Genomic DNA, 57,671 nt, shown 5'->3' with positions numbered 1-57,671 from the left:
TTATCCGCCTGACTATTTAAAGCAAACCAATCTAAGTCAATCATTAAAACAAAGACCGTTAATCGAGCAACACTGACGTTTTTGAACAATTGCATTGCTAGAATATATGACATCAACAGAATCAAAACTTGATACAAGACGTTTAACAATTGAATGGCAATGATCTTGTGACCAAAGACTTTGACCACCGTCATAACGTAGACTAGATAACCTGTTTGATAGGCCCACTTGGCGAAATAATCATTGTCATACTTATAAATTGCTTTACCCTCAAGCGCCTTAGGAGCTGTTCTCCAGAAAGCTTTAAAGTCACTGAACTGTGTCTGTGGAACTAATTTCAGCCAAATGATTGCCGCAATGGCGAAAACCATTAGCATACTGATTAGAATTAGTCGGTTTAAATTAGGGTCATCATCACGAATTCGATATAAGACGAATCCACCCCCACCGACAAAAACAATTGCACAAAGAAAAACCAGTACTGTTAATACTGGTTCAACTTTTAAATAATTGATTGTTAGAAAGTGTCCCATTTGAATCAATACGACTGTCGTAAAGATTGCTAGGCACACAATAATAATTTTACTAATAATGCCTTGGAATTTACTTAGCATTCTATCCCTCTATATTTGCTAATTTTTTATGGTGTACCAGGAAACTTTGAAGCTTCGAAATACACTGTTTAATACTTTCCATGCTTGCAGCATAACTGAAACGCAAGTGACCTTCACCACCGATACCAAAGAAACTTCCTGGTAGAATTGCCAAATGCTCTTCTTCCAATAAATCGTTAGCAAATTTAACGTCGTCTTGTTCGTAATCTTCAGGAATTTTTGCAAATAAGTAAAAGGCTCCATCTGGCGTTGGGCATTCAAAGCCCATGTCGTGTAAGCCAGCATACAAGGCGTCACGTCTTTCTTGATATTGTACCTGCATTGCTTTTGGATCATCGTAGCCATTTGTATACGCTTCTAAGGCTGCGTATTGAGTAATTGATGTGATTGATGTAGTTGCCAATTCATGGATCTTATTAATCTGTGAAATGACCTCTGCAGGCCCACAAACAACCCCAAAGCGCCAACCTGTCATAGCATGTGACTTTGATAGTCCGTTCAGTAGAATCGTCTGTTCCGGCAAAATATTGCCAAATGAGACGTGTTTAAAGTTATATGTTAATTCACTATATATTTCGTCACTGATAACGAAAATATCGTGGTCTTTCAAAACATCTGCTAAAGCTCGTAATTCATCCTCAGTGTAACTAACCCCCGTTGGATTACTTGGGAAGTTGAGTAAAAAGATTTTGATACGTGGATTCGTTCTCAAAACCTCTGCTAATACATCAGGAGTGACTTTGAAGTCAGTCTTTGAAGTATCCAAGTAAACCGGTGAAGCTCCATTGAAATCAGCATCTGGACCATAAATGGTAAATGCTGGTGATGGAATTAAAACCTCGTCACCATCTTGCAAAATCGCATTGAAGGCTGAGAAAACACCTTCGGTAACACCAGTCGTAGCAACAATCTGTGTCTCTGGATCATAATTCAAATCGTACTTATCGTGCAGATAGTTAGCTACAGCAACCAATAGATCGTGGTTACCTTCTGGCACTGTGTAGTGCGTGTGGTCATCTTCAATGGCTCTAATTGCAGCCTGTTTGATGTGTTCAGGAGTATGAAAGTTGGGTTCGCCAACGGTCATATTAACAGCTCCTGGTATTTTCTTGGCCCGCGCATTGAACTTAAAAATATCCTGTTGTTTAATTGCGACAACGGATGGTTTCATTAGGGAGATTAAATCACTTTTCACTGTTATACACCTCTTTTAGAAGATTACACTCTCATTCTAACATACGTCATTTCTTAAAAAAAAAGACATTCAAAAAATCTGAATGTCCAAATATGATACAAAACTATACTAATTGTCAAATACGGTATATGGAGAGCGGCGCTTGTGAGCAGTCTTCTTATACCAGTTTTCAATGATTTCAGCACTAGCATCTGAAATGTCTTTACCTTCAAGATAATCGTCAATATCTTTATAAGATACACCTAAAGCTTTTTCATCAGGCAAACTAGGACGGTCTTCCTCCAAGTCAGCTGTTGGTGTTTTCTCATAAAGATTCTTAGGGGCATCAAGTTTGGCTAACATTGCCTTGCCTTGGCGCTTATCCAAACGGAATAACGGCGTTACATCAGCAGCGCCATCACCAAATTTTGTATAAAAACCAGTAATATTTTCAGCAGCGTGATCGGTTCCAACAACAACACCTTGGTTATCGCCAGCAATCGCATATTGTGCAATCATTCTAGTTCTAGCTTTGATATTACCTTTGTTAAAATCAGAAATAGTTAAACCATTGTTCTCAACGGCTTTTACCATTGCATCGACACTATCTTTAATGTTAACTCGAACGACTTTATCAGCTTTCATCCATTCGATAGCTTGCATACAATCAGACTCGTCAGCTTGCTCACCGTAAGGCAAACGAACCGCGATAAATTGATAACTGTCATCGCCAGTTTCTTCACGTAATTCAGTCATAGCAATTTCTGATAATCTACCTGCTAATGTCGAATCCTGTCCACCAGAAATGCCTAGGACAAGTGTTTTTAAAAAGCTGTGTGCCGTTAAGTAGTTCTTGAGAAAGTCCACTGAGCGTCTAATTTCAGCTTCTGGGTCAATCTCTGGCTTAGTATGTTCAAATTCAATAATTTCTTTTTGCAATGGTCTCATTTTTAGTCACCTAACCTAATGTTGTTTACGTCATTTCTAATCTTCTCAATATACTTCATCTTGTGACTGTACAGTTTTGAAGATAAATCAACAGGATAGACTTGAGGGTTTAAAATACGTTTGTATTCGTCCCAGAGTGAATCGAGGTTGTCAGCACAATACTTGCGGATTTCTTTAACATTTGGCAAGTCATAAACTAACTTACCGTTGATAAAGATATCATGCAACATTGGCTTAGCTTGGAAATCTTCCACAGTCTTATTGATATAAGTATATTGTGGATGGAACATATAAAGTGAACTGTGTTCTCTAGGATCTTCATTCCAGAAAGTTACGTAGTCCCCTTCGGATTTATCATTCTTTTCGTTATTAGTGATTCTCCAAACTTGTTTCTTACCAGGTGTGGAAATCTTAGCTGCATTACTTGAAAGTTTCAAAGTATCCATCATATTGCCTTTAGAATCTTCGATACTTACCAATTTGTAAACAGCACCTAGAGCTGGTTGATCAAAAGCTGTAATAACCTTTGTACCAATTCCCCAGACATCGATTTTAGCATCCTGCATCTTCAAGTTTAAAACGGTCTTTTCATCCAAATCATTGGAAGCGTAAATCTTAGCATTTGGGAAACCAGCTTCATCAAGTTGCTTTCTGACACGCTTAGAAATATAGGCCATATCACCGGAGTCAATTCTGACACCTTCAAAATTAATTTTGTCGCCCATTTCACGAGCAACCTTGATGGCACTAGGCACACCACTCTTCAAAGTATCATATGTATCAACTAAGAAGACACAATTCTTATGTGTTGTAGCGTAGGCTTTGAAAGCTTCATATTCGTTACGGTATGTTTGCACCAAAGCATGGGCATGTGTACCAGAAATTGGAATACCAAACAACTTACCTGCTAAAACATTACTTGTAGCATCAAATCCTGCAATATATGCGGCTCTAGTACCCCAGATAGCAGCATCGACTTCTTGTGCACGACGTGAACCAAATTCCATAACGGGATCATCGCCACAGACAGTCTTAATACGAGCAGCCTTTGTCGCAATCAAAGTTTGGAAGTTCACCATATTCAAAATGGCAGTTTCAATCAGTTGGCATTGTGCCAATGGTCCTTCAACTTGAAGGATTGGTTCTTCATTGAAAACCAAATCTCCTTCAAAAGCTGAACGAACTGTACAGCTGAATTGCATATCTTTTAACCAGCGTAAAAATTCCTCATCAAATTCCCCGTATTCACGCAAGTAATCGATATCTGAATCTGAAAAACTTAAATTCTTAAGATAATTAACGACATGTTCCAGTCCTGCAAAAACGGCAAAACCATTGTCGAAAGGCAAACTTCTGAAGTAAACTTCAAAAACAGCCCGACGGTTGTGCAAACCCTTCTTCCAGTATGTATACATCATATTTAATTCATAATAATCCGTATGCAAAGTTAAATCTTCATTTTGAAATTGAGTCATCATAACTCCCTTATAAATTTATATTAAAAAGTAGTCTGGTTTTTTCTGAAATATGCAGCTTTAACAATCATTCAAAACCTTACAAGGCAAAAACCAAATCAACTTCTAGTTAACAATCTATATTTTACATTAATCTGCATTTAAAGTCGCTTCGTATCCATCGTTTACTTTATGAGCTAATTCTTCGATAGAATAGTTGTCTCGAACTTCTTGATAAAGTGCCAATCCTTTTTGATCAAGGTTGCCATCACGCCACATTGAGTGGGCATCGTTCAAGGCTGCAATTAGTCCTTGTTCATCGCCAGAATCGACTAACCAACCAGTATCGTCATTGATAACTTTATCGGTAGCACCAACGTTTGTAGCAATAACTGGTTTTCCATAAGCGGCAGATTCAAGGTAAACTGTTGGCAAACTTTCTGACTTCGATGTTAGAACAGAAACGTCACATTCTTGGTAATAGTCACCGGTATTTTCACGGAAACCAACAAAATCGACTTTTTCTTTGATGCCTAGTTCTGAAACTAATTTACGTAAATCGTCCATCAATGGACCGTCACCGACTAGTGTCAAGCGATAATTGAACTTCACTTTGCTCAAAGCTTCAAGCAATAAACGATGATTCTTGACCTCAACCAAACGTGCTACTTCCAACAAACTGAATGTTGGTTGGCGATTGAATCGCGGATTGATTCCAGAAAAATCGATGGCATTGAAAACTTCAAATGTTTTGCTTGATCTGATTTTCAATGATTCAAAATATTCTTCCAAATCAGGGTTCATGTAGAAAAGTGAATCTGCGCTTTTTAGAGCGTGTAGATTTAACTTGAGCATAACTTTACCTTTGATCCCTGAAAAGTCGATACGGGGGTCAGAATGGACTGTTATGACCCATTTAGCATTGATTTTCTTTCTAATCAAAGACACGATATAGTTAGCACGTGGACCATGTGTATGTACAATATCGAAGTGATTATTGTTAATATAGTTTGTTAATGGTTTTAGAATCGATAAATCAAAACGTTGTTTTTGTTTCATCACCGACACGCTCAAGCCATTTTCACGCGCCATCTTTGAAACTGGACCTTCTTGAAAAGTTAATAACGTACTCTTCTCACCAGTTAACTTTTGACCTTTCATCAGGTTAACAATATATGTACGAGCTCCACCGTCTTCATTGCCGGCATTAATATGTAAAACCCTCATTAAGACACCTCTCAAATTAATCTTTCTCGTGTATAATAATACATTAAAGGAGAACGCCATGCACAAAAATAGAGTAAATATTTTAGGTACAGAGTTTGATAATTTCACGACTAAACAATTTCATAAATACTTGGATGATGATTTGGATATTAAAGCAAACAAGTTTATCGTAACACCTAATCCTGAAATTGTTCTTTCTGCTAGAAAAGATACCAATTTTTCAGAAATTGTCAATAATGCTGATTACGTCATTCCCGATGGAATTGGAGTTATCAAAGGAGCTAAGAGTCTTGGAACTCCACTCCACGAACGAATCACCGGATTCGATACTTTACAATATTTAGTTGAAGCGGCTAACCGCAAGTTTTCGAAAGTTTATTTACTTGGTGCTAAACCCGAAGTTATTGAAGCTAGTGCTGAGAAAATCAAAAAGGATTACCCTCAAGTTGATCTTGTTGGTTATCACGATGGCTATTTCAAGGATGAAGCAGATATCGTAGCTGAAATTGCTGAAAAGCAACCTAACATCGTTTTCGTTGCTCTAGGTTCCCCTAAGCAAGAGATTTTCATCAACAAATACCGTAAGACAGCTGATGCTATTTGGATTGGTGTTGGTGGTAGTTTTGATGTCTTCTCCGGTACTAAAAAGCGAGCTCCAAAGTTTTTCCAAGCACTCAATTTGGAATGGTTCTACCGTTTGATTAAGGAACCTACTCGTTTTGGCCGGATGTTGGCAATTCCTCGTTATATGAATTTGATTAACAAAGAAAAGAAGAGCCGTAAATAAGCTTCCGTTTCCAGAGCTGAGAGTATTCATCTGCTGTGCGGCACGGCTCAAGCCTTTCTACAGACCGGAAAGTCTCCAACACGTCCGGTGGTGTAATGGCTAAAGCCATAACGCCACTTTCGCTGCTGATGAATACTCTCAGCTCTTCCAACTAATTTGTCTTTTATATTAAATGAATATCACTTTCAATCTCCAATATGTCGGTGATTATGAAAAGCGCATTTAATTTAGAATTATCAAACTTACTTAAAAAATTAAAATAAAAAAGATTGTCATCCAACTTTTTCATTTCGTTGGATGACAATCTTTTTTTGTTTCAAGCATTATTTTTAGTTTATATAGGCAGTGGCTCTAAAACGAGTTCCGAAGGCCAATTTCTTCCGCTTTGCCTACCTACCCAAATCATCCGCAAGGTACGCGGATAATTCGTGAAGCTACGCAAATGCTCGGAAATTCCCGGGCCTGCTCCACTCTCTCACCAAAACGAGTTCCGACAGGGCAACTCCTTCCGCTTTTCATATTTAAGCAAATCACACGCAAAACCGGCGTGCAATTCACTTATTCACGAAAATGCTCGGGAGCTGACCGCCCTGTCTCCACTCTCTAATCTTCGACATCAATGGTTTCAGGATTCTGTCCACTTCTTACAAAGATTCTAGCATTTAACATTGCGTAACTAAGAATCGAAACGAAGTAAATACTTACTGAAGGTGCCTCGATAACGTGTCCCGTCATCAATGCCATTCCGAATCCTAACGCTACACTGGCTACTAACATTGCCCACTTAAAGGACCACATGTACTTGAATTTTCTCAAGAATGTGCCGACTAGATATAGCAAGCAATAGAGCAATGGCGCTAAGTAGATGATTGTTCCGAGGATACCAAATTGGAAGAAGATATCGATGTAGTCCATTTCAACTAGCTTGGCTTTCTTCTCACTCTTAAAGCTTGTTGCATAACCCATACCAAATGTCTTTTGAGCTATGGTTGCTTTCTTATAATTGTGAGCGGCATTTTCAAAGTAAACTGTCCGACCACTTAGTAAGTAAGAAACTGTCTTGTTAGTTTCAACATACTTCTTTTGATCTTTAGTAATACCTTTTTTAGTCTTAGCTTGTTTCTTCTTATACTTGATCATATCGTTGTGCAATTCAGCGGTTCTGGAAACGGCCATGGCTGGATAAGCAGCGAATACTCCACCAAGTGTGATGACTAATAAAGCCACGATTCCGGCGTTGAACTTGCGATTGCCGCCATCTTGGAAGAAGTGAATGACTGCTGCCAAAATTCCCATACAAATACCGAAGAGAATTGCTAACAATGAGCCCTTTGTACCAATCAACAATGCTGAATAGATTGCCAAAATAATTGTTAACCAGTAGTAAACTCTCGACCACTTGTTAATTTTATTCAAGGCATACCAAATCATAATTGGAAAGGCGATTGAAACGATAGCACTCAACTCATTAGCAGCGTAGAACCAGCCACTTTCACCTAATTTGTAATAAGCATATGAGCTGAAACTTGTGTTTGTAAAGTGCGCCACAATCATGATAATACTGATGATATTAACAGCGTAGAAAATCACTTTAGGGAAATAACGGTTGATAACTCGATCTTCCGCCAATTCTTCAAACGCATAAAAGTATCCCAGCAACATGACTGGATAATACAAACTTTTTGCTAAGGTTGTTATTTCTAGTGATGGTATAAATAAAACTTTTTGTTTGTAATTAATGATTAAACTGATTATCGAAACTATTCCTAAAATCACGAAATACCCGATGACTCGAAACCCTTGTTTGTTATCCCGATTCAGTATCAGGAATATCAGGATATAAAACGCCGTAACGGCCATAACAGCCATTCGAATCAATACCCCAAAGGTTATATTAATATGTGCCTGAGCCATCAGTCCGGTAACAGCATCTAATACAGGTTGAAAAACAATATATAGCATCAAGAAGATACTGTACTTTTTTATAAAGCTTTGCATAAGTGACTCCCAGTTAAAAATTTAAAAAACATATCAAGTTACATCTTACCCTAAATCGAATTTTAAAGAAATTAATTATTCCAATTAAAATTCAAAACCTGTTTTATTGTGTACTTTGTGTACTTCCGCTTCCGATTGCCAGAGAATTTTGCCTGCTGTGAGGACCGGTTCGAGCCATAGTGCGGTCTCGAACCTCGCTTTTGAACCGAAAAACACGTTTCAAAAGTCGTCCTGTGGAGTAAGTTAAAGTACTAACTCCACCTTCACTGCTGGTGAATTCTCTGGCAACCTCCAGCTATATCATTCTTTGGCTCATAACCAATCAAATTTCTTAAATAACTATATCTATCCATCTAATTCATTATTAACCAAAGTAAAACCCGGTCTAACTATATAAGTCAGACCAAAAATCTTAGTAAATAATACCAAAATCATTCTGAAATTTCATTTAACTCAACTAGTAAAACATACACTAGCCGGAGGCGGAACTATCTCTCTAAGTAAAATTCAAAACGATCGCCGGCATATTGTGAACGAACATATTCAAAAGGACGCTCATCATCCAAAGTTGTAACTTGGCGAACTCGTAAAACGGCAGATCCACGTTTAACGTTCAAAAAGTTGGCAATTTTTTCTGAAGCAAGGATGGCTGAAACTGTTTGTGTAGCGTTACCTAATTTTAACCCAGCCTTGTCTTCAAGTGCTTTATATAGTGAAGACGTAATGTCTTTTTTATTCAAGCTATCAACGATACCGATTGGAATAGTTGCAACTTCAAAACAGATTGGTTGCTTATCGGCGTAACGAATTCTTTCCATTCGTAATACTTGGTCGCCATTTTTAAGTTTTAATTTTTCAATTTCGCTAATCGATGGATCGGCTACGTGGTAGGACACAGTTTTACTTGAAGGCTTCTTACCTTGACTCTCAGTAATCTCAGTAAAACTAGTTGTTCCTGACATCTTTTCTTGCACCTTGCTGCTGGCAACATATGTACCGGAACCTACTTGGCGTTGCAAGATTCCCTCATCAACAAGTGTTTGAATCGCTTGGCGTAACGTCATTCGACTAACATCGAAATCTTGAGAAAGCTGTCTCTCTGATGGAATACGTTCCCCCACAGCCCACTTGCCAGATTCAATTTCTTTTCTAATTTCGTTATGAATTTGTATATATACTGGTACCTTCATCATATGGACTCCTTTACGAGCATTACTCCTGTTAATTATACCGTATTTCTATAAAAAATTAAGAATTGGTATAAAAACTTAGAAAAAATAAAAAGGCAAAATTCAAATTATGAATTTTGCCTTTTTAAGTTATTGGGTTAGCTGGATTCGAACCAGCGCATGATGGGATCAAAACCCATTGCCTTACCACTTGGCTATAACCCAATTAATGGAGGGGAGTGGATTCGAACCACCGAACCCGAAGGAGCGGATTTACAGTCCGCCGCGTTTAGCCAGACTTCGCTACCCCTCCATGTGTTTAACACATGTCTCATTCGACTTAATAATATTACCGAAAATTAAGATTCATTTCAAGTGATTTTATAAACTTTTTTTATTTGTTCACTTCCGCCAGAGGATGCCGGTAATTTTTCGCCCGATGTGAGGACCGGTTCGAGCCAAAATGCGGTCTCGAACCTCGCTTTTGAACTTCGCAAAGACCGCGAATTTCAAAAGTCGTCCTGTAATATAAGGACTAACGTCCTAATATTACCTTCACTACTGGTGAAAATTACCGGCATCCTCCGGCTAGGTTTATTAAAAATGAGATTTAATCAATTTAATACTCATATTCGTTTGAATTGATCCAATTTATTCGTCACCAAATAACAAAATATTTAATCCCCATCAGATTTAAAAATTAACCGAATCATTTCGTAAAAATATTTTTAAAATATCAAAAGCAAACAAATTTTTAATTCCAATTTTCTATGCATTAAATCGATGCATCGTTAAATAATAATTCCCTTAAACATTCAGAATCATTAAACATACAATATTTATCCAAAATACCAGAGTCTCCGGTTGCAAGGGATGGAGTACGCTGTGGAGGTGGCGTTATGGCTTTAGCCATTACACCACAGGGCGACTTTGGAGACTTGCCGAACTATGGCAAGGCTTCAAAGCGAGAGACGAGACCTTGGCTCGGCTCGGTCCTCATAGCGTAACTCCATCCCTCGCAACCGGAGGCGGCATCCTTAACAAACAAAAAAAGACTGCAAACTTTTAACAAAGTCTGCAATCTTTAAATAAAATTTTTAATTAACACCTTGCATCATCTTTTTAATCCAAGGAACACAAAGGATTAACAATACGGCTGCAACTAATGTAACGATACCTGTAATTCCAAAGAACATCATTTCGTTATGCGGATCTCCAGGTACGAATAACTTAACAATTTGAGCATTAGCAGCTTGTCCAGCTGAATCAGCTAGGAACCACATACTCATCATTTGACCAGAGAAAGCCTTTGGAGCAAGTTTTGTTGTGGCTGACAATCCAACTGGTGAGATTAACATTTCACCAATTTCGATAATACCCCAACTTAGAACTAGCCAAAGTGGACTAATCTTGCCACCAACATTTAGACCTGCTAAAGGAATCAACAATACAAAGTATGAAATCGCTGTAGCAATTAGTCCCATCCAGAATTTAGATGGTGATGAAGGTTGGCGCTTGCCCAATTTGATCCATAACCATGCAAAGAATGGTGTATAGATGATGATAAAGAATGGATTAAGCATTTGGAATTGTGGTGCTGATAAATGCAATCCAGCAAAGTTCAATTGAGTTTGTTCTGCGGCAAATAATGCCAAAACAACTGAACCTTGCTCTTCAATTGCCCAGAAAATCATAGCGGCAATGAACAATGGAATATATGCAAAAACACGTGATCTTTCAACTTTAGTAACCTTTTTACTTGTTAGCATCATGATGAAGTAACCAACAGGCAAACCGATACCCAAGATACTGATGATCGTTATAACGTTGTCAATTGTAAAGGCACGTGCAAAAATCAATGCCACAACAATGATAACAATTGCTACAACTACGATTGAAACTCGTTTGATAAATCTACCACGTTCAGCATCCGTAATTGGATCTGGAGCGTGCAAACTTGATTCTGGCAAGTACTTACGTCCGTCCCACCAGTAAACAATCAAACCAATGAACATACCGATAGCAGCTAATGAGAAACCAGCGTGGAAATTAAACGCGTTACTCATACTGTTAACAGCTTGTGGAGCAAATAGTGAACCCAAGTTGATACCCATGACATAAATACTGAAGCCGGAGTCACGTCTTGGATCTCCCTCAGAATACAATCCACCAACCATTTCGGATACGTTTGGTTTCAAAAGTCCAGTACCAATAACAATTAGTCCAATAGATAGGAACAATCCAGTTTCACCAATTGGAAGCGATAAGACGATGTGACCAAACATGATCAACACACCACCCCAGAAGACTGTTCTTCTGGCTCCCAAAAGTCTATCACTGATAAATCCACCTAGGACACTTGACATATAAACAAGTGAACCATAGATAGACATAACAGAAGCAGCAGTGGTACGGTCCATCCCTAGACCACCCTTAGTTACTGCATAGTACATGTAGAAAAGTAAAATGGCACGCATACCGTAGTAACTGAATCTTTCCCAAAATTCAGTTAGGAATAATGTACGCAAGCCTGTCGGTTGTCCGAAGAAACCTCGATCTTTTTTCTCGTCCATTAAAAAATTCTCCTCACATTACACAATGATGTATTAATATTAAACTTTCAAATTCTTTGTGTCAAAGCATTTTTAATAAATACATCATAAATCCTTATATATCAACAAAAAAAAATAAGAGCCCTTTAATATAGGCTCTTATTTTTATACCCGGTGTTTGAACGCCATAGTTGCCTTCACAGCGTCTTTCCAGCCAGCATAGAGATCTTGACGAACTGAATCGTCCATCTTTGATTGATAATTTTTTCCAGTTTCATAATTCTTTTTAATATCATCCAAATCTTTCCAAAAACCGACACCTAAGCCAGCCATAAAAGCTACACCTAAGGAAGTCGTTTCTAGTTCAGAGGATCTTTGCAATTGAATGCCTAAGATATCAGCTTGGAACTGCATCAAATAATCGTTAGCAGATGCTGCCCCATCAACCTTTAGGACTTCAATTGGAATCTTGGAATCAGAACTCATCGTTTCAATAATATCTTTGGTTTGATAAGCAATCGCCTGTAACGTTGCTTTAATTAAGTCATTATTTGTTGTCCCACGAGTGATACCAAAAATCGTTCCGTGAGCTTCATTATCCCAATACGGTGCGCCCAAACCGGCAAAAGCTGGAACAACATAGACTTCATCTTTACTTGTAGAAGCTTTGGCAGCATCCGAAGTTTCCGGTGTACTGTTAATCATACGCATGTCATCACGCAACCACTGTAACGCCGCTCCGGCCACAAAAACACTGCCCTCTAAGGCATATTTGACCTGACCGTTAACGTCATAAGCAATTGTCGTCAATAAATTATTGTCGGACAAAGCTGGTTTATCACCAGTATTCATGACCGCAAAGGCACCAGTTCCATAGGTATTTTTGACCATCCCTTTTTCAAAAGCCATTTGACCAAAGAGTGAGGCTTGTTGTGAACCAGTCATACCAGAAATAGGAATCTCAGAACCATAGAATTGGTAGTTTTTCGTTACACCAAAGATTTCTGAGTTCGATTTAACTTCTGGCAACATTGACTTGGGAATATTAAAGAATTTTAATAATTCGTCATCCCATTCCAAAGTGTTGATGTTGTACAACATTGTTCGACTGGCATTAGCGGAATCGGTCGCAAAACTTTCGCCATCGGTTAATTTCCACAACAACCACGTATTGACAGTTCCAAAGAGTAATTCACCTTTTTCAGCACGTTCTTGGGCACCGTCAACGTGATCCAAAATCCAGCGTATTTTAGTGGCAGAGAAATATGGACTGATTATCAAGCCAGTTTTTTGATGAATTTCATCCTTATAACCAGCTTTAATCAAGTCATTGGCTAAACCGGCAGTTTGACGACTTTGCCAGACAATAGCGTTATAAATTGGCAAACCAGTCTCCTTGTCCCAAACAATCGTTGTTTCACGTTGACTTGCGATACCAATTGCTTTAATTTGAGCAGGCTTAATTCCCGAATCAATCAACGCAGTGGCAATTGTTGTTTGGACAGCATTCCACAACGCACTAGGATCATGTTCGACCCAACCCGGGTTAGGCAAAATTTGTTGAATTGGATGTCTGGCAACTGCAACTTTTTTTCCACTGTGATCAAAGATGATAGCTCGAGCCGTCGTTGTCCCCTCATCAATTGCTAAAATATATTCTTTTTCCATAATTTACTCCCACACACCAAAAAAGGCGAAGTCCGCCTTTTAATTTCTTGCTTTATGCTTGAATGTTCTCGTAGCACTGACTGCATCTTTCCAACCTTCATAAAGATAATCAGCACGTTTGACATCCATATCTGGTTCAAATGTCGCACCAGTCGCATATTGTTTCTTAATATCATCTAGGTTATCCCAATACCCCACTGCTAGTCCAGCTAAAAATGCGGCGCCAAGTGCAGTAGTTTCCAAATCATTGGCACGTTGGACTGGAGTTTGTAAAATATCAGCTTGGAATTGCATCAAATATCTATTATTAGCTGCCCCACCATCGACTTTCAACGTTGGAATATCGATACCAGTATCACGTTTCATTGTTTCCAAAACATCACGTGATTGGTAAGCCAATGATTGTAAAGTAGCTTTGATAAAGTCATCTTTAGTTGTCCCACGAGTCAATCCGAAGACTGCCCCACGAGCATCAGCATCCCAGTATGGTGCACCCAAACCAGTAAAGGCAGGTACAACATAAACTTCGTCATCATCACTTGAAGCTAAAGCAGCCTCTTCTGATTCTGGAGCTGAATCAACTAAATGCATGGCATCACGTAGCCACTGAATAGCTGAACCGGCAACGAAAATACTACCTTCCAAAGCATAGTAAACTTTGCCATTAATACCATAACCGATTGTTGTCAAAAGATTATTGTCTGACAATTGAGGCTTTTCACCAGTATTCATAACGATGAAAGCACCAGTTCCATAAGTATTCTTAACCATTCCGGGTTCAAAAGCCATCTGACCAAATAATGCGGCCTGTTGGTCACCAATCATACCAGCGATTGGAACTTCGGAACCATAGAAATGATAACCCTTAGTTGTAGCGTAAACTTCTGAATTAGGACGAACTTCGGGCAACATTTCCTTAGGAATATTCAAAGCCTTTAAAATATCGTCATCCCACTTTAAATCGTGGATATTAAATAACATTGTTCGACTGGCATTTGAGTAGTCTGTCACATGGGCAGCACCGCCAGAAAGTTTCCAAAGTAGCCATGTATCAATAGTACCAAAGAGTAACTCACCTTTTTCAGCACGTTCTTGAGCACCGTCGACGTGATCCAAAATCCAACGGATCTTCGTAGCTGAGAAGTAAGGGTCAATCAAGAGACCAGTCTTCTCGTGCACCATCTGACCATAGCCTTCTGTTTCTAACTTGGCAGCAATGTCAGATGTTTGACGACTTTGCCAAACAATCGCGTTGTAAATTGGTAAGCCAGTCTTCTTATCCCAGATAATCGTTGTTTCACGTTGGTTCGTGATTCCGATACCTTTAATTTGTTTCGGTTTAATGCCAGATTCAATAAAGACACTGGCGATAGTTGATTGCACGGCATTCCAAATTTCGTTAGCGTCGTGTTCAACCCAACCAGGTTGTGGAAAATGTTGCGTAAATTCACGTTGGGCATCAGCAATCTTTGTGCCTTTTTGGTCAAAAATTATTGCTCGGGTACTAGTAGTACCTTCATCAATTGCCATAATATATTCACTAGACATCATTTCACCTCATTATGTAAACGTTTCATACCAAAATATTATAACATTTGCCAAATATTGCAAACAATTAATAGTTTTCTTTCAATATGTTGTCGTTTAGATTATTTTTTAGTCTTTATTTCTTTTCTTTATTAAATAATTGAATCCAATAAATAGAATAATCGAAATAGTTGAAACAATCCAGCCTAACTTCAAACCAGGAACTTGATAATTCATCACAACCTTATGATGACCACTTTTCAGATTGATTGCCATCAGATTATCGACAACTTTATGAATTTTAACTTTTTTGCCGTCAACATATGCGTTCCAACCATTATCGTACGGAATACTGAATAGCATAGGTGAATCTTCTGGGACATCAATTGTCCCCCGCACTGTATCATGATTCAAATCAGACGTAATCTTCAATGAATTGTTGCGGAACTTGTGCAACGACTGTAAGAAAGCTTTCTGATCCAAAGATTGGAAATATTCCGGATTTAAATCAAGCGACTTATCAGTCACAATTTTTACTTGCACCTTTTTGTTCCGCTTGAAATGACCTAATCGTAAAGTGGCAGCCTTATAAACATTGATTGGCTCTGTATCGACCCGCTTACCATTGACGTAAATTTTAGCTTTATCGTAATTCATCGGCGAAACGTAAAAATACATCGGACCACTGGCACGAGTTACCAATTGATACGTATACATTGTTTTATTTTTAACATTCGTCTGTTGCATGCTGGTCATCAAAGCATTCTTCAAATACTCATAACTATTGCCATTCAGAGATTGCCAAAGTCGATCCTGATTTGCTAAAGCTCGCTTAGAATACATCTGAAATCCATAAACATCCGAGTTAACTAGGAATCCCAACGTTGGCGCATTGTAATTTTCCTCGACCTGATAGTGATTGTCCCATTGGCGAACTCGATAATAAACACCCAGCAAGGCATTGGTCAAATTCGTCCCACCAAAATAACTGATTCGACGGACATTAACACTGTAATAACCTAAATTATGCATCATTTCTAACGTATTCTGATTCAACGTTGAGCTGTAAAGACTGACACCATTGATATTGAACAAAATTGGATCATTGTAATTGTTGTATTTTTCCGGAAAAGCTTTATTCAATCCCGACTTGGAAACGATAATTCGATGTCCCAGATGACTTTTATCTTTGACATTCTTCAAAATTGCATCTTCTTTGGCAAACTCTTCCCGATAAACCAACTGATTACCAAAGCCAGCAGTACTCATGACCGAAGTGAAATTAGCAATAACTTCAAACGACATCATCAGAATAACTACAACTAGGAACTTTCGATTCATATGGAAAGCCAACAATATTGCACCCGAAATAATGATACAGACGATACTCAACCAAAAATATCGACCGTCATATTCACGGTTCGGCATACCAAAGCCGAGTTTCTCAATGATTCGTGGCAACGACCATTCCGTCGAATAACCGATACAGACTAGAATTCCCGCCAAACATGTGCTCTTAATGATGGTGCTCATATTTTCAAAGACACCAGCATCAAAAGCTTTGTAAGCAATAAAGATACAGACGAACGTGAAAATGAAACTATTTCTGAATGGAAAGCCCGCTGGATTTTGAAACATATGCCACACGGTGTTGAAAGTCGTGACAAACATGCTAATAAGTAACGTTCCCAACAATAATGTTGAATACCACTTATCTTTATTTGAAATCCGGTCACTGAGGAAAAATGCCAGCAACAAAATCAAAATTGTCGAAGTCATGAAAACTGATGGACCATGCTCAAGTCGTTGGTTGAAAGTATTGCCACCGATTCCTAATTCAGTCAGTGCTTCCAAACCAAAACGAGCTGATGGCAAATAATTTAAAACACTAAACGAAGTTTTCGCAGTCTTTAACATACCAGCTAACGTTGGCACTAGTACAACCGCAGAACTCATTCCGGCCAAAAATGAGGTAATCAAATAATTTCTAATCACTCGCCATTTGTTGTGCGCCTGAAAGAGATTATTTTCCAAACCAATATATATGAAGAAACAGACTGAAAAAATACACAGCATGTACCCTAAATAGTAATTAAAAATGATTGCTAGAAGAATTGAAAAGAAGTAAAGCACATACTGTTGCTTCTTGATAACTTCCATTACACCGACAGCCACCAACGGTAACATTATCAACGCATCGAGCCACATCAGATCATAAAAATATGATGCCACAAATCCACAGAAACTATAGGCAATTGTGAACATATAATTTGCGACCGATATTTTCTGAAAGTAAGATTTCAAAAAGTACGCCATCGTAACGCCCATGCTAGAAATTTTCAGCATGATTATAATATTTGCGGCTGCTGGAATACCCTTGGGACTGAATAAAACTAATAACAAATTAAATGGCGATAATAAATAGTAACTAATAACTGGAAAGAAATTGTCCCCCAGTGATTGGCTGAATAAGTAAAGATGAACGTTACCTGTCACCAATTGACGTCTCAGTTCGGTAAGAAATGCTAGATATTGGGTTCCTAGATCACTACTAAGAAAATTATTGTTGCCAAAAGGAACCAAGCCAACATAGGCAAAGGTAATTGAAATAATAACAAAATTAATAAAAAACGCTCCAAGATAATACAGGACACGACGTTTCGACATAATAATAGAATCTCCTTAACTAAAGGATGGTTTTAAGTTTCCATCTCCAGGAATGAGAATATTCACCTGCTATGCGGACCGGCCCGAGCCACAGTGCGGTCTCGAACCTCGGTTTGAAGCTTTGCAAAAACCGCAAATCTCCAAACACGCCCGGTGGTGTAACGGCTAAAGCCGTAACGCCACTACCACAGCTGGTAAATATTCTCACCCCTTCCGACTAATTTATTTTTATTAACATAAATGAATTAAGCAAATATACTAAATAAAAATTAAATAGGACTATCAAATAACTAACATCAAGAAGTTAAAAACAGTACCCTATTCCTAACAATGAATTCGCCTCAAAAATTCCAACCTTCAGTCTTTTACTAACTACTCAAATCATATGGGATAATGCGGATAAATGCAAAAATGAGGTCGCAAAAAAGGCTTGCTTGCGCAAGCCTGTCATATCTTTTTTCATATGTTTACCTCTGATTATTTTTTAATTGATTTTGTTTTGAATGTGAGTGGTTTTGATTCTTGTATTTTTAATAGTAAACTAGTTCAAAAATTTCTTATCATTGTGATCTTTAATCATTTTAGTGCATGCAGCTGCTAAAACAGATACACCCGTTAGAACGAGAATTGGATGTTTTTTCATATATTTCACCTCGTTTTTTAATAGCCATATTTGACTATGTATACATAATAACCAGAGATTATGAAATTGCGAGGAGGAAAGTTTGAATTAAGTATGACCTTTCCGTCTCCAGGGATAAGAATATATACCTGCTATGCGGACCGGCCCGAGCCACAGTGCGGTATATATTCTCATCCCTTCCGACTCTTTTTTTACTAACTATTTTACTGACTATATCGGTATCTCTTATTTAATCAGGTAAAATCTGAACACTTTGTAATTTATCATCCACTACTATCATTTTGAACGGACTCGTTCCATTGAACCCATTTCCGCTCACTTCTAAGTTAACTGTCCAACTATCATCAGAATTTTGTTTTGCATCGACAAGTTCGAAGTGAGATTTCTTACCGATATTATCAGTCTGATTCCATTTTGAAATTTCAGCGGGACCGTGATACTCAGTGCCCCAATCATTCAGTACAGCATCGTTAGTAAAAAGCTTAACGAATCCCGTCGAATCAGCGTTATTAGTAGTGTTAATAAAGTTTGTGATTGCTACTGGTAAATTAGTGTCCATAATAACCTCCGGAAAATATAATTTAATATTGTCTTTAGTTAAACACTTGCTAAAAATGGATTCAACAAAAAACATTAGAATCAAATTTGTGACTCCAATGTTTTTTCGAAACTATTTATACTTATTCATATTAGTAATAAAATCACTCAACAAAGCTGGATCAATATCTTTATCAGCCTGCAGTCTCTTAACTAGCCACTTTCCAAGTTGATAATAACTGCCCCGTTCCAACTCAAACTTTTGATCATAAACATAGCGAACCGCATTCTCATACTTATGATGTTGCAACAAATTATCCAAATCCTGATAAACTTTTCCCTCAGAATCGTCTTGTTGATAAATGACTTCAGTTTTCTGAGAACCGTGATCATCAATCACAACATCAAAATCCTCAGACGTTTTATTCTGATGCATAATAAGATTACTATCGTTATCCATAAATCTATCCTCATTTTTCAAAATTTTAGAAAAATAGCTATTACAAATAATTTGGTCAATCAAATACATTAGTCTCCGGTTGCGAGGGATGGAGTACGCTGTGGAGGTGGCGTTATGGCTTTAGCCATTACACCACAGGGCGACTTTTGAGATTCGCGTACTTTGCGAAGCTCAAAATCGAGGTTCGAGACCGCCCTCCGGCTCGGACCGGTCCTCATAGCGTAACTCCATCCCTCGCAACCAGAGACGGCCTATTTAATTACTCAAACTATAGGACCAATACACAAAAAAAGCAGTCAAAAATGGCTGCTTTTTCATTTTATTTTATTTTATTCAGTGAGTAATTCTATTCTGCCACTTTAGAATCAGCTTTCTTTACAGCAGCACCGGCTAGAGCACTAACGTAGTTAACTGGTTTATCAAAGTTTGGTTGGAATAAGAAGTCAACCATTGATAATTCATCTATCGTAACTTTCTTTTGGATAGCTAATGACAATAAGTTAGCTGATTGTGATACATCATACATACTCGTCAAAGCTCCACCTAGAACAACTCTTGTTTCTGGGTCCCAAACGAGGTTCATCAAAACGGGTGTTGTTGATAGCATAAATTCAGGACGGTAGTTATCTTCAAGTGAAACAGTTTCAACATTCTTGCCCAACACTTCAGCGTGTTCTTTCGTCAAACCACTAGCAGCATATGTTCTACCAAATAATTCAACGGCCGAACTTGCTTGTGTACCCATATATGCGGCAGTATCTTTTTCAATATTCTTACCTACTAAGATACCTTGGCGAACTGAGTTTGTTGCCAATGGAATATATTGGTTATCATTAGTTGGATTGTAGTGAACTGATGCGGCATCACCGGCTGAGAATACATCTTCTTTACTTGTGTGCATATATTTATCCACAAGCAATGCACCGTTTGGCAAAGTATCAAATTCATCGGCAAACATCTTTGTGTTAGGACGGAATCCAACGCACATTACGGCAATATCAGCTTCGTAACTGTTCTTGTCAGTTTTAACGATTACACCATTGCCAGTATCTTCAAATGATTCAACTTTCTCACCCATACCAAGTGTTACACCATTGTCGATGTAATCTTTTTCAGCAACAGCTGACATGTTAGGATCGAAGTTCTTTGCTAAAACATGTGGTAAAGCATCAATCAAAGTTGTTTCTTTACCCAAAGTAGCATAACCTTCAGCCAATTCAGCACCAATATAACCAGCACCAATAACGATGGCACTCTTAATATCAGCAGCCTTTTCTTTCAATTCATTAGCGTTTGTCCAGTTCTTGCAAAGCATTACGTGATTTGAATCAATACCTGGAATTGGAGGAACTACTGGAGCTGAACCAGTTGTAATTACTAATTTGTCGTATGGTTGTTCGAAAGTTTCGCCATTAACTAGATTTTTAACGGCTAACTTCTTATTATCGAAATCAATATTTGTAACATCGTGTTGCATGTGCATGTGAGCACCCAATTCTGTCAAAGCTTCAGGGCTTGCGTAAAACATCTTGTTAGGATCTGAAACACGGTCACTAACCCATAAAGCAATCCCACATGATAGGAATGAAAGGTTATCATTGCGTTCAAATACAGAAACTTCCCAATCGGGATGTTCCTTGAGAATGTTCATAGCTGAGAATGTTCCGGCGTGTGTACAACCTACAATACTTACTTTCATAATAAAAACCACCCTTTTTTAGTAATCTTATAGTTAATATTCTACCATAATTAAAGCGCTTACATGATATTTAAAAAAATATATCAGTAATATAAATGTTGCGAATATTACCTACAATTTTGCTTATTTAATCCTCATTTTACCCCAAAGTGTGTATTATCTCGCATAATGAAGAAAAATATAGGATAACATTATAATAAAACAAATTACTAAATTAGTTCTATTAATTATAAATAAATATTTTTTCCAAAAATGAATTTAATTGTTTAAACACATGTGGTATATTGTAAACGTGAAAGAGGTACAGATATGATCAAAATGCATTCCTTCCTTTTTAACTCTTAATAAGGTTGCGATACACATCCTCATATCGTTAACCTAAAGCTTACTCGCCATTTAGGTGAGAATTGCCCCCCTCAATCAATTCCCACTTAGATACGTTATCCCATTACAAAAAATTTACTTTGAATGCTTTCGTTAATTTAATTAACAAATCCCTCTCTATTTGACAAATATGGAAACCTCACAAGCATTCATATCTTTACCCCTGACACTACTGGTAATGTCGCTACACATTCTTGTAGCAAAGACAAGTTCATCCCCCCAAGATGAGCTTGTTTTTTTTTGCTTTTTTTCCGTGCCGCCGGAGGATGACAGTAATATTAGTCCGCTATGGGGACCGGTCCGAGCCAAAGTACGGTCTCGGACCTCGATTTTGAACTTCGCACAGTTCGCGAATTTCAAAACTCGCCCCGTGGTGTAAAGGCTAAAGCCTTAACGCCACCTCCACAGCGGACTATATTACTGTCATCCTCCGGCTAGTTTATTTTTGAACTCGGGGATATTCTGGAAGCTTTTGATCTCTTAATATTCGAGAATCCCAGATCGGTTCCAAAATCATTTTTTCTAAAATTCCAATTATATATATTTGTTCGACTCAATTTTGGTTTATGTTCGACAAATTTGCAGACATTTAATATCCTTAATAAGGTTGAAGTCGCTTAATTTGATTTTCCAAATCAAAGAATTACTTTTCATTCAAGATGAATCAAATATAGATACATTTAATTAATAACGATTAATTAGTCGGAAGAGCTGGGAAATATTTGTGTGCCGTGGTAGTGGTATAAGGACGGGAGTGTTTGGAGACTTACCGGTCTTTGGTAAGGCTTCAAACCGAGGTTCGAGACCGCACTCCGGCTCGAGCCGGTCCGCACAGCTCGTGAATATTTCCCAGCTCTGGAGACGGCCCCCTTCAAAACGCCCGTCCAAAAATAATACGTCAGATTTATAAAAAATAATTTTTCTATTATGAAATTACATGTTTAAACATATATGCTATATTAGTAACTGTGAAAGGGGTAAAGATATGATCAAACAAACATTCCTTCTTTTTATTCTTAATGAAGGTTGCGATACATCCTCATATCGTTACCAATAAAGCTTACTCGCATTCTGAAGTAGAATTGCCCCCTCAATCAATCCTACTTCCCACCCTCAAATGCGTATCCCTTAAATAATAATTTACTTTGAATGCTTTCATTAATTAGCGAATCCCTCTCTCTATTTGATAAATATGGAAACCTCACAAGCGTTCATATCTTACCCCTGACACTACTGGTAATGCCGTTACATATATGGTATAAAACAAGCCTGCCCTCCTCAGACAGACTTGTTTTTTTGTTCGCATAAATATAACCTTCTCCAGTTGTCAGCAATATATTTCAAAATATTTAATCCACTGCAACAACTCCAACCAACTAGTCAAAAGAGCTGAGAGTATTCACCCGCTGTGGGTGTGGCGTTATGACTTTAGCCATTAGTGTTTGGAGCCTTACCGGTCTTTGGTAAGGCTTCAAACCGAGGTTCGAGACCGCACTTCGGCTCGGACCGGTCCGCATAGCAGGTGAAATACTCTCAGCTCTTTTGACGGCACACAAAAAACGTTGATTTCATTTTCATGATTTCAACGCTTTTTTATTAGTGCTTTGATGCACTTGATGTTGCATCTACTTTAACTTCAGGTTTAGCAACTTCTGGTTCGGCTTTATCTGATGCACCAGTTGTAGCGTCAACTTCGGGCTTTTCTGAAGCACCCGTTGTTGCATCTACCTTGGCATCAGGATCTTTAACTAGTTTTTGACCAGTTTCTTGGAGATATTGGTCAACGATTGGTTTAACATCAACAGCCCATTCGTTAACACCTTTGTAATTACCCTCTTCATCATGCATTGCTTTGTAGTAATGCATAACATGAGTACTGTCATCGCCACCAGGTACAGGCATTGAAACTAAGTCAGTCTTGCCTGTTCTTAACGTGTTGATAACTTGCTTAACATGCTTTAAGACACGAGAAATCTTTGGGTGAACTTTATCCAAAGCATCCCCAACTTGAGCAGGTGTACGTTTGGCTAACATCTTTTCAGTTGGTACAGCATTATTGTAGTAAATAAATTGATTATTTTCGTCAACATAAGTCAATTCGACTGGAGATGTCTTGAGGAAATAATTCAATTGGTTAACTGTCAATAATCCGCTATCCAATTTGACGTATGTGTTGCCTTCAACAGCATTAACTTTCTTAGCAGCTTGATCCAGCCAGTCGTCAGCGTTCATATCAACGCCCTTAACAGTTGTATCAGTACCGTTCTTAGCACTCAAATCTTCTTCTTCATAATCAGTTGTTTGACCAATCATATTGATAACTTTGGCAAAACGAATGAAGTTTTGAAGAGTTGATTGTAGAAAATCAACGGTTCTTTGATCCTTGAGATCACCTTTTTCGTCAAAAGCATTCTTAACATCACCCAATAAGAATTCGTTACCAGGCAAGACGATAGCATTGACACCGGGTGCTTCAAGAATTTGTCTCAAGTGTAATTGAGCACGTGATGAACCTTGTGTGTGGTATGAAGCTCCAACAATCATAACAGGCTTGCCATCAAAAGGATGAACTTCATATGAAAGCCATTCGATTACATTCTTCAAAGCGGCAGGTACAGTGTGGTTGTGTTCTGGTGTAGCGATAATTACACCGTCAGCACCTTCGATTTTTTTACATAAATTTTGAATTGCATCACTATTAGTTTGATCGTCATCTTGGCTAAACATTGGTACATCGTTAATATCCAATACATCAATATCAACTAGACCCTCAAAATGCTTGGCGATAAATTTTAGTAATGTTCGGTTGTATGATTGATCAGCAATTGATCCTGCAATACCAACTAGTTTCATGTTTTTCCCCCTAATCTTTATCCCATGAAAATTGCTCAGCCTTTTGCTTGTTAACAGCATTGGCGTTGTTCAATTGTTTCGCAATTTCAACAAATTGTAAGAAGTCTTTAAAGAGACCATCTAATTGTTTAACTTCATTAGCATCTTTTAATTCTTCATTTTCGTCAAAAGCTTGTAGTGAATGACCTAACAAAAATTCTGAACTTGGCATGATGCGAGCTTTCAACTCTGGTGAATCTAAGATTTGTCTCAATTGTGATTGAGCACGTGATGAACCAAGTGAGCCATATGAAGCTCCTGTAATCATTACAGGCTTGTCAACGAATGGATGTATTCCATATGACAACCAAGCTAATGCACTTGTTAAAGCAGCAGTGATTGAGTGGTCATATTCAGGTGTAGCGATAATAACTCCGTCAGCTGCTTCAATTTTGGTAGCAATGTCTCTAGCTGCTTGAGGTACAAATTTGTCAGCACTCTTCTTAAAAATTGGTAAACCTTTAATTTCAACTAATTCAATTTCGGCTTGATTCTGAAAATGTTTTTGCATGTATTGCAACAATTCGCGGTTGGTTGATTTGTTGGAGTTGGATCCAACAATAGCAATAAATTTATTCATATCATTAATCATCCCATTTATTTACGTTTAGTGTTATTTAAATATGCCGTCTCCAGAGCTGGGAAATATTTCCCAGCTCTTCCGACTAATTAATCGTTATTAATCAAATCTGAAATCATCTTATCGTTAACAACAAAATATTTGTAACGAGGCATACAACAACACGGTACGCATTTATTTATATTTTTGTGTCTTGGTCATTGTAAATTCTTTCACGAAATAAATCAATTACATCAAAGTGAATTTTCCCTGTAGGCCACTAGTTTCCACAGCTTGTAAGTCTTTGGTAATGAAAACTGCTTCGATACCTGGTTGTGCTTCAATCAATGCTTTCCCCTGCTCAATTCCTTGATAGAAACCAATTGTTGACCAAATTTCGCCATCAATCGATTTATCACTAATTATCGTGACACTGGCAAGGTTATTCTTGATTGGATAACCTGTTTTTGAGTCGAACATATGGTGATATTCATGACCATCAATAATTAATTTACGCTCATAAATACCTGATGTACCGATTGATTTAGCATCAGTCTTAACAACACCGAGCGAGACGTCTCTAGGCTTGATTGGATTTTGAACCCCAACCGTCCACAACTCATCGGTATGTTGACTTGGACCTACTAATAAGACGTTGCCACCTAAGTCAATAATGCCCGTTTTGACACCACGTTCCAACCATAATTGCTTAATTTGATCAGCAATGTACCCTTTGGCAATTCCGCCGAGATCAATTTCCATACCTTTATCAAGTAAGAAAACAGTCTGCTTTTCATCGTCCAATTGAATTCGTTCTGGATCGATAATCTTCAAGCGTTCCTTAATATCAGCATCGCTTGGTCGGTTGGCACCTTTGAAACCAATTTTCCAAAGTTTCACCAATGGTCCAATGGCAACGTTAAAACCAAGGTGCTTGCGACTTACCAATACAGCACGTCTAATCAGACCATAAGTATCCTCAGGTACTGCTACAGCCTTGATTCCGGCATTATGGTTGATCGACATGACTTCTGATTTTTCACGGTTAACAGTTAGCTTATCTTCAAAACGTTGAATCAATTCGTAACCGGCATCCAAATCTTTTTCATCAGCAGGTGCAGCCACAGATAAATTTATCACCGTTCCTAAAGCGTAATAGTTCTTATTGATTAGGCTCATCAGGGTTTCCTCAATTCATTTTAAAAATATTTTAAATATTTCATAATCAAAAATTACTTGAATATAAATACATTTGAGCACTATTACATTCAAGTATTACCAATTATCTAGTCGGAAGAGCTGGGAAGTATTCACCAGCAGTGGAAGTGGCGTTATTGCTTTAGCAATTACACCACCGGGCGAGTTTGGAGACTCGCGGGTTGTGCGAGGCTTCAAACCGAGGGACGAGACCGTACTTTGGCTCGGCCCGGTCCGCACAGCAGGCGAAATACTTCCCAGCTCTGTAGACGGAAGCAAAAATTATTTTATATTCGTGAACACTACTCATAATAGCCTTTTATGTCGATTTCGACAAAAGGAACTTGTTCACAAGTTTTATAATTAGAGTTATATTTATCCTATCATTAAGAGGAAATGGAGTGAATAAAATGTTTGATAATTCTAATTTAAAATGGGACGCAACATATGATGTCGTCGTTCTAGGTTTCGGTGGTGCTGGTGCTTCTGCTGCCAGATTTGCGGCTGATAATGGTGCCAAAGTTTTAATCACAGATTCAGCTCCCGAAGGTCATGAAGGTGGTAATACTCGTTACGCCGGACAAGTTATTTCAACTGGTGCTGACCTTGACGATTTACGTAAATATTACCAAGACTTGGCTTTTCCTTTGTCATACGATAAAGATTTAATGGAAACTTATGTCCAAGGTTTATATCGTATTCCTGATTATTTGGAAAATTATCTTGGTGTAAAGCCATTTATCATGAGAGATCATCCCGAATCACCTGTTTCAAAAGCCTTACACTTTATGGCTCATGAATACCCAGAATTCCGCGGACAAGCTACTCACGATTTAGTTGCTATGCATGAAGGCGTTGCTGATTCTGCACTCTGGAAGAACTTGCGTCAACAAGTCTTAGACCGCGCTGATAAGATCGATATTTTGTACAGCACACCAGCTGAACACTTGATTCAAGACCCTAATACCAGAGCCGTTGTTGGTGTTCAAATTAAACGTGATGGCAAAGACTTAAATGTCAGAGCCAAAAACGGTGTCGTTATGGCAACTGGTGGTTTTGAAAACAATCCTAAGATGGTTGAAACTTACCTTGGCGAAACAAGCTTGAACCCAATCGGTTCACTTTATAACAAAGGTATCGGTGTCAAAATGGCCAGTGAAGTCGGTGCAAAGCTTTACAACATGGATAACTACGAAGCCTATGGTATTTTCCATGGTTTGACCCCAAAGCCTGCTAAGGGTCAACGTTCACAATTCTTGCCATTCGACTGGCCTGCTTTCCACCAAGGTAGCTTAATCGTTGTCGGCGATGACGGTACACGTTACTTTGACGAAAACGAAATTCACAGACATGGTCACATCAAGGATCACGGTAACTGGAGAATTCCATTAGCTCCACGTCACCCATACGTTGTCTTTGACCAAAAGAAGTATGACGAATTGACTGGCGACAAGAATGCTCCATATCCAGAATTCATGGATTCAGTTGTTAAAGCTGATAATCTTGAAAGCCTCGCTGAAGTTATGAACGTTGATGTTAAGAAATTAACTGACACAATCAAAGATTTCAACCACTTTGCTGATATCAAACGTGATTACGCATACAACCGTGACCCCGAAACTTTGACAGCCTTTAGCGATGGTCCATACTATGCACTTGCCATGGTTCAAGGACTATTGAATACTCAAGGTGGTCCCGTTCACAATTCTAAGGCTGAAGTTGTTGACAACGATGATGTCGTTATCCCTCAACTTTATGCCATTGGTGAACTAGGAAGCTTGATGGGTCGTCAATATAACGGTGGTAGTAATTTAGCTGAAAACTTGATTTTTGGTAAGATTGCTGGTGAAAACGCTGCTGAAACTAAGGATGAAATCAAAGTTGACGAGCCAAAAGTTGATGCTGAATCATCTGCCAGTGTTCACGAATCAGGCTTAGGCTCTGACGTTGTTGAAGAACATTACGAAACAAAAGACAATCAATATATCGGTAAATCAACTGCTGGTATGGGTAACGAAATCGTTGTCCGTGTCACAGCTGACAGTAAAGACGATATTCAAAACATCGAAGTTTTGAAACAAAGTGAATCTGACGACTACGGTCTCAAGGCTGTTAAAGAATTGCCTAAGGAAATCGTTGAAAAGAATTCAGTTGATGTTGATGCCGTTTCTGGTGCTTCAGCTTCAAGTAAAGCTATTAAAGAAGCCGTTGCTAACGCATTAGCTCAAGTTAAATAATTATTTGCCGTCTCCAGGACAGAGAAATATTCACCTGCTATGCGGACCGGTCCGAGCCACAAAGCGGTCTCGAACCTCGGTTTGAAGCCTTACCCAAGTTCGGTAAGGCTCCAAACACGCCCGGTGGTGTAAGAGCTGAAGCTCTTACACCACACACAGCGGGTAAATATTCTCTGCCCTTCCGACTAATTTTATGAATTAAGTTATCTTTTCAAGAATATATGCAAAAATGAGATGTATCACACCTAAATTAGGTGTAATACATCTCATTTTTTGATTTTAAAGATTTAATAATCAATATTTTAATTTAACATCAGAAGACAAATACTCTAGCCATCGAGTAGCAGTAATATAGTCTGCCGTGAAGGTGGCGTTATGGCTTTAGCCATTACACCACAGGACGACTTTTGAGACACGGTCTTCGGCTCAAAAGCGAGGTTCGAGACCGCACTTCGGCTCGGACCGGTCCTCACAGCAGAACTATATTACTGCTGCTCGATGGCGGCCCAACTTTTAATAAAACTCGTTAGCACTCTTCACGAATGAAACATTATTTTGAGCAATACTTCCGTGTCCGGCATCTTTGTAAATAATCAATTCACTATTTACTAATCTTTCATGCAAATCATACGTATTAGGCTTTGTTGGAACCATAATATCATCATCACCATTGACCACTAAAACTGGTTGATCAATCTTTGATAAATCAGCTGGTCTGTCTTCTCCCCAAAGCTTAATTGCATGCAATTGTCTACGGTATGAAGGCCAACTAATTGTCTTATCACGGTCATCTTTACGAATTTTTAGACGTTCGATAAATGCACTGGCACTACTCTTACCGTTGGCTGTTCTAGTAAAGAACATGTAAGTTTTAACATCCTTGAACGTTACGATTGCCTTTAATAGTTCCCTGTCAGACAGCTTGATTATATTGGAAATTCCTTCACCACCACGAGGACCTGTTCCGGCTAAAATTGCTTTTTCCACGAGTTCTGGCTTTAATTCCATTAGTTCTTGTCCAACCATGCCACCCATTGAGAAGCCTAGAATATCAACCTTTTTCAAACCTAGTGTTTCGATGAAATTGGCAGTATCCTTGGCCATCCCTTGAATAGTATCTGGAACGCTACCAGTTGATCCGCCGACACCTTCATAATCGAAAGTAATAATCCAGTGAGTTTTTGCTAAACCATCGATTATAACTGGATCCCAATTGTCCAAATTAGCGGATAAATGATTCAACGCAACAATTGGAACGCCAGTTTTTTCGCCCAATTCACGATAAGCATATTCCACACCGTTAGTAGCTAAAATTCTTTTATTTTCTGCTTTAATATAATGCATTTCTGCCATTTGTCATTTTCTCCAATAATCTCTAAAATTTAATAACAACTTTTCCCTTGGGATGTCCAGTTGCAACATAGTTCAAGGCTTCATTAATATCTGATAATTTAAATTCAGTTGGATCAACCGCCGGTTTGATATTATTAGTTTCAACAATTTTAGTAATCTTTTTCAATTGTTCGCCATCACTTCTAACAAAGATAAAACGGTAGTCTGCATCTGATTTTTTAGCTTGTTTATCAATTGAACTACCAGCGATTGAGAATAACATCGTCTTTATGAATGATAAGTTACGATCCTTGGCAAATTGGCGATTAGGTCCCATTCTCAATGAAAGTACTCTTCCCTGTGGCTTCAAAATTTGTAATTCATGAGCAAATTCTTCTTTACTGCCAATCGTATCAATAACGTAATCAATATTCTTTAAATGTTCCCAATAATTATCTTTTCGATAATCGAAATATTGGTCAACGCCCATATCTAAAGTCGCTTGTTCAGCACGAGCATTACCACTGACCATGACTTTCAATCCGAGTTGTTTTGCAATCGGAATGGCCATTTGTCCGAATGAACCAGAACCACCAGGAATCATGACACTTTGGCCTGATTGTGCTTGTAATTCTTCAGTCAAACCTTGGTAAGCTGTCAATCCTGTCAAAGGAACAGCGGCACTGTGGACAAAATCTAAATTCTTAGGCTTCAAGGCCAAAGCTCGATAATCGATTGCTGCGTATTCTGCGAATGCACCGATTTTTGTTAGTGGCAATCGGGAATATACTTCATCACCGACATTAAAGTTATCCACATTTTTACCAACAGACTCAACAACGCCCGATAATTCATTACCCATCGTTAAAGGCTTGTCGTAATCTTGAATAAATTTGACACTACCGGTACCGATCAACATTTCCAAAGGATTGACCGCGGCTACTTTAACCTTAACTAAAACCTCATTTTCATTAGGTGTTGGTGTAGGAATATTCTTAACGACCAACTTGAAATTCTTATCGTATTTCATTAATTGAGCTGCTTGCATTTAAAAGTCTCCTCTTAATCCCATTAAGTAACTTTATTTGTATTTTATAACTGTAGCTATCTTAGCTTCTTTGGTTACAAAAGTCAAATAAAGTTACTTGTGACTTTTTTGTGTTAGAATAAATTCATAATCAAAGGTTAATTGTTACAAACAATTAGAATCGTATTCTTAATAAAAATACATATTAAATACGCATAAGAATAGTTGATGATTTATTGTAATATTCGCATCAATTATATTTCAGTATCTAAAGTAAGCTGAATATAAAGGTATTTGAATATTTTAATATTCAATTAATAACGATTAATTAGTCGGAAGAGCTGGAAAATATTTGTGTGCCGTGGAAGTGGTATAAGGACTGGAGATTTCCCGTCCTTATACCACCGGGCGTGTTTGGAGACTTGACGAACTGTGTCAAGGCTTCAAACCGAGGTTCGAGACCGCTCTTTGGCTAGGACCGTTCCGCACAGCTAGTGAATATTTTCCAGCTCTGTAGACGGGATATTTAACTAACCTCAAGATTATAAAATTTTAAAAGGAGTCTTTCTTGACTATGGCTCAAAAAACTCGAGATAAAATTCTCACGACTGCTGAAAAGCTAATCATGCAGACGGGCAATACTGATGTAACTTTGGACCAAATTGCTTCTGAACTGGGACTTTCCCATGCAGCTTTATATAAACATTTCCGCAATAAACAGGCACTCTGGGAAGCTGTTGCTTCGACTTGGTTTTACCGTGAAATTATTCAACAAATTAGTATTTCAACTGATAAATCTTCTAAGGAACAACTCCACGATTGGCTTTGGGATTTCGTTAACGCCAAAAAGAATACTTTCAATAATAATCCGCGAATGTTCGCTTTGAACACTGAATATATCGACAATAACCCTGTGGCTCTGCATAATGTACTTATCAGCGCCTATCAACAGATTAATTCAATTATGGATTATTCAGATGATAATTTTGAAAAATCAGAAATAATTCTGGCTGCTTTTTCAATTTTCACATTACCTAATTTTAAAGGAACTTGGAACGATCCAAATTACGACAAGCGCTTTGAAATGTTATGGGACTTGATTAAAGAGGGTCTCTAAACGAAAGGATGAACCAAAATGGATAGTAATACTCGAATTGCGAATACATTTGCCAGGATGCTCCGTGGTGAAAGAATCGACATGCAGAAAAATATGGTGCTATACAATTGTGGGGACCGTTCCATTCAACGTGATATGGAAATAATTCACCATATCATTAAACCCTCTGAATACTTTGACTTTCATCACAATACAAAAGATGATATTTATTATCTAACCCAAAATGACTTTTTAAATTTCGAAGAAGTACTCACAATTATGAAAGTTTTAATTGGTAGTCGAGCTTTTGGAAAAGAAGAATTAAATGAAATATCCAATAGTCTTTCTGCGCTTGTTTCTGATAATCACAAAAAAGAAATTAAAGATATGATGACAGCACTAAAAACTGGTGGCTACCTTCCCGTTAATCAAGATAATGACCTTGTGGATCGTGTTAAAAAATTTCACGATATTATCAGTAAAAAGAAGGCAATTACTTTCACCTATCGCGACAGCAATCCTGCCGGTCATTCTAATAAAATCAGAGTTGGTTTACCGTTGAGCTTATATTTTTCCGGCAATTATTTTTACGTTATTATGTACCGGTTAAATTCTGACAAGATAAAAAACATCGATGACGGTATAACCTACGTGTATCGGCTGGATAGATTCTTAGACGTTACAGTTAAACGGAAAACATTTGAGGTACCTCGGGGTAAATATGAAGATGAGGAATCAATTCGTAATAAATCCTATCGTTTAAATAGTGGCAGCGCCATCTCTTACGAATTTAACTATCGTGGTTACTACCCTGCAGCTTTGGATCAGCTGCCTAACTCTAAAGTCAAACGAACTGAATCTGGTAAAATCTTTAAAAATCCTGACGGCAGTGTTGTTGTTTATGGAAACATGTTTTTCAACGGTGCTAAGATGTGGGTCTTGGGTCAAGGTAATCTAGTTACGGTGAAATCTCCACAGAGTTTGATTGCGGCAGTTAAAAAAGAACTTCAAGAAACTTTGGATGGTTATTAATTTTTTCAATACAAAAGGACGGTCAAATTGACCGCCCTTTTTGTGTACTATTTATTCCTCTTTACGTTTAAAACCAAACCAACCAATAATTCCTAACATTGTCGTACCTAACCATGCTAGATTATTAGTTTTATCACTTGTTTGAGGCAATTTTGAACCAGTTGAAATTGTTGATGCATTAACTTTATTAATTGCATTGCTTTGGTTCAGAAGTGCCCGTGATACTGGGTTATCTGTATTCAATGATTGATTATAATTATATTTTTTATCAGATTGTGTATAACTCCCGCTTTTAGGAGCAGCCTTTATTAGATTCTGACCAATATTGATAACTCCTGAGTTATTGGAACCGAAGTCGCTATTCGAAGATGAATTATCCTTAGAATTACCAGAATTGTCAGAGCTCCCCGAGTTATCTGGATTGCCTGAAGGTTCACTTGGTGTAGATGGTTCTGTTGGTGTTGTCGGATCAACAGGTTTAACTGGATTTGTAGGCTCAGTTGGCTCAGTTTTACTACCATCATCTGAGCCAGTACCTGGATTACTTGGTTCAACTGGAGTTGATGGATTGCCTGGTTTGTCCGGTGTTTCTGGATTATCTGGTTTATCAGGCTTAATGGGCTTTGTCGGTTCGCCAGAATCCGGCTTATCAGTGTCTCCGCTAGTACTTGGAGCTTTTTTAGTATACGTTACCTGATCGGTAGTCGCGATTGTATCGTCATTTACTATTGCATCAACTTGAGTTGGTTCAAATGAATCATATCCGTCGACTTCAGGGACATCAACTTTTACATGTGTGCCGACTTGACCAGTAACGCCTTTTACAACGGGATTAGTGGCCAAATTACTTGGAATCGTGACATCAGCTGTGACCATTTCCTTGGTGAGATGAAGTTCAAGTCTATTAATTCCATACCAGCCAGTATCTTGACCGCCAGAATTCATAGTAACTTCAATCGTTACGTTTTCTCCCTGATATTTTTCTGGAAGAGTTAATGCATCGTAATATTCATTATAGGTTAGTTGAGTCCCATCAAGCGAAAAATTTAATCCTGCTAAATCTTTGTCCACCAAATTTAGCTTTTTCTCGATTGCTGTTTTGATCCCCAATGCCTGTGTATAAGTCGCATATGAATCTACTTGTAAACCGCCTTGATCAGCGAACGCCCCATCACCAATCGTACTGATATTTTTACTATTATTAATAATTTGTAAATCATTGCCTTTAAAAGCATCATTACCTAAATTATCAAGATGGCCATTGAAATCTACTCTAGTTAAACTATTACCTTCAAATGCCCTTTCACCAACATTAGTCACACTCGCTGGAACAACTAATGTATTGGCCAATTTATTGTCCTGAAATGAAGATGTACCAATCGTTATGGCCTTAGAATTTATTACTAAACCAGTAAGTTTATTATTAGAAAACGAATTGTCACCAATATAATTTATATTATCTGGCAACGTCAAAGTACCCTGCAAATCATTATTTTCAAAAACTGCAGTATTCAATCTAGTTAGCGAATTGCTTAACTTTACACTAGTAAGTTTATTATTAGCAAACGCTTGGTCACCCATTTGTGATATCTGGTCTGGTAACGTCAATTCACCAGTAATTTCGTTATTTTCAAAAACTCCAGTATTTAGCACTGTTATCTTATTATTCAATTTCAGACCAGTAATTTTATTGTTGGCAAAAGCATGATCACCCATTTGTACTATCTGATCAGGCAATGTCAGTTGATCAGTAATTTCGTTATTCTCGAAAACCCCAGTATTAAGTACCGTCAACTTATCATTAAAGTTAACTCCTGTGATTTTGTTATTAGTAAACGCATGGTCTCCTAATCCTGTTAGATTCTCAGGTAATGTTATGACTCCACCAATTTGATTATTTTCAAAAACTGAAGTATTAATATTTTTAAGACTTTTACCCAAAGTTAATTCAGTTATTTGATTATTTTCAAAAGCTTCATTGGCAATATCAGTTGTTTTATCAGGAATAACTAATTTATCAATATCATTATCTTTAAAAGCAGAATCATTAATTTGAGCAACCTGATTCAAATCAACATCCGTCAACCTGTTATCCTCAAACGCATTATCACCAATCGACCAAATACCATTGGGAAAACTAACTGAAGTCAACTTGTTCCCTTTAAAAGCACCCTGTGAAATCCACTGCAAATTATTACCCAGAGTAACCGAAGTCAAGCCGTCCACGATCGACAAGTTATCATTGCTACTGCCGTCATTATTAAAAGCATTATCACCAATTGCGATAACTGGTTGCCCATTGTAAGTATCCGGAATCGTAATATCCGTTGAATACTTGGGAGCAACTCCACCATTAGCAGCCTTTTGAGCCGCACCGGTATATCCAGTTACAGTGTAATAACCATTAGCATCTTTGCTAAAGCTGAAATCAGATGTTTCGTCAGTATCCTCTTGGACTTTGTTATCCGCTACATCAATTGATTTATCAGTATCATCAGTCTTCGTGACATCCAAAGTTGAATTCTCTTCTTGAGAGCCCTTATCCATTGCGGCATCAGAATCATCTCCAGATTCTTCATCCCCAGTATCAGACTCTGAAACACTTTTATCTTGGGTATCTGAATTACCACCAACAGTATTTCCAGCTTGAGTATCAGATGTACTTTCATCCTCAGTCTTTGACTCAACAGAATCACCAGTTTGTTTACCAACGCTAGAAGAATCATCGGAATCGCCTGAAGTACTATCACTTTCAGAATCATCCTCGACAACTTCTTTATCTGGATCATCTGCAACAACGACTGCTTTATTACCTGAACCGGATGTTGGATCCGCTTTAACATTGGTTTCCGCCATCATACCAGCACTCAAACCGACTAACGTGGCGCTGGCTACCAATAAATTGCGCTCAATTTTACGTGTATTTATCAATTAAAAAATACCAATCACCCGTATATTCACAGATGTCCTTTCGTTAATATAAATTAATTTATACAAGACGATATTAATCTTAACATAATTACTTAAAATCACTTTATAAAAAGGTATCTTTATAAATATGACTAAATTGTGTTAATCTGTGCCAATCATTCATAAAGAAAACTATTTTTATTTAAACTTATGACAAATTCTACTTTGATGATCCACGTCATACGAAAAATCATCAAATATATTTTACCTACTGGACTAAGTATAAAGCTACTTCAACTTCTAGTTAAACCCTTTGAGGACAAGAAAAAAGAGAAACGCTACGCGTTTCTCCTGGGAGTTTGTATCATATTTCATTATCTAAAATGTATCTATAACCATTAGCAAGTACATTATAACAGCATTGCCAAACTATTTCATGTATTCGAACTGTATTTCCTAAAAATCAACTAAATTTAGATAATCTATTATTTGATAAATGCAACAATAAATTATAAATCGCACTGATGCTTATATTTTGACGATATTAGGCCTATTTTGGATCAAAGTTTTGCGAATAAAAAACTGGAAGATGAATACGATCGGCAAACTGCTGACTTAGCCCACAAACGTTGGATTAAAGACGACAAGAAGACCGTTTCCATGGAGGACATAATGGAAGAGTTTGCCAATCTTTCGTAAGTTATAAACTTTGATTCAAGCACGATTGATAACCATCAGGCCCAATCAATGATTCACTGGCTATGTCATAATATCGATGGTATTGATGAACTTAAAACGAACTTAAAACAATTAGCTATCCACTTGTGGGTGGCTTTTTTGTTCGAATTTTAGAGTTAGTGATTGTTCAATTATCATTTCAAAAAATAAAAAGACCTAATCCTACAAATAATAGAATTAGGTAAATTTCAAATAATTAAATTTTTGAGAGTCTTTTTACTACAGATGAAATTTTCGGATTATTTAGAATTTCGTTTGTATTCTTTTTAATCTCATCTTTATCATTAAATAATTTCTTTGCAAAATCTTTTTTCGATGTAGATTTAATCAAGTCATTTTTAGATAGTGGCTGTTTTAAATTATATGCAGGCATTTTCATAATAAAGACCTCTTTCGTATTAGTGTAATGAATAATCGAATCAAAGTATAATTTGTTGTGCGCATAAAAAAGCCCCCTCCCTCAATCGAGAGCCATTTCTGGAAAAACATCGAATGAGAGAGGAGAAATTTAAATGACTAATGCTAGTTGAGTGTTATTGCAGTAACACTCGGAGTGAAATTCTATCAATTAATAGTAACTTCGAAATAATACTATCATGTTGCCTTATCTTTTGAAACACAAAAGCTTACTTCAATAACTTTCCATGATAACCTTCAACGTGAGTCTCATAGTGTTCAGACTTATCTTTAATAAGATCATAAGTATGCTGAATTTCATGGAGACGTTTAGCAATCGTATCCAATTGTTCACGCAACAAGTCTTTTCTCGCCTCGAGCGTAGCATCACCCTGTTTGAATAACGTGATATATTCGATTAAATATTCAATACTTACTCCAGCATCACGCATACACTTGGCAAAATTAATCCATTCAAGATCTTCTTCATCATAGTCTCGATAGCCTGCTTCATTGCGGCTTACTGGAGGAATGGCACCCTCACGTTCCCAATAACGTAATGTATCAGCTGGAATATTAAATTTAGCAGAAACTTCTTTTATTCTCATAATGACCACATTTTACCATGGTTGGTCGGTTGGACCTACTGTAAACTCACTAACATTTGTATCGGCCGGTTGGTCAATCGCAAAAGCAATCACATTGGCTACACGCTCAGGACTAATTTCATATTCATCATAAAGAGCTTGAGCACCCTTCAAAGTTTTCTTGTCAGTCGTAGTAGATAACAATTCAGTCTTAATAGCTGCCGGATAAATTGTTGCTGTACGGATATGACTGTTTTCTTGAGCAGATTCCATTCTCAAAACTTCCATTAAATCACGGACAGCCCACTTAGTAGCACCATAAACTGCACCACCTGGATAGGCTTTGAGACCAGCAACTGACGATGTTGTTATAACATGACCAGATTTTTGTGCTTTGAATGTTGGCAAAACTGCTGCGATTCCATTGAGGACACCTTTGATATTAACGTCAACCATGCTATTCCACTCATCGGTCTTCAATTCAGATAATGGTGAGTTAGGCATCAATCCAGCATTCAAAAAGATAACATCCAGCTTACCAAAAGTATCCTTAGCAAATTGAACAATTTTTTTATTAGCTTCTGCATCAGTCACATCGATTGTTTGATAAACGGCAGTTCCACCGTCTGATTCAATTTCTTTAACCAATTGTTGAAGCTTGTCCTCACGACGAGCACCTAAAACTAATTTTGCACCTTTACTTGCCAATAGTTTAGCTGTTGCGGCTCCAATACCAGATGAAGCACCTGTAATTAAAACAACTTTATCTTTAATCATATTTAAAACATCCCTTCGAAATTCGATAACCAAATACTAAACCTTTGAGTCGACTTCAAGGCAAGAGATATTTTTAAATAATTTTTTTATTCACGGATACCTTGTTGGGCATGGATTACGAGAATTATTTTGCACGGTTATTATTCCAACATCAAAATACGTGTGCCGTGCAAAATTTGTGCAAAGTAACTTCAAATTTCTCTATTTTTCTTCAAAACAAAAAGAGCTAAAAGCCTCTGTATCAGCTTTTAGCTCTTCTTTGATTTTCTTTAAACCACTCAATATGCCGTGTGCAGGAGTCGAACCTGTGACCGCCGGTTTACGATACCGATGCTCTACCAACTGAGCTAACACGGCTTAATAAAAAAATTACACCTAATTCCTATGAACTAGAAACTAGATGTAATTTATTTGACACCTAGGTAAATCCTAAGTATTTTCAACTCCGGTTGTCAGACTCGAACTGACGACAACCTGATTAACAGTCAGGTGCTCTACCAACTGAGCTAAACCGGAATAATTTAACAGCTCTTTAACAGAACTATTAAATTTTATCAATTTATAGACTTGAGGTCAATAACTATTTGGCATTTTCTTTAGTAATTTTTGTTACGCCACCCATGTATGGAACCAATACATCAGGAATAGTTACAGAACCGTCTTCGTTTTGATAATTTTCAAGGATTGCGGCAACAGTACGACCAGCAGCAAGACCTGAACCATTCAATGTGTGAGCCAACTTAGTCTTACCATTTTCGTCACGATATCTAATGTGAGCACGACGAGCTTGGAAATCAAGACAGTTAGAACAACTTGAAACTTCACGATACTTGTCTTGGGCAGGCATCCAAACTTCAAGGTCATAAGTCTTAGCTGAACTGAAACTGGCATCCCCACTTGAAAGCACGATAACGTGATATGGAAGTCCCAATTGTTTCAAAATGTTTTCTGCATTAGCAGTTAATTTTTCTAGTTCATTGTATGATTCTTCAGGTTTTGAAACTTTAACCATTTCAACCTTATTAAATTGGTGCATTCTGATCAAACCACGAGTATCACGACCAGCTGAACCTGCTTCAGAACGGAAGCATGGTGTCAAAGCTGTAACATACTTAGGCAAATCTTTTTCATCCAAAATCTTGTCAGCAAAGTAGTTTGTCAAAGGAACTTCGGCTGTAGGAATCAATGTCAAAGGATTTTCGTCAACTGTAACGGTATAAACATCTTCAGTAAACTTAGGGAATTGACTTGTACCAAACATGGCGTTGTTGTTAACCAAGTATGGAGGGATTACTTCTGTGTAACCTTCCTTTTGGTGTTGATCCAACATGAAGTTATAAACAGCACGTTCTAGACGAGCACCCATTCCGATATAGTAAACGAAACGTGAACCAGCAACTTTAGTAGCTTGTTCAAAGTCCAAGATACCTAGTTCTTCACCGATATCCCAGTGATGACGAGGCTTGAAACCTTCTGTAGGAATAGCGCCGACTTTTCTGATTTCAACATTTGTGCTGTCGTCAGGGCCAACAGGAACTGAATCATCAGGAATGTTAGGTAGACGAACTAAGATATAGTTCATTTTGCCTTCTGCTTCTTCAAGTTCAGCATCGATTTTCTTGATATCAGCACCGACTTGTTTCATAGCAGCAATTTCGTCACTAGCGTCTTCTTTATTACGTTTCTTAGTAGCGATACCTTGAGAAACATCGTTACGCTTCTTCTTTAAAGTTTCAGTTTGAACAAGTAAATCACGACGTTTTTCATCGTATGAAAGTAATTCATCGATTTCGTCAGCTGTTACGCCACGTGATGATAGTTTGTTCTTGATAAAATCAGGATCTTTTCTGATTAGTTTGATGTCTAACATGTGTTTTTTCTCTCCCTTGTTGTTTTTTGTTAATGCGTTACTTATGATTCTATAAGCTTGCCTGAATTATATAGGCAGTGGCTCTAAAACGAGCTACGACAGGGCAACTCCTTCCGCTTTTCATAGTTATGTGCATCGCCCGCAAAGTTCGGCGTGCAATCCACATAACTACGAAAATGCTCAGGAGCTAACCGCCCTGTCTTCGCTCTCTGAAATAAAAAAATAGCCGAATCATCCCCAATAAAGGGACGAATCGACCATTCGCGGTACCACCCAGTTTCAGCGTATATCAAATACACTGCACTTTCAGATTTTATCGGATCAAACCGAACGGCATTACCCGTCACCAGAATGCTGGAATAAAAACCATAACGATTTACACCAACCATCGTCTCTCTGAAAGGTTTTGTGAGTAGGCACTCTCTTAGCTTTTATATTCTTTGTTTATCATAATTTAATTTCTAATAAATTTCAACTAGTAGTGGCCACCATTTTTGGTTGCTTTGACATCTATATCTTCTAGCTTGATGAACTTGGTCTTATATCTAATCTTATAATAGATCCAGCAAACGAAGAGAATAATCAAACCACTATAACTGATCAAAAGTCGACCAACGTTGAAGTTAACCATTGAACGGACGTCTTGACCAAGGATAATAATAATACCTAAAACGATTGCCAATAAAGGTCCGAATGGGAACCATTTTGCTTTATACTTCAAATCGTCCAAATCATAGCCCTTATATACGTAGGCTTTTCTGAAACGATAATGTGAGAAAGCAATTCCCAACCATGCAATAAAACCTGTTAATCCGGAAGCTGCAACTAGCAATTCATAGAATGAATCACCGTACAAACTTGTGAACAGGGCAATACCACCGACTAAAGCTGTCAATAATAGTGAAAATACTGGAACACCACGGCCATTAGTTCTTTGGAAAGCCTTTGGTGCCATGCCATTTTTACTCATTGACCAAAGCATACGACTAGCAGCGTACAATCCTGAGTTTGCGGCTGAAATAACTGAAGTTAAGATAACCGCGTTCATGATACCAGCAGCTAGTGGAATACCAACTTTTTTGAAGACGATAGTAAATGGACTGATAGCAATATCGCCAGCGCCTGAACCTAGCAAGTTAGGACTTGTATAAGGAATCAAAGCACCAATAACGGCGATTGACAAAATATAGAATAATAAAATTCTCCAGAAAACCTGTTTGATAGCCTTAGGAATACTTTTTTCAGGAGTAGCTGATTCACCGGCTGTAATACCAATTAGCTCAGTCCCCTGAAACGAGAACCCGGCAACAACGAAGACGCTTAGGATTGCCGGCACGCCCCCAACAAATGGAGCATGTTTATAAGTATAGTTTGAAAGTCCAACGGAACCATGTCCGCCTAAAATACCCATAATAGTTAAAACACCACAGATCAAAAAGATAATTACGGCGGTAACTTTAATTGATGACAACCAATATTCTGTTTCACCAAATGAACCAACCGAAATGAAATTGATAATCAAGAGTACAATCATGAACGTCAAACTGACTTTCCACGACGACAAACCTGGGAACCAATACTTAACAACTAAAGAAATAGTGGAGAGATCAACCGCCAAAGTAATCGCCCAGTTGAACCAGTAATTCCAACCTAGTGCAAAACCGAAGGCAGGATCAATAAATTTTGTAGCATATGTTGCAAAAGACCCAGAAACTGGCATATAAGTTGCCATTTCTCCCAAACTAGTCATCAGGAAGTAAACCATAATACCGATAGCCACATACGCTATCAAGGCACCCCCCGGACCAGCTGTTGAAATTGAAGAACCACTTGCAACGAACAAGCCGGTACCGATTGAGCCACCTAGCGCAATCATCGACAAGTGACGAGTCTTCAACGACCTATTCACATCATTATTTTCCATCTTTCATTCCCCTTTTTGGACATAAAAAAAATCCTTATTATCAGAGGAACTACCGACAATAAGGATTATAATTATCCCATTAATCAATAGCTCAACGCGTTGAGAGGGCGTAGAACAACGGGAACTTCCGAGGATTTACCTAGCTTAGCGAATTGCGCACGATTTTGTGCGTGATTTGCTAAGCGTAGTAAACCACAGGAAGTTGTTGTTCGAAGCCCGTTTTGAAACACGACAGTCTACTGCCTATTAAGCAATAGCCCAATCAAATTACCAAGTAGGGATAATTGATTTCGGCAAACTTTCCTTTCATATTTTTTCAAAGTACCCTATCCGCACTCCAAAATATTAATAATAAAGATTGCACCTCTATCTGATTACAAAACATTATAAATAAATGTTAAGATAGTAGCAAGTAGTGTTTCGTATATTATTAAATTAATTTAACGTTACCGGGGGAAGACAAATGTTGGAGCAAATTTTCTTAGTTAAGCAAGATGTCGAGAAATACCGCATGCTTACCGTTATAAAATCATTACCTCCTCGTGAAGTAAACTTAAGCAACATTAGTAGTAGACTAGAATTTACATACCAGAAAACTTACAATATTTTCCAAGCACTGCTGGAAGACTTAGCTGATGTCACTCCCGATATTGACCCCGCCGATACTAAAATCGAGTCAATTGACTTCACTAAGATTTCAATCGATACCTACCGACTATATCTGGTTAAGAATTCGATTGTTTTCCAAGCTTTCAACTATGGTTTAACCAGTGCCAATCCTTCGTTTGAGAGTTTTAGTAATGAACACTTTACTAGTAAATCGACCCTCAACCGTCGGATGTCACAATTCCGTGCTTTCTTAAAAAACTTTGGTCTCAAAATCTCCAACTCGACACTTGAGATCAAAGGAAATGAAAAGAATATTCGTTGGATGGCATACTATGTCTATTGGTACACATACCATGGTCAAGAATGGCCATTCAGCCTAATTCAAGAGAGTTCAATCGACCAAATTATTGGACATACTGGGATCACCTTCAACAATCCTATCGTGCATTTCCAACTTAAATATTATTTGGCCATTTCGAGAATTCGTTTAATCAAACGTAATTACATCGAAGACTTGCCATATTATAGTGATGTCTTTGGTGACCAAAATCTTGGCGAAGATATTTTGACGCATGAAGATTATCCAATCGTTCCCGTCAAAGCTTTGGATAATGAAAATAAGTTGGTCAATCTATTCAGGAAGACCGCCTTTCAACCAAGTGATACCGCCTTTGAGCAACCAATCAACGCCAACGCCAGAATTAACCCTAAATTCTATGCGCTCGTTTATCACTTTATAGATTTCTTGAAGGAACACTATCACGACGATATGACAGTCTACCATGATCAACGGACTCTGAAACATATCATGACCTACGTAACACGTGACGTTGTCTTCTATTACATCATGGCACCATATTCATTGATGCATTTGGATACCATGTATATGAGCGATTCCTAGCAGACATATACTGATCTTTACAAAGATATTTATACTTTCTTCTCCAATATCGATCAAAATGAATTTCCGGGAATTTATAATGCGGCCGAGCTGATTTCGAGAAATCTGTTCCAAGTCTTGCCAAGCTATATTTCCACCATTCGTGCGGAAGATATTATCAAAGTTAAAGTCTTAATCGATCCGGGCAATCAGGCTGCCGAAGTTGTCTTGAGAAATATCAGAACCCTCGCCTTCGTGGAAATTGTTCCTAATGAAGAATTCGAGGACGTTGATGTTTTGATTACATCGTTGGATGTCTTGCCATTGGATATTGAAAAGAAGAAGTATCCTGAAGATTTGAAAGTCATTTCATGGGATATTTCATCAGTTCGTCCCGATTATATCTGGTTATTGATTCAATTAAATCAGATTTATGTCCGCAAATTGAAGAACAAAATTGAAAGTAGTAAAAAGAAAAAAGTCTTATAAAAGCTTGATATAAAAGACATTTGAAATCCTTTTTGATTTTAAATGTCTTTTTTTGTTGCATTTTAAAACTAGAGAACTATAATCGTATTTGTAGATTGATAGTGAGTACTCACTATCACACAAAGGAGAGGATATTATGTTTACAACAATATTTTGGATTTTAGCAATTTGGTTTATCGTCAATGTTATTTGGATGTGGTTTAAGACCGACGACCAAAACTTCCAGAAAGCTTTTGCTTGGATCAATGTAGTTGCAGTCATCGTGGGATTTTGGGTTTACTTCGGCGTTGCCAAAGTTAGTGGCATCGACACATGGTTCAATATCTTGAACTACGTCAACATCGTTCTTGCCATCGTACAATTTTACTTTGGCTACAGAAACAACAGTTCTATGAAACATGCATAAAGAAATTTTTTAGTTTTACCTCTTGAGTTCCATTTAGGATAGAATGGAACTGAGCCGTCTCCGGTTACGAGAATATTCTCATTCCCGGAGACAAAAAATAATTAATATAAGAGGCAAACATATGGATAACCAATTTGATCTTTATCTCGAAGCAGAAAAAACTGAAAAACTGACACCGAAGCAAAAATTGATTTTCCAATCGGCCATTGATCTCTTCTCGATTCGTGGCTATGCCAATACCTCGACCAAAGAAATTTCTGAACATGCAGGCGTTTCTGAAGGCAGCATTTTTCGTAAGTTTAAGAATAAAGAAGAATTACTGATGGCCATTTTGACACCATTGACTCAAAAAATTCTACCCCAGGATTTGAATCAGTTTTCTCAAACAGCTTATCAAAATGGTAATCTCAATTTGAAATATTTCTTGAACTCAATGATTAATGATCGCATCGGCCTCTTTAAGTACAACCATAAGATAATGAAGATTTTTTTAAATGAGTTTATCTACGATCAGGAAATCCATGACCGTTTGATTGAGAGCATTCCTAAAAAATCATTTAAACAGTTCAATGAGGTGTTGGATGAACTGAAGAGCAAACATTTGCTGATTGATTGGGACAATCTTGAAATCTTCAGATTCATCGCCTCAAATATTTTAGGATACTTGATTCAACATTATATTATCGTTGACCCTAATAAGTGGGACGAAACTTTAGAAATCAGCCACGTTACTGATTTTATCGTTAGGGGTTTGACTCCTAATAAATAGTTTATCTAAAATAGCATCACCTCTGTACATAAGAAAAGCGTTGGAATCTTTTATAAAAGACTCCAGCGCTTTTTTAATATTCTTGAACTTTATCAGCACTAACAAATTCATTGGTTGCGACACGATAATATTTATCATTATTGATGTAAATATATCTATCTGTATACCAGCCGCTATTTGCTTGCAATGCACGATCAGTTACCGGCTTACCACTTGCTGTAACCAAACTAGCAATCGAATCAGCATTTACCAAAACATTAGCTGCGTGACCGTGATAAATATAAACATCATCGGCTTTAGCCCATTGATTTGTCGCTACACGATAGTATTTATCACCATTTAAAGTCATTGTTTCGTCGGTGAACCAATCACTGCTTGGAGCCAACTTTCTATCTGTTAATTCCGTACCAGAATCATCATACAATTTGACTTCTGGAGAATCATTATAGGTGCCTAAAGTTCCATTGATACTCTCTGGTTCATTGTTTTCAGGCTTAACTTCATTTGAACTGGAACTGGAGTGAGAACCAGAACTGAAATTATTATTTTCTTCAGGTTCGTATAATATATGAAAAATATATTTTGTTCCGGAATAAGTATCACCGCTTGCCTCAAACACTTTAATATAATAATCAATAAGCATTCTAACGTCGGATTCAATTTTGCTTACCGTAACGCCATTATATTCAGCAGGATCGTTCAAAATAAAGCTACCCATTCCTACTGTTGCACCTTCTTCTGGTGGATATGGAATTAGTTCAAAATAACTTATTTCACTAAGTGGTACACCATCAGAATAAGTAATCATTTTTCTATTATCTGGCAAATCGCTAAGTTCCTCTGAGTAATCTATTCCCGTATAATCCGTTTTTCCAAGTGGAATATAAAATGTATGAGACTTGTTTTCCGTACCAGCTGTATTTGTTTCAATCACCTGGATAATAGCCTGTTTTTTAGGTATTGGAACTACACCTTCGTCATCCTTAGTCAATAAAACCCTGCCATCATAACCCGCATAATAATCATCCAATGAAATATTACTTGGTACTTTTGATGCATCAAAATGTGTTTGAAAATAAGTGTATGGTGGCTGAGTATATTCTTCGCCAGTGTAGAAAACTTTTGAATGATCATCTTCGGCAACAAATTCTTCTTTAAATTTCATGGGCAATTCATAATCCCATTTCCAAGTCACTTTACTACGATTACCTGATAATCCATTATACATATTCTGCAATCTTTGGGAGATTTTTATATCATTCACCTTAACTTTTGCATCATCAGATTTCACAGCAATCCATGCAACAGCAATCGGAGCAGAGCCCGTAAATAAGCTCTCATCTATAGGAATCTCCAAGGCAGAATTTAGCAAACAATTTTGTGGTGATAAAGTTAACTCTTGTAAATTCTTATCACCATAAAATAAGTCATCAACACCGTTATTTTTAATTCCTGACATATCAATATTTGATATATCCAATGATGTTAGTATGTCATCTCTAGCAAACATATATTTAAAAACAAGTTTGGATTTATCAGAAACGCTTGTTGAATTAATATTTTTAGGTAATATCAAACTCTCCAGATTTACTGCACCATAAAACATTTCTTCAAAGTTACTTCCCCTAATCCAATTCCAATTAGAAATATCCAAGCTCTTCAAACTATCATCGATAAGGAACATGTCTGAAAAATTTTCGACATTGGATACATCCCAATTATTTAAATCCTGTTCTCCAAAATTACCAGATTTTCTAAATAAGTAACTCATATCAACTGTGTTTGATGTATCCAGCTTATCCAATCCTGTAAATTGCTTAACATTACTAAAGTCAGCAAATAACCCTGAGATGCTTTTTCCAGTAACAACCTTTTTTGTGATTGAAATTTTTGTAATTTTATCCTTATCGATGCCAGCTGTATTCCATGGATTCTTGTTATTTTTAAATTCCGGATCAAACTCTTGTACATACGAAGTATCCTTATTTAAAGTTCCACCATTAATTGTCAAAGTAGTTCCGTCTTTGCTTAAACTACAGTCAATACCCCAGTCACCAGTGTCAATTGGCTCACTATCATCAGTAACATCATCATTTTCTTGTGGTGTTACGGGTTGGGTTGTAGTACCTTCTGGCTGAGTTGCAGGATTCTCTTGTTCATCTGGCTTTGCAGATGGCTCCCGTGTTTCAATAGCAGATGTCATGTCATCTTTATCTGGAGTCTCCTTTTCTTGTGGTACATCAGCATTCTGACCACTAGCATCTTCTTTAGTTTGTTCAGGCTGAGTAGTTGGATCAGCATTCACATCTTTGTCATCATTCTGTGGCTGTTCAACTGATTCCGAAGTAGCTTGGCTAACTGGTGTCAAATCAATTGTATCAGCTTGAACAGTAGTTAATTGAGACACGCCAAATAAAGCTAGTCCACTTGCCAAACTCAAAGTCGACTTTACTATCCAATTCTTACCACTTTTATACATTTTTTTCTTTAATATAGCGTTTGAATATCTTTTTAATTGCTGAAATCTCAATTCCCACACCTCCTGTTTATACACATTGTACACTCTTACATGATTATGTATATACAGAATTTGTGAAGTAATTAATTTATTTTAAGTTAAAAACGTCAATAATCATTTTCGATTATTGACGTTTATTTAATATTCTTGAACTTTATCGACACTAACAAATTCGTTGGTAGCGACACGATAATATTTTTCACCGTTGATATAAGTGTATCTATCAGTATACCAGCCACTGCCTCCTTGCAATGCACGATCAGTTACATCCTTACCTTGCGATGTAACTAATCTAGCAATTGAACCCTTATTCACAAGAACATTAGCCGTGCTTGGATAGTAAATATAGATATCGTCAGCTTTGGCCCACAAGTCAGTTGCCACACGATAATATTTAACACCCTTTAGCGTCATCAGGTTGTCAGTGTACCAATCGCTACTAGGTGCTAATTTGCGGTCTTTGACAATATCGCCATTGTCATCGTAAAGTTGAACATCTGGATTATTATTGTGCGTTCCGATTTTTTCTTCAATAGCTTTGACTTCTCGATTTACGGTTGTTGTGGAAGATCCACCTGTCGAAGAACCGCCACCAGAATTGGTATTTTTTTCAGGTTCATAGACAGCATAAAAATCCACTTTGCCCCCTTCGAAACTAGTAGGTATTTTCCCATTTTCATCGACTAGACTATTAGCAAGGACTTGAATTATATCACTATAGCTACTGTAATCGGTTAATTCCATCTTTGTTAAAAGTTCTTCAGTAATATTCGTTGGATTACCAAAAAAAACAAAATAACTTTTACTTTTATCAAAAGTATCAGAATCTGCAAGAATCAACTTTTTATTCTTTAATACGTTTAACTGACCTTTAAAATCCACTTTCCCATCAACAATATTATCATTTGACATAATGATATCACTTGGGACACGCTTACCATTTTCATATACCACAAATTTAATTGCTGCTTTCGGAATTTTAACGTTAATAGATTTTCCATCTATATCCTTAGTCAAAGTGACCGGTTCTGGCTCAAATTGTATCGCATGACCACTACCTGTCGATCCAATTGCGATTAAAGCTGCCGGTTTAAATTCTGAAAAAGGTAAAACTTTATCACTACTAGTTATCTCTCTTGTTGTAATAAGAGAACCGTCATCTTCATCAACATATCGAACGGTGAAATTCATATATGGTAATTCATTCCATGTCCATTTTGCTACTTCACTATCTTTTTTATCTTTTCCATCATACATTTCCATTAGTTCTTTATTACTAGCGTTCACATCAGAATCATTATTTTTCTTCCAGCCAGCAATTCCCTGAGTAGCATCACCATCAGTTGTAAAATTAGGATTCAGTTCAGCATTAGTCAAATTATTCTTTGACGACAAAGTCAAAGTTGAAATAGATCCCGCCAAATTAAGTAATTCATTAACCTTATCTGTTTTGGACATATCTAATCCAGACAAATTAAGTGATTCTACCGAGTTATCATAGTAGAACATCCTTGAAAAATCGCTATCAGAACTACCTGAACTTAATCCAGTTGGTAAATCTATAGTTCCTAACTTCTCACAAGACTCAAACATACTCTTAAAATTCATTCCGGCTGACCATTTCCAGTTAGATAAGTCGATTCCTGTCAACTCATGATTTTGTAAAAACATGTTAGAAAAATCAGTTACCTTATCCGTTTGAAAATTACTTACATTGATTGCTGTCAAATTATTACAATTGGCAAATGCGTAACTCATATCAGTCACATTTGATGTATCAAGCTTGTCCAATCCATCAATCTCAGTGACGTTAACAAACTCCTTAAATAAACCAGAAATATCCTCTCCGGCAGTTATATTTCCGGTAATTTCAATTTTTGTGACTTCCGGTAATTTCAGATTCTCCCACTGCTTTGTATTACGTTCATCATCATAACCATAATAGTGAGTATTATTTAATTTTCCACCTGAAATTTGTAGTGTGCCATCAGAGAATTTCCAATCGACACCCCAATTACCTGAAATCTCACCAGTAGGTTCATTTTCATTTGTTACTGTTTCTGGGGCTATTTCAGAACTACTCGGCTGTTCACCAGTGTCCGCAGCGGCTTGAGTGACGGTTGATTGAGAAACACCAAATAAAAATAATCCGCCTATCAGCCCTAAAGCAGACTTGACTATCCAATTCTTAATACTTTCCTTTCTTAAAATATTCTTCGTTGACCTTTTTACTTGTTGAAATCTCAAAATCTTCACCTCCTAGGTAGACTCATTGTACACCCTTTCACAATAATATTTATATAAAAATGTAATAAAAAAAAGAGCACCAAAGTGTTCTTTAATTTAACTAATATTCTTCTACATCATCAGCACTGACAAACTCATTTGTAGCAACACGATAATATTTAGCATTGTTGATATAAGTATATCTATCTGTATACCAGCCACTATTTGCCTGAAGAGCTCGATCAGTTACAGTCTTGCCTTCAGCTGTCACAAGTGTAGCCACATTCCCTCTGTTTACCAGCACATCAGTACTGTCAGGATAATAAAGGTAAACATCTTTTGCTTTAGTCCATTCATTTGTTGCAACACGATAGTACTTAACGCCATCTAATGACATTGACTCATCAGTGAACCAATCGCTATTTGGTACAAGCTTACGATCAGTTAATTCACTGCCGGAGTCGTCGTATAATTGAACATCCGGTTTATCATAGAAAGTTCCGACTCTTTCCTCAATGCCTTGTACTTCACGGTACTGTGCTGAACTTGTACCTTTGCTATTACTATTACTAGGTAATGCTTTATATAGAAAATAAAATTTCATACCTTGTCCCATCATATCTTCTGGCAAGGAACCATCAATTGATAATGAACCAATAAGCATCTTTACAATATTTTTTGGACTAGCTTTTTCTAAATCACTTAACATACTCTCGGAAATATTTGAAGAGAATCCACTCGAATCTTGTAAATGACTACCTTTTTTAGTAGTTACATCATATGGCAAAATTTCTATATCATTAGATAGTTTATTAAGCTGACCTTGATAATCTTTATCTGTTGAAAGTTGCTTATTAATTGGAACGCGAATAGTAATTGGGGTTTTATTGCCATTTGTATCTTCCATTTCAACTTGAACCGTGTAATCTTTTCGTGGTATTGGAACCGAAATAGTCTTTCCATTCATATCTTGTGTCAAACTGATTGCTTCTGGTTTAAACGAAGCATCATAATTGTCGGGAGCAAGATTTAATGAACTTAAGGTTTCTGGTTGAAATTCATCATATTCATAATACTGTTCATTATCAGGTTTAACTGTTATGTAATCCGAAGTATAAAATGCCTTTGCTGAAGGATCATCTTGAGGAACATAACTAACCTTAAACTTTATAGGTGGTTCCCAATCCCAGGTCCAAGTTACACCATCTGGATTGGCTGTATCAACACCATTAATATTTAAAGAACTATGGCCATCATACATATTCTTCCAATCATTATCACTTTTTGCCAATAGTGTTTTACCATCAGTTCCGACAACTTTCCAACCAACGACTTTTTTGTCACCATTCTTAGGTATTTTGTTAATTTCATCATTCGAATTTTTTAAATAATTTTTATTTGACAATGTAAGTGTTGAAAGTTTATCAATTATGGTTACTTCAGCGGTTTCTGGTTCAAATGGAGCGATAAACTCAATACTATCCCATACATCCTCAGTCTCAGACATATCAAGCTTTGTTAAATTAAGCGATTGTAAACTCTGATCACTTTGGAACATTCCGTGAAAACTTTTCTTTTTTCTTTCATCGGAATTTAAATTTATTGAATTCCAAGATGTTGGTAAGGTTATATTTTTCAACGAGTCCATACCAGTGAACATAGCTGCAAAATCCATTCCTCTATCCATATGCCAATCAGGTATTGCAATTTGCGTTAATTTCCTATCTCCGTCAAAAATAGATTCAAAATTTTCAACATTGCTGACATTTAATTTATTCAAACCTTCAATGGTAGTTAAATTGGAACATTGACTAAACAAGCGTCGCATATTAGTCGTTTGTGACGTATCAAAGCCCCCTAAACCTGTTATTTGCTTTACATTAATAAAATTATCAAATAAATATTCAATATCGGATCCAGCAACTGTTTTATTATTCTCATCAAATGAAATTGTTTCAATATCACCTTTGTCAAATTCCTTCCAATAATTATCTGAAGGCCTTTCAGTAGATAAGGTTCCTCCCGAAATGCTTAAAGTCGATCCATTTACTTCCCAGTTTGTTCCTTTTACATCATTGGTAGATGTAGATACGTTAGAAGCCGTTGTACCTTGCCCCTGCTGGTTATCATCCGGTATAGCGGATCTCAAATATGCTTTAGGGGTAGTCGCAGGTGCTGACTGTTGATTTATAGGAGTATTAATTTTTCCATCATTATATTGTACGTTATCAGTATCGCTTTTTTCGACCTGACGTTGACCGATATACTGATTATTAGACGTTTTCGGTTCCACAGGATTAGTAGAATCTTCCTCGTTAACAGACTTAGTATCATCTTCCGCTTGCTTTGGTTGAGAATCCGCCACTGCTGTGGCCTGACTTACTGGTATTGAATTAGTATTCGTATCTGCCTTAACCATATTAGTTTGAGAAACACCAAGTAAAACTAATCCACCCATCAAACTAAGAGTTGATTTAACAACCCAATTTTTTCCACTCTTATACATTTTCTTTTTTAAAATCATATTGGAATTTCTTTTTAATTGTTGAAATCTCATATTCCCACATCTCCCTGATAAGCTAAGTGTATCCCTTTTGGGGAAAAAAAAAGAACCATCTTTTATAAAAAGACAGTTCTAAAATAAATTCTAATATTCTTCTACATCATCAGCGCTAACAAACTCATTTGTAGCAACACGATAATATTTAGCACTGTTGATATAAATATATCTATCTGTATACCAGCTACTTCCCGCTTGAAGTGTACGATCAGTAACATCCTTACCACTATCTTTTACTAAACCAGCAGTTGAGCCCTCATTCACACGTACATTATTTACTTTGTCATAATAAAGGTAAACATCCTTGGCCTTAGCCCATTGATTTGTAGCAACACGATAATACTTTACGCCATTTAGTGTCATAGATTCATCAGTGAACCAATCGCTATTTGGCGCTAGTTTACGGTCAATCAATTCACTGCCGTTATCATCGTATAACTTAACATCTGAAGAATCATGATAAGTGCTGATTCTTTCCTCAATACCTTCAACTTCACGGTCTACTGTTGAACCAACGCTATGACTTGAGTTGCTAGATCCATGGGATCCAGAATTACCACTATTTCCACCAGAACTACCATTAGTTGCAGCTTTATATACAAGATGAATGTTCTCAACTTGACCAGCATACTCATCGTTTACATCTATTAAAGCTAAGTCTCGAATAATCGCAGTCGCAATAGACTTTCCACTATTGGTAAATGAAATTCCATCCTTCTCATATCCCTGAAGTATTTCACTAGTTAGTGGAACCTTTTTAACTTTCCCATCTGCACTGGAAACATCATAATAGCTTTCTTCATCATTGGCACTAGAAAGCACAACGGATTTATCAGATAAATTCTTAACTAAATCAGGAAGTTCACTGGTAACAGTTGCGTTAGAACTAGCTATTTTCAAATTAAAGCTTGTATCATTTCCAAGTGACTTCTTGTTGGTATCTGATTCGGTTATATTAACTTTCAGCGGATTATAAGGGGCATAATAAACTAAATGAAATTCAGATGTCACACCGGCAAGATTTTTGTACATACCCTCATCATTCATATTTCCGGTTATTTCATTATACATAAAGTTTTTCCCATTATTAGCATAACTTCCCAAAACTGCATTCATCCAATCTTCATAAAGTGCCATATTTGAAGCAGTAGAACCATCTCTATCGGAAAATGAACTAGATGGTTTCAAAGGTCTATTCGTCGAAACATTTTTTAGCAATTCATCAAAATCAGTTTTTGCGACTGACGGATCATGAACAGGTAATGAAAAATCTATTTCACCAATTGGGTTACCATCTGCATCCTTAATTGGATCACCATTTTCATCAGTCTGAATAATTTTATAGTTCATAGGAGCAAAAGTTTCTGGATCAGTATCAACTGCGGTATTTTTTTCAGTATTCGCTGATTCTGCTGTTGTCTCCGCATTAACAATCGTTAAATTCGAAATGGCAAATAAAAACAAACAACTTATTATCCCCAAGCCAATTTTAATCAACCAACTATTATACTTTTTTCTTCTAAATTTCATATTCATTTGTTGAATCATTATGACACCACCCTCAATTAATCTAATTTAAGCACCATATTTTTATTTTAATAATAAAAGTTAATAAAAAAGCCATCCTCAAATTGAGAATGACTTAAATTTATTTCTTATGACGTGAAGATCTGCTTTCACCATCACTACCAGAACGGCTAGTCTTATTAGGATTATCAGGTTTCTTAGGCAATCTCAAATTCATCTTGCCACGGCCACCCTTAGGTCCATCGCCTTTATTACGTTGTGAATAATAGAGATACATCCACACAACCACACCAAGCAACACAATGATTCCGATAATAATACCGATCCACTGTTTGTTATGCGACTGTGGTTTAGGCTTGGCCGCATCATTGACGTTATCGACTTGTCTCTGCTTAACCGTAATCGTATAGTTAAACTCTTTGGCAAAGCCATTCTCATTCTTCAACGAAATATGTGCTTTATACGTACCAGCATCTAATTGCTTAATTGGAATGAAGTAGTCAAATTGCGAATTAGGAGCGAACTGCAGGTTATCTGCGGAGTAGTGGGTAACTTTACTACCATTGGTTATTTCGGCCTTCAAGGACACCTTATTGACGTTTATCGGTGCTGTATTGTCTAACTTGTAAGCAATACCAGTTGAACCTGCCACTGCCTTAGGAGCAGCTGAAGTCAAATGCATGTCAGGCATAACTCCATCATCTTTAGAACGGAGAACAACACCTTTAACATAGCGAACCTGATTCTTAATATTGATATTCTTAGATTTAGTTGGACTAACAGATGCGGTCGTTGTAACGCCACCTAAGATAATACCGGCATATTCAGAACTGGGCGATTTAACTTTAAACTCAACCGTCTTATTCTCACCATTTGCCAAAGTGACAACTTTTTTACGCTTACCTTCAACTAGAGATGTCAGAGATGGCAATTTAGACTTGTACAGCTTCGTGTTGTACTTATCGTAACCAATTACACCAGAGTCGGCAGTATAGGCGTTGTTGACCTCGGCAGTGACCGTAATCGGCTTACTACCAGTGTTAGCAATCAAAACCTTGAGCGTCTGCTCTTTATTAGGCGTAACCTTCAAGTCGAAATAAGATTCGTCTTTGTTAACTTGATTGTCTGGCAAAATTGCTTGAATAGCATAAGATTTGTCAGGTGCAGCTTTCACCGTAGTTGCGAATGGCAAAAGTGTTGTGATCAATAGTAATAACGCTGAAAAAAATACAATAAATTTTTTCTTCATACTTTTTAACTCCTACCTGAATACCAAATGGCCCAGAAAATAAGGAAAATAATCGATACTAGGACACAGACAATCAGAATGTACGTCGTGGTCTTGTTATAAATCAGACCCTTACAACGCTTGTTGATGTTGTTAGCTTGGTCTTGAGTAATCGTGTAAGTCTTGTGGAAAGTCCAAGTTGCTTTACCACTGCGAGCCGCACCTTTTACTACATAGGTTCCGGCCTTGATTGGGGTGGTATTTTGATCAAAGTCTACTGGAATTTTAGAATTGGGAGCTACCTTGGGATAGGTTAAATCAGCAGTCATAGTCTTATCACCTAGGTTAAACCTGTCTAGCCAACTCTTTCGTTTTACAGTCATGTGGACTATTACATTTTTCATTATACCTGGTTCTTTGTTTTGAAGGTTGATGATAATGTGTGGCTTTTTTGCTATTACATCAAGTGCTAAATTGTGTAGTGTCACAATTCCACCAACTGGCTTATTGGAATCCGTTATCCAAACTGGAACGTCAGCATTACCTCCAACTTCACGACCCACGGAATAAATATTAAATCCACCTAAAATCAAATTATCAATTTTACCATCAGGTAATTTAATTTTAAAACTTACATCTTTGGTTTTTCCAGCCTTTAAATTTACAGTCTGTGCTTTTGTCATATCAGCAAAAGCGTACTTCAAACCATACTGACCAGCCTTAACATTATCAGTATAGACAATTTTTCCATCCATAGACGTCGTAGCATTAGTTGGAACAACTCTTAAACGTAATTGTCTAATACCAAAGTTAGACAAAGAAATTTTTACCGTTCTGGTTGATCCAGGCTTTCCAATTATTTGAAATCTATCACTAATATTTGAGTCTCCAATCAACGGTGTTACCGTAACACCATCAATGTCCGCCTTTGCAGTTTGAGACATGGATATAAAACTTACTATTGTAAAAAGTATTATTGATATTAAATATACAGTTTTCTTTCTCATAATTATCCTCTGAATATCACTTCTAACATCTATAATACTAAAAAAGCCGTTCCAAGTCTTGGAACAGCCTAATTTATTTATTAACGACGACGTCTTCTTGTTTGAGTTCCACCGTTATTATTGTTATTGCCGTTATTTCCATTGTTATTCTTGTTATTATTTCTTCTACCTAGGTAGATACCTAATCCTAAAATAATAGCTAATGCAAGAACAGCTAATAAAATATATAGCCACAGATAATTTGGCTTGATACCGGCAAGTTTATTGTACTTTGCAGCATCGTTATTAGTAATTGTGAAATCTTTATTAAGAGTCCAACCTTTAATTCCGCCAGCCGTCTTGTAAGTTAATTTCAAATGATAGTTACCTGCTTGAAGTGTTTTATCTCCCCAAGAAATTTCATAATTATAATTTGAAGTTGGAGCAATATTCTGATCACCAGCAGTAGTAGTGATTTTAAATTTCTTATCACCCTTCTTCGTAACAACAGCCTTAGAATCTAAGGTACCTGTATAAGCATTGGTTGAATTATGAACGTTTGCTAATACACCAGGCTTTAGACCATTAGATGCAGTCATTGTTCCTGGCCTTACAGCTGTTACTGAATATTTGGCTTCTTCCTTTTCTTTGCCCTTTTGGTGTATTTGAATCGGAATAGAATAACTGAACTTATTCTTAATCAATGTTCCGTTTGAAGAAACTGTTCCTTTAGCCTTTTCTTTATATGGATAAACTGTAACACCACCCATTAAATATCCACTAAAGGACTTTTTAGGTACAGTTATATTGAACTTAAGTGTTGCTGCCGTTTTACCTGGCACACTGAATACCTGTTTTTGAGGAGAAGCAGTATCTTTAGCCTGTATTTTAAGTGAAGAATCAGTAACTTTAGACTTATCATATCTTATTTGTCCAGCATTGTTAGTATAGGCAGTATTAACCATATACATAAACTTTCTTGTATTGCTAGCCTTGTTCATCACTAAAAGTTGTAATTGAACATCTTGGCCTGGATTTCCATCTATCATGTAAACCCCAGAATCTATATTAAGTGCATCGGTATTATCCCCAACTGGTTTTAAAAAATATTCACCCGAAGTAGCTTGAACATTTGTTCCTCCTGAGAATACACCAAGTACCATAGCCAAAAGAAAAAAGAAAAACATTATCAATTTATTTTGCTTCTTTTTCATTAATCTAATCCTCCAGTAATAAAAACAATTATTATACAAATATATTATAAAACTAAAGGTTGAAAGCACAAAAATAGATCACACCTCTTGAGCCACTTGAGATGTGGTGGAAAAAATAGTTTTTTTCAATGCGAAGCATTATCTAGTTGCCTGATAAGGCCACTAGGTAATGCTTTT

At 37.2% G+C, this 57,671-nt stretch carries 41 protein-coding genes, 4 tRNA genes and 1 riboswitch (1 of these 46 running past the window's edge); of the genes, 9 read left to right on the top strand and 36 right to left on the bottom strand.

Annotated elements, in window-relative coordinates; translation table 11 throughout:
• From AAA923_RS11230 to AAA923_RS11210, 5 genes are all read right to left on the bottom strand, one after another.
• Nucleotides 1–614, bottom strand: the beginning of a protein-coding gene (locus AAA923_RS11230; protein WP_338217182.1) for a glycosyltransferase family protein. It extends 838 nt beyond the left edge of the window; 614 of the gene's 1,452 nt are visible here — the first part of the coding sequence; its start codon is at nucleotides 612–614; the stop codon falls past the left edge of the window.
• Between the two features lies 1 nt (nucleotide 615).
• Entirely contained in the window at nucleotides 616–1,785 is a 1,170-nt protein-coding gene (locus tag AAA923_RS11225) for an aminotransferase class I/II-fold pyridoxal phosphate-dependent enzyme (RefSeq protein ID WP_435890178.1), read from the bottom strand.
• Nucleotides 1,786–1,917: 132 nt separating this feature from the next.
• Nucleotides 1,918–2,736 carry an NAD(+) synthase gene (nadE, locus tag AAA923_RS11220; RefSeq protein ID WP_338217177.1) on the bottom strand — a complete coding sequence of 273 codons (819 nt, stop codon included), beginning with the start codon at nucleotides 2,734–2,736 and terminating at the stop codon, nucleotides 1,918–1,920.
• A 2-nt stretch (nucleotides 2,737–2,738) separates the two neighbouring features.
• On the bottom strand, nucleotides 2,739–4,214 hold the full coding sequence (locus AAA923_RS11215) for a nicotinate phosphoribosyltransferase (RefSeq protein ID WP_338217175.1): 1,476 nt from the start codon (nucleotides 4,212–4,214) through the stop codon (nucleotides 2,739–2,741).
• A 126-nt stretch (nucleotides 4,215–4,340) separates the two neighbouring features.
• Complete coding sequence (locus tag AAA923_RS11210; RefSeq protein WP_338217171.1) at nucleotides 4,341–5,417, bottom strand: glycosyltransferase; 1,077 nt, start codon at nucleotides 5,415–5,417, stop codon at nucleotides 4,341–4,343.
• A 58-nt stretch (nucleotides 5,418–5,475) separates the two neighbouring features.
• On the opposite strand from AAA923_RS11210, the gene AAA923_RS11205 reads away from it, so the two are divergent.
• Nucleotides 5,476–6,204 carry a WecB/TagA/CpsF family glycosyltransferase gene (locus AAA923_RS11205; RefSeq protein ID WP_338217170.1) on the top strand — a complete coding sequence of 243 codons (729 nt, stop codon included), beginning with the start codon at nucleotides 5,476–5,478 and terminating at the stop codon, nucleotides 6,202–6,204.
• Nucleotides 6,205–6,807: 603 nt separating this feature from the next.
• On the opposite strand, the gene AAA923_RS11200 is transcribed toward AAA923_RS11205, so the two are convergent.
• The 14 genes from AAA923_RS11200 to AAA923_RS11135 form a co-directional block, all read right to left on the bottom strand.
• Complete coding sequence (locus AAA923_RS11200) at nucleotides 6,808–8,202, bottom strand: O-antigen ligase family protein (protein ID WP_338217168.1); 1,395 nt, start codon at nucleotides 8,200–8,202, stop codon at nucleotides 6,808–6,810.
• Between the two features lie 488 nt (nucleotides 8,203–8,690).
• Nucleotides 8,691–9,392 carry a GntR family transcriptional regulator gene (locus AAA923_RS11195; RefSeq protein WP_041501516.1) on the bottom strand — a complete coding sequence of 234 codons (702 nt, stop codon included), beginning with the start codon at nucleotides 9,390–9,392 and terminating at the stop codon, nucleotides 8,691–8,693.
• 132 nt (nucleotides 9,393–9,524) lie between these two features.
• Nucleotides 9,525–9,596, bottom strand: a tRNA-Gln gene (locus AAA923_RS11190).
• A 5-nt stretch (nucleotides 9,597–9,601) separates the two neighbouring features.
• A tRNA-Tyr gene (locus tag AAA923_RS11185) sits at nucleotides 9,602–9,684 on the bottom strand.
• A gap of 784 nt (nucleotides 9,685–10,468) precedes the next feature.
• Nucleotides 10,469–11,944, bottom strand: coding sequence for a peptide MFS transporter (locus AAA923_RS11180; protein ID WP_338217166.1), 1,476 nt, complete (start codon nucleotides 11,942–11,944; stop codon nucleotides 10,469–10,471).
• Nucleotides 11,945–12,088: 144 nt separating this feature from the next.
• Entirely contained in the window at nucleotides 12,089–13,591 is a 1,503-nt protein-coding gene (gene glpK / locus AAA923_RS11175) for a glycerol kinase GlpK (protein WP_338217164.1), read from the bottom strand.
• Nucleotides 13,592–13,630: 39 nt separating this feature from the next.
• Nucleotides 13,631–15,139, bottom strand: a complete 1,509-nt coding sequence (gene glpK, locus AAA923_RS11170; protein ID WP_338217192.1) for a glycerol kinase GlpK — start codon at nucleotides 15,137–15,139, stop codon at nucleotides 13,631–13,633.
• Between the two features lie 108 nt (nucleotides 15,140–15,247).
• Nucleotides 15,248–17,785, bottom strand: coding sequence for a YfhO family protein (locus AAA923_RS11165; RefSeq protein WP_338217162.1), 2,538 nt, complete (start codon nucleotides 17,783–17,785; stop codon nucleotides 15,248–15,250).
• An 872-nt stretch (nucleotides 17,786–18,657) separates the two neighbouring features.
• Nucleotides 18,658–18,987, bottom strand: a complete 330-nt coding sequence (locus AAA923_RS11160) for a nuclear transport factor 2 family protein (protein WP_338217160.1) — start codon at nucleotides 18,985–18,987, stop codon at nucleotides 18,658–18,660.
• Nucleotides 18,988–19,098: 111 nt separating this feature from the next.
• Nucleotides 19,099–19,425: a hypothetical protein gene (locus AAA923_RS11155; RefSeq protein WP_338217158.1), complete on the bottom strand. Its 327-nt coding sequence runs from the start codon at nucleotides 19,423–19,425 to the stop codon at nucleotides 19,099–19,101.
• A gap of 346 nt (nucleotides 19,426–19,771) precedes the next feature.
• Nucleotides 19,772–21,124, bottom strand: a complete 1,353-nt coding sequence (locus AAA923_RS11150; protein ID WP_338217156.1) for an FAD-dependent oxidoreductase — start codon at nucleotides 21,122–21,124, stop codon at nucleotides 19,772–19,774.
• Nucleotides 21,125–23,104: 1,980 nt separating this feature from the next.
• The gene (locus AAA923_RS11145; RefSeq protein ID WP_338217154.1) at nucleotides 23,105–24,361 is read right to left on the bottom strand and encodes an NAD(P)H-dependent oxidoreductase; all 1,257 of its coding nucleotides are present in this window, start codon (nucleotides 24,359–24,361) and stop codon (nucleotides 23,105–23,107) included.
• Nucleotides 24,362–24,371: 10 nt separating this feature from the next.
• Nucleotides 24,372–24,980 carry an NADPH-dependent FMN reductase gene (locus AAA923_RS11140; RefSeq protein ID WP_338217152.1) on the bottom strand — a complete coding sequence of 203 codons (609 nt, stop codon included), beginning with the start codon at nucleotides 24,978–24,980 and terminating at the stop codon, nucleotides 24,372–24,374.
• Nucleotides 24,981–25,208: 228 nt separating this feature from the next.
• Nucleotides 25,209–26,138 (bottom strand): FAD:protein FMN transferase, encoded by a 930-nt coding sequence (locus AAA923_RS11135; protein ID WP_338217150.1) that lies wholly within the window; start codon nucleotides 26,136–26,138, stop codon nucleotides 25,209–25,211.
• A 428-nt stretch (nucleotides 26,139–26,566) separates the two neighbouring features.
• On the opposite strand from AAA923_RS11135, the gene AAA923_RS11130 reads away from it, so the two are divergent.
• Complete coding sequence (locus AAA923_RS11130) at nucleotides 26,567–28,393, top strand: FAD-binding protein (protein WP_338217148.1); 1,827 nt, start codon at nucleotides 26,567–26,569, stop codon at nucleotides 28,391–28,393.
• Nucleotides 28,394–28,906: 513 nt separating this feature from the next.
• On the opposite strand, the gene AAA923_RS11125 is transcribed toward AAA923_RS11130, so the two are convergent.
• Both AAA923_RS11125 and AAA923_RS11120 read right to left on the bottom strand, forming a co-directional pair.
• Nucleotides 28,907–29,746 carry an alpha/beta fold hydrolase gene (locus AAA923_RS11125; protein WP_338217147.1) on the bottom strand — a complete coding sequence of 280 codons (840 nt, stop codon included), beginning with the start codon at nucleotides 29,744–29,746 and terminating at the stop codon, nucleotides 28,907–28,909.
• A gap of 22 nt (nucleotides 29,747–29,768) precedes the next feature.
• Complete coding sequence (locus AAA923_RS11120) at nucleotides 29,769–30,773, bottom strand: NADP-dependent oxidoreductase (RefSeq protein ID WP_338217145.1); 1,005 nt, start codon at nucleotides 30,771–30,773, stop codon at nucleotides 29,769–29,771.
• A gap of 553 nt (nucleotides 30,774–31,326) precedes the next feature.
• On the opposite strand from AAA923_RS11120, the gene AAA923_RS11115 reads away from it, so the two are divergent.
• Entirely contained in the window at nucleotides 31,327–31,869 is a 543-nt protein-coding gene (locus AAA923_RS11115) for a TetR/AcrR family transcriptional regulator (RefSeq protein WP_338217143.1), read from the top strand.
• Between the two features lie 18 nt (nucleotides 31,870–31,887).
• Nucleotides 31,888–32,880, top strand: coding sequence for a helix-turn-helix transcriptional regulator (locus AAA923_RS11110; protein ID WP_338217141.1), 993 nt, complete (start codon nucleotides 31,888–31,890; stop codon nucleotides 32,878–32,880).
• Between the two features lie 51 nt (nucleotides 32,881–32,931).
• On the opposite strand, the gene AAA923_RS11105 is transcribed toward AAA923_RS11110, so the two are convergent.
• Nucleotides 32,932–35,811 (bottom strand): leucine-rich repeat protein, encoded by a 2,880-nt coding sequence (locus AAA923_RS11105; RefSeq protein ID WP_338217140.1) that lies wholly within the window; start codon nucleotides 35,809–35,811, stop codon nucleotides 32,932–32,934.
• A 534-nt stretch (nucleotides 35,812–36,345) separates the two neighbouring features.
• Here AAA923_RS11105 and AAA923_RS12345 point away from each other — a divergent pair.
• Entirely contained in the window at nucleotides 36,346–36,489 is a 144-nt protein-coding gene (locus AAA923_RS12345) for a DUF6290 family protein (RefSeq protein WP_366150653.1), read from the top strand.
• 235 nt (nucleotides 36,490–36,724) lie between these two features.
• Here AAA923_RS12345 and AAA923_RS11100 read toward each other — a convergent pair whose 3' ends face one another.
• From AAA923_RS11100 to AAA923_RS11070, 7 genes are all read right to left on the bottom strand, one after another.
• The gene (locus AAA923_RS11100; RefSeq protein ID WP_338217138.1) at nucleotides 36,725–36,907 is read right to left on the bottom strand and encodes a hypothetical protein; all 183 of its coding nucleotides are present in this window, start codon (nucleotides 36,905–36,907) and stop codon (nucleotides 36,725–36,727) included.
• Nucleotides 36,908–37,154: 247 nt separating this feature from the next.
• Complete coding sequence (locus AAA923_RS11095) at nucleotides 37,155–37,532, bottom strand: MerR family transcriptional regulator (RefSeq protein WP_338217136.1); 378 nt, start codon at nucleotides 37,530–37,532, stop codon at nucleotides 37,155–37,157.
• A 12-nt stretch (nucleotides 37,533–37,544) separates the two neighbouring features.
• Nucleotides 37,545–38,288 (bottom strand): SDR family oxidoreductase, encoded by a 744-nt coding sequence (locus AAA923_RS11090; RefSeq protein ID WP_338217135.1) that lies wholly within the window; start codon nucleotides 38,286–38,288, stop codon nucleotides 37,545–37,547.
• Nucleotides 38,289–38,572: 284 nt separating this feature from the next.
• Nucleotides 38,573–38,645, bottom strand: a tRNA-Thr gene (locus AAA923_RS11085).
• An 86-nt stretch (nucleotides 38,646–38,731) separates the two neighbouring features.
• Nucleotides 38,732–38,804 (bottom strand) — tRNA-Asn (locus AAA923_RS11080).
• A 64-nt stretch (nucleotides 38,805–38,868) separates the two neighbouring features.
• Nucleotides 38,869–40,158: a serine--tRNA ligase gene (gene serS / locus AAA923_RS11075; RefSeq protein WP_338217133.1), complete on the bottom strand. Its 1,290-nt coding sequence runs from the start codon at nucleotides 40,156–40,158 to the stop codon at nucleotides 38,869–38,871.
• A gap of 475 nt (nucleotides 40,159–40,633) precedes the next feature.
• Nucleotides 40,634–42,082: an amino acid permease gene (locus AAA923_RS11070; protein ID WP_338217131.1), complete on the bottom strand. Its 1,449-nt coding sequence runs from the start codon at nucleotides 42,080–42,082 to the stop codon at nucleotides 40,634–40,636.
• Nucleotides 42,083–42,287: 205 nt separating this feature from the next.
• Nucleotides 42,288–42,459, bottom strand: a riboswitch (Lysine riboswitch).
• Between the two features lie 86 nt (nucleotides 42,460–42,545).
• Here AAA923_RS11070 and AAA923_RS11065 point away from each other — a divergent pair.
• The 4 genes from AAA923_RS11065 (at nucleotide 42,546) to AAA923_RS11050 (ending at nucleotide 45,235) form a co-directional block, all read left to right on the top strand.
• Nucleotides 42,546–43,592, top strand: coding sequence for a helix-turn-helix domain-containing protein (locus tag AAA923_RS11065; RefSeq protein WP_338217128.1), 1,047 nt, complete (start codon nucleotides 42,546–42,548; stop codon nucleotides 43,590–43,592).
• Nucleotides 43,593–43,709: 117 nt separating this feature from the next.
• On the top strand, nucleotides 43,710–44,060 hold the full coding sequence (locus AAA923_RS11060) for a hypothetical protein (protein WP_338217126.1): 351 nt from the start codon (nucleotides 43,710–43,712) through the stop codon (nucleotides 44,058–44,060).
• 136 nt (nucleotides 44,061–44,196) lie between these two features.
• Complete coding sequence (locus AAA923_RS11055) at nucleotides 44,197–44,466, top strand: hypothetical protein (protein ID WP_338217124.1); 270 nt, start codon at nucleotides 44,197–44,199, stop codon at nucleotides 44,464–44,466.
• A gap of 121 nt (nucleotides 44,467–44,587) precedes the next feature.
• Nucleotides 44,588–45,235, top strand: coding sequence for a TetR/AcrR family transcriptional regulator (locus AAA923_RS11050; protein WP_338217122.1), 648 nt, complete (start codon nucleotides 44,588–44,590; stop codon nucleotides 45,233–45,235).
• A 73-nt stretch (nucleotides 45,236–45,308) separates the two neighbouring features.
• Here AAA923_RS11050 and AAA923_RS11045 read toward each other — a convergent pair whose 3' ends face one another.
• The 7 genes from AAA923_RS11045 to AAA923_RS11015 form a co-directional block, all read right to left on the bottom strand.
• A complete protein-coding gene (locus AAA923_RS11045) occupies nucleotides 45,309–47,765 on the bottom strand; it encodes a BspA family leucine-rich repeat surface protein (RefSeq protein ID WP_338217120.1) in 2,457 nt (818 codons plus the stop codon).
• A 126-nt stretch (nucleotides 47,766–47,891) separates the two neighbouring features.
• Nucleotides 47,892–50,000, bottom strand: coding sequence for a BspA family leucine-rich repeat surface protein (locus tag AAA923_RS11040; RefSeq protein WP_338217118.1), 2,109 nt, complete (start codon nucleotides 49,998–50,000; stop codon nucleotides 47,892–47,894).
• A gap of 100 nt (nucleotides 50,001–50,100) precedes the next feature.
• Nucleotides 50,101–52,536: a BspA family leucine-rich repeat surface protein gene (locus AAA923_RS11035; RefSeq protein ID WP_338217116.1), complete on the bottom strand. Its 2,436-nt coding sequence runs from the start codon at nucleotides 52,534–52,536 to the stop codon at nucleotides 50,101–50,103.
• 90 nt (nucleotides 52,537–52,626) lie between these two features.
• Complete coding sequence (locus AAA923_RS11030; protein ID WP_338217115.1) at nucleotides 52,627–54,087, bottom strand: SLAP domain-containing protein; 1,461 nt, start codon at nucleotides 54,085–54,087, stop codon at nucleotides 52,627–52,629.
• A gap of 100 nt (nucleotides 54,088–54,187) precedes the next feature.
• Complete coding sequence (locus tag AAA923_RS11025) at nucleotides 54,188–55,315, bottom strand: DUF916 domain-containing protein (protein WP_338217113.1); 1,128 nt, start codon at nucleotides 55,313–55,315, stop codon at nucleotides 54,188–54,190.
• A gap of 5 nt (nucleotides 55,316–55,320) precedes the next feature.
• Nucleotides 55,321–56,238 (bottom strand): WxL protein peptidoglycan domain-containing protein, encoded by a 918-nt coding sequence (locus tag AAA923_RS11020; protein ID WP_338217111.1) that lies wholly within the window; start codon nucleotides 56,236–56,238, stop codon nucleotides 55,321–55,323.
• A 143-nt stretch (nucleotides 56,239–56,381) separates the two neighbouring features.
• Nucleotides 56,382–57,494, bottom strand: coding sequence for a DUF3324 domain-containing protein (locus AAA923_RS11015; protein WP_338217108.1), 1,113 nt, complete (start codon nucleotides 57,492–57,494; stop codon nucleotides 56,382–56,384).
• Between the last annotated feature and the right edge of the window lie 177 nt (nucleotides 57,495–57,671).

It is taken from the genome of Companilactobacillus muriivasis (genome assembly GCF_036246245.1).
GTDB lineage: Bacteria > Bacillota > Bacilli > Lactobacillales > Lactobacillaceae > Companilactobacillus > Companilactobacillus muriivasis.
The sequence above is the reverse complement of the archived record's forward strand: the minus strand, read 5'-3'. Positions and strand labels throughout refer to the sequence as shown.

Coding starts and splice junctions, on each gene's coding strand:
- AAA923_RS11225 (WP_435890178.1), bottom strand. CDS start 1,785: ATGAAACCATCCGTTGTCGCAATTAAACAACAGGATATTTTTAAGTTC.
- nadE (WP_338217177.1), bottom strand. CDS start 2,736: ATGAGACCATTGCAAAAAGAAATTATTGAATTTGAACATACTAAGCCA.
- AAA923_RS11215 (WP_338217175.1), bottom strand. CDS start 4,214: ATGATGACTCAATTTCAAAATGAAGATTTAACTTTGCATACGGATTAT.
- AAA923_RS11210 (WP_338217171.1), bottom strand. CDS start 5,417: ATGAGGGTTTTACATATTAATGCCGGCAATGAAGACGGTGGAGCTCGT.
- AAA923_RS11205 (WP_338217170.1), top strand. CDS start 5,476: ATGCACAAAAATAGAGTAAATATTTTAGGTACAGAGTTTGATAATTTC.
- AAA923_RS11200 (WP_338217168.1), bottom strand. CDS start 8,202: ATGCAAAGCTTTATAAAAAAGTACAGTATCTTCTTGATGCTATATATT.
- AAA923_RS11195 (WP_041501516.1), bottom strand. CDS start 9,392: ATGAAGGTACCAGTATATATACAAATTCATAACGAAATTAGAAAAGAA.
- AAA923_RS11180 (WP_338217166.1), bottom strand. CDS start 11,944: ATGGACGAGAAAAAAGATCGAGGTTTCTTCGGACAACCGACAGGCTTG.
- glpK (WP_338217164.1), bottom strand. CDS start 13,591: ATGGAAAAAGAATATATTTTAGCAATTGATGAGGGGACAACGACGGCT.
- glpK (WP_338217192.1), bottom strand. CDS start 15,139: ATGTCTAGTGAATATATTATGGCAATTGATGAAGGTACTACTAGTACC.
- AAA923_RS11165 (WP_338217162.1), bottom strand. CDS start 17,785: ATGTCGAAACGTCGTGTCCTGTATTATCTTGGAGCGTTTTTTATTAAT.
- AAA923_RS11160 (WP_338217160.1), bottom strand. CDS start 18,987: ATGGACACTAATTTACCAGTAGCAATCACAAACTTTATTAACACTACT.
- AAA923_RS11155 (WP_338217158.1), bottom strand. CDS start 19,425: ATGGATAACGATAGTAATCTTATTATGCATCAGAATAAAACGTCTGAG.
- AAA923_RS11150 (WP_338217156.1), bottom strand. CDS start 21,124: ATGAAAGTAAGTATTGTAGGTTGTACACACGCCGGAACATTCTCAGCT.
- AAA923_RS11145 (WP_338217154.1), bottom strand. CDS start 24,361: ATGAAACTAGTTGGTATTGCAGGATCAATTGCTGATCAATCATACAAC.
- AAA923_RS11140 (WP_338217152.1), bottom strand. CDS start 24,980: ATGAATAAATTTATTGCTATTGTTGGATCCAACTCCAACAAATCAACC.
- AAA923_RS11135 (WP_338217150.1), bottom strand. CDS start 26,138: ATGAGCCTAATCAATAAGAACTATTACGCTTTAGGAACGGTGATAAAT.
- AAA923_RS11130 (WP_338217148.1), top strand. CDS start 26,567: ATGTTTGATAATTCTAATTTAAAATGGGACGCAACATATGATGTCGTC.
- AAA923_RS11125 (WP_338217147.1), bottom strand. CDS start 29,746: ATGGCAGAAATGCATTATATTAAAGCAGAAAATAAAAGAATTTTAGCT.
- AAA923_RS11120 (WP_338217145.1), bottom strand. CDS start 30,773: ATGCAAGCAGCTCAATTAATGAAATACGATAAGAATTTCAAGTTGGTC.
- AAA923_RS11115 (WP_338217143.1), top strand. CDS start 31,327: ATGGCTCAAAAAACTCGAGATAAAATTCTCACGACTGCTGAAAAGCTA.
- AAA923_RS11110 (WP_338217141.1), top strand. CDS start 31,888: ATGGATAGTAATACTCGAATTGCGAATACATTTGCCAGGATGCTCCGT.
- AAA923_RS11100 (WP_338217138.1), bottom strand. CDS start 36,907: ATGAAAATGCCTGCATATAATTTAAAACAGCCACTATCTAAAAATGAC.
- AAA923_RS11095 (WP_338217136.1), bottom strand. CDS start 37,532: ATGAGAATAAAAGAAGTTTCTGCTAAATTTAATATTCCAGCTGATACA.
- AAA923_RS11090 (WP_338217135.1), bottom strand. CDS start 38,288: ATGATTAAAGATAAAGTTGTTTTAATTACAGGTGCTTCATCTGGTATT.
- serS (WP_338217133.1), bottom strand. CDS start 40,158: ATGTTAGACATCAAACTAATCAGAAAAGATCCTGATTTTATCAAGAAC.
- AAA923_RS11070 (WP_338217131.1), bottom strand. CDS start 42,082: ATGGAAAATAATGATGTGAATAGGTCGTTGAAGACTCGTCACTTGTCG.
- AAA923_RS11065 (WP_338217128.1), top strand. CDS start 42,546: ATGTTGGAGCAAATTTTCTTAGTTAAGCAAGATGTCGAGAAATACCGC.
- AAA923_RS11055 (WP_338217124.1), top strand. CDS start 44,197: ATGTTTACAACAATATTTTGGATTTTAGCAATTTGGTTTATCGTCAAT.
- AAA923_RS11050 (WP_338217122.1), top strand. CDS start 44,588: ATGGATAACCAATTTGATCTTTATCTCGAAGCAGAAAAAACTGAAAAA.
- AAA923_RS11035 (WP_338217116.1), bottom strand. CDS start 52,536: ATGAGATTTCAACAATTAAAAAGAAATTCCAATATGATTTTAAAAAAG.
- AAA923_RS11030 (WP_338217115.1), bottom strand. CDS start 54,087: ATGATTCAACAAATGAATATGAAATTTAGAAGAAAAAAGTATAATAGT.
- AAA923_RS11025 (WP_338217113.1), bottom strand. CDS start 55,315: ATGAAGAAAAAATTTATTGTATTTTTTTCAGCGTTATTACTATTGATC.
- AAA923_RS11020 (WP_338217111.1), bottom strand. CDS start 56,238: ATGTCTCAAACTGCAAAGGCGGACATTGATGGTGTTACGGTAACACCG.
- AAA923_RS11015 (WP_338217108.1), bottom strand. CDS start 57,494: ATGAAAAAGAAGCAAAATAAATTGATAATGTTTTTCTTTTTTCTTTTG.